This window comes from Aquimarina sp. RZ0 (genome assembly GCF_008370685.1).
Classification (GTDB): domain Bacteria; phylum Bacteroidota; class Bacteroidia; order Flavobacteriales; family Flavobacteriaceae; genus Aquimarina.
In genome coordinates this window covers 1-57,671 of the sequence record NZ_VTZU01000043.1, presented here as the reverse complement: position 1 = coordinate 57,671, position 57,671 = coordinate 1, and the positions used below count along the sequence as shown (strand labels likewise).

48 protein-coding genes and 1 tRNA gene are annotated in these 57,671 nt (G+C 32.1%); 21 read left to right on the top strand and 28 right to left on the bottom strand.

Annotation, left to right across the window (positions count from 1 at the left end; genetic code table 11):
- Nucleotides 1-162 precede the first annotated feature (162 nt).
- Together F0000_RS16850 and F0000_RS16845 are read right to left on the bottom strand one after the other, a co-directional pair.
- Nucleotides 163-618, bottom strand: coding sequence for a hypothetical protein (locus tag F0000_RS16850; protein ID WP_255452779.1), 456 nt, complete (start codon nt 616-618; stop codon nt 163-165).
- A 66-nt stretch (nt 619-684) separates the two neighbouring features.
- Nucleotides 685-1,446 carry an MBL fold metallo-hydrolase gene (locus F0000_RS16845; RefSeq protein ID WP_149625902.1) on the bottom strand — a complete coding sequence of 254 codons (762 nt, stop codon included), beginning with the start codon at nt 1,444-1,446 and terminating at the stop codon, nt 685-687.
- A gap of 170 nt (nt 1,447-1,616) precedes the next feature.
- On the opposite strand from F0000_RS16845, the gene F0000_RS16840 reads away from it, so the two are divergent.
- On the top strand, nt 1,617-3,062 hold the full coding sequence (locus F0000_RS16840) for a TonB-dependent receptor (protein ID WP_149625898.1): 1,446 nt from the start codon (nt 1,617-1,619) through the stop codon (nt 3,060-3,062).
- Nucleotides 3,063-3,137: 75 nt separating this feature from the next.
- On the opposite strand, the gene bcp is transcribed toward F0000_RS16840, so the two are convergent.
- Nucleotides 3,138-3,587 carry a thioredoxin-dependent thiol peroxidase gene (bcp, locus tag F0000_RS16835; RefSeq protein ID WP_149625897.1) on the bottom strand — a complete coding sequence of 150 codons (450 nt, stop codon included), beginning with the start codon at nt 3,585-3,587 and terminating at the stop codon, nt 3,138-3,140.
- Nucleotides 3,588-3,754: 167 nt separating this feature from the next.
- Between bcp and nth the strand changes: the two genes are divergently transcribed.
- Nucleotides 3,755-4,405 (top strand): endonuclease III, encoded by a 651-nt coding sequence (nth, locus tag F0000_RS16830; protein WP_149625896.1) that lies wholly within the window; start codon nt 3,755-3,757, stop codon nt 4,403-4,405.
- Between the two features lie 263 nt (nt 4,406-4,668).
- On the opposite strand, the gene F0000_RS16825 is transcribed toward nth, so the two are convergent.
- Nucleotides 4,669-5,253 (bottom strand): RNA polymerase sigma factor, encoded by a 585-nt coding sequence (locus tag F0000_RS16825; RefSeq protein WP_149625895.1) that lies wholly within the window; start codon nt 5,251-5,253, stop codon nt 4,669-4,671.
- A gap of 226 nt (nt 5,254-5,479) precedes the next feature.
- Here F0000_RS16825 and uvrA point away from each other — a divergent pair, with 226 nt between their 5' ends.
- From uvrA to F0000_RS16810, 3 genes are all read left to right on the top strand, one after another.
- Entirely contained in the window at nt 5,480-8,263 is a 2,784-nt protein-coding gene (gene uvrA / locus F0000_RS16820) for an excinuclease ABC subunit UvrA (protein WP_149625894.1), read from the top strand.
- 197 nt (nt 8,264-8,460) lie between these two features.
- The gene (locus F0000_RS16815) at nt 8,461-9,108 is read left to right on the top strand and encodes a peroxiredoxin-like family protein (protein WP_149625893.1); all 648 of its coding nucleotides are present in this window, start codon (nt 8,461-8,463) and stop codon (nt 9,106-9,108) included.
- Nucleotides 9,109-9,409: 301 nt separating this feature from the next.
- Complete coding sequence (locus F0000_RS16810) at nt 9,410-10,507, top strand: amidohydrolase family protein (RefSeq protein WP_149625892.1); 1,098 nt, start codon at nt 9,410-9,412, stop codon at nt 10,505-10,507.
- Between the two features lie 532 nt (nt 10,508-11,039).
- Here the strand turns inward: F0000_RS16810 and argH are convergent.
- From argH to F0000_RS16750, 12 genes are all read right to left on the bottom strand, one after another.
- Nucleotides 11,040-12,317, bottom strand: a complete 1,278-nt coding sequence (gene argH, locus F0000_RS16805) for an argininosuccinate lyase (protein WP_149625891.1) — start codon at nt 12,315-12,317, stop codon at nt 11,040-11,042.
- 73 nt (nt 12,318-12,390) lie between these two features.
- Nucleotides 12,391-13,455 carry a M20 family metallo-hydrolase gene (locus tag F0000_RS16800; protein ID WP_188112158.1) on the bottom strand — a complete coding sequence of 355 codons (1,065 nt, stop codon included), beginning with the start codon at nt 13,453-13,455 and terminating at the stop codon, nt 12,391-12,393.
- Nucleotides 13,456-13,457: 2 nt separating this feature from the next.
- Nucleotides 13,458-14,240: an acetylglutamate kinase gene (argB, locus tag F0000_RS16795; protein WP_149625889.1), complete on the bottom strand. Its 783-nt coding sequence runs from the start codon at nt 14,238-14,240 to the stop codon at nt 13,458-13,460.
- Nucleotides 14,241-14,293: 53 nt separating this feature from the next.
- On the bottom strand, nt 14,294-15,238 hold the full coding sequence (locus F0000_RS16790) for an N-acetylornithine carbamoyltransferase (RefSeq protein ID WP_149625888.1): 945 nt from the start codon (nt 15,236-15,238) through the stop codon (nt 14,294-14,296).
- A 116-nt stretch (nt 15,239-15,354) separates the two neighbouring features.
- Nucleotides 15,355-16,149: a glutamate 5-kinase gene (gene proB, locus F0000_RS16785; RefSeq protein ID WP_149625887.1), complete on the bottom strand. Its 795-nt coding sequence runs from the start codon at nt 16,147-16,149 to the stop codon at nt 15,355-15,357.
- Entirely contained in the window at nt 16,133-17,323 is a 1,191-nt protein-coding gene (locus F0000_RS16780) for a glutamate-5-semialdehyde dehydrogenase (protein WP_149625886.1), read from the bottom strand. Before F0000_RS16780 ends, proB begins: the two co-directional genes overlap by 17 nt.
- Before the next feature lie 3 nt (nt 17,324-17,326).
- A complete protein-coding gene (locus F0000_RS16775; protein WP_149625885.1) occupies nt 17,327-18,466 on the bottom strand; it encodes an aspartate aminotransferase family protein in 1,140 nt (379 codons plus the stop codon).
- 97 nt (nt 18,467-18,563) lie between these two features.
- Complete coding sequence (proC, locus tag F0000_RS16770) at nt 18,564-19,358, bottom strand: pyrroline-5-carboxylate reductase (protein ID WP_149625884.1); 795 nt, start codon at nt 19,356-19,358, stop codon at nt 18,564-18,566.
- 92 nt (nt 19,359-19,450) lie between these two features.
- Nucleotides 19,451-20,428: an N-acetyl-gamma-glutamyl-phosphate reductase gene (gene argC, locus F0000_RS16765; RefSeq protein ID WP_149625883.1), complete on the bottom strand. Its 978-nt coding sequence runs from the start codon at nt 20,426-20,428 to the stop codon at nt 19,451-19,453.
- The gene (locus F0000_RS16760) at nt 20,425-21,615 is read right to left on the bottom strand and encodes an argininosuccinate synthase (RefSeq protein ID WP_149625882.1); all 1,191 of its coding nucleotides are present in this window, start codon (nt 21,613-21,615) and stop codon (nt 20,425-20,427) included. Before F0000_RS16760 ends, argC begins: the two co-directional genes overlap by 4 nt.
- Complete coding sequence (locus F0000_RS16755) at nt 21,603-22,244, bottom strand: GNAT family N-acetyltransferase (RefSeq protein WP_149625881.1); 642 nt, start codon at nt 22,242-22,244, stop codon at nt 21,603-21,605. The genes F0000_RS16760 and F0000_RS16755 overlap by 13 nt, the downstream gene beginning before the upstream one ends.
- A 612-nt stretch (nt 22,245-22,856) precedes the next feature.
- Nucleotides 22,857-23,411: an outer membrane beta-barrel protein gene (locus F0000_RS16750; RefSeq protein WP_149625880.1), complete on the bottom strand. Its 555-nt coding sequence runs from the start codon at nt 23,409-23,411 to the stop codon at nt 22,857-22,859.
- Nucleotides 23,412-24,007: 596 nt separating this feature from the next.
- On the opposite strand from F0000_RS16750, the gene F0000_RS16745 reads away from it, so the two are divergent.
- From F0000_RS16745 to F0000_RS16735, 3 genes are all read left to right on the top strand, one after another.
- Nucleotides 24,008-24,733 (top strand): metallophosphoesterase, encoded by a 726-nt coding sequence (locus tag F0000_RS16745; protein WP_149625879.1) that lies wholly within the window; start codon nt 24,008-24,010, stop codon nt 24,731-24,733.
- Nucleotides 24,734-25,089: 356 nt separating this feature from the next.
- Complete coding sequence (locus F0000_RS16740; protein WP_149625878.1) at nt 25,090-25,617, top strand: hypothetical protein; 528 nt, start codon at nt 25,090-25,092, stop codon at nt 25,615-25,617.
- Nucleotides 25,618-27,060, top strand: coding sequence for a DASS family sodium-coupled anion symporter (locus tag F0000_RS16735; RefSeq protein WP_149625877.1), 1,443 nt, complete (start codon nt 25,618-25,620; stop codon nt 27,058-27,060).
- A 1,563-nt stretch (nt 27,061-28,623) separates the two neighbouring features.
- Here F0000_RS16735 and F0000_RS16730 read toward each other — a convergent pair.
- Nucleotides 28,624-29,253 (bottom strand): hypothetical protein, encoded by a 630-nt coding sequence (locus F0000_RS16730; RefSeq protein WP_149625876.1) that lies wholly within the window; start codon nt 29,251-29,253, stop codon nt 28,624-28,626.
- A gap of 1,054 nt (nt 29,254-30,307) precedes the next feature.
- On the opposite strand from F0000_RS16730, the gene F0000_RS16725 reads away from it, so the two are divergent.
- The 7 genes from F0000_RS16725 to F0000_RS16700 all read left to right on the top strand — a co-directional run bounded on the left by F0000_RS16725 (nt 30,308) and on the right by F0000_RS16700 (nt 37,455).
- A complete protein-coding gene (locus F0000_RS16725) occupies nt 30,308-31,234 on the top strand; it encodes a PD40 domain-containing protein (protein ID WP_149625875.1) in 927 nt (308 codons plus the stop codon).
- Nucleotides 31,235-31,411: 177 nt separating this feature from the next.
- Nucleotides 31,412-31,828 (top strand): hypothetical protein, encoded by a 417-nt coding sequence (locus F0000_RS16720; RefSeq protein WP_149625874.1) that lies wholly within the window; start codon nt 31,412-31,414, stop codon nt 31,826-31,828.
- A 436-nt stretch (nt 31,829-32,264) separates the two neighbouring features.
- Complete coding sequence (locus F0000_RS16715; RefSeq protein WP_255452778.1) at nt 32,265-33,860, top strand: TonB-dependent receptor; 1,596 nt, start codon at nt 32,265-32,267, stop codon at nt 33,858-33,860.
- A complete protein-coding gene (locus F0000_RS28320; RefSeq protein ID WP_255452777.1) occupies nt 33,835-34,596 on the top strand; it encodes a TonB-dependent receptor in 762 nt (253 codons plus the stop codon). The genes F0000_RS16715 and F0000_RS28320 overlap by 26 nt, the downstream gene beginning before the upstream one ends.
- Nucleotides 34,597-34,661: 65 nt before the next feature.
- Nucleotides 34,662-35,918, top strand: a complete 1,257-nt coding sequence (locus F0000_RS16710) for a PepSY domain-containing protein (RefSeq protein ID WP_149625873.1) — start codon at nt 34,662-34,664, stop codon at nt 35,916-35,918.
- Between the two features lie 226 nt (nt 35,919-36,144).
- Nucleotides 36,145-36,567: a hypothetical protein gene (locus F0000_RS16705; protein ID WP_149625872.1), complete on the top strand. Its 423-nt coding sequence runs from the start codon at nt 36,145-36,147 to the stop codon at nt 36,565-36,567.
- A gap of 66 nt (nt 36,568-36,633) precedes the next feature.
- The gene (locus F0000_RS16700) at nt 36,634-37,455 is read left to right on the top strand and encodes an OmpA family protein (protein ID WP_149625871.1); all 822 of its coding nucleotides are present in this window, start codon (nt 36,634-36,636) and stop codon (nt 37,453-37,455) included.
- 413 nt (nt 37,456-37,868) lie between these two features.
- Here F0000_RS16700 and F0000_RS16695 read toward each other — a convergent pair whose 3' ends face one another.
- Nucleotides 37,869-38,693 carry an AraC family transcriptional regulator gene (locus F0000_RS16695; RefSeq protein WP_255452776.1) on the bottom strand — a complete coding sequence of 275 codons (825 nt, stop codon included), beginning with the start codon at nt 38,691-38,693 and terminating at the stop codon, nt 37,869-37,871.
- Between the two features lie 146 nt (nt 38,694-38,839).
- Here F0000_RS16695 and F0000_RS16690 point away from each other — a divergent pair, with 146 nt between their 5' ends.
- Nucleotides 38,840-39,196: a hypothetical protein gene (locus F0000_RS16690; protein ID WP_149625869.1), complete on the top strand. Its 357-nt coding sequence runs from the start codon at nt 38,840-38,842 to the stop codon at nt 39,194-39,196.
- 291 nt (nt 39,197-39,487) lie between these two features.
- Here F0000_RS16690 and F0000_RS16685 read toward each other — a convergent pair whose 3' ends face one another.
- Complete coding sequence (locus F0000_RS16685; RefSeq protein WP_149625868.1) at nt 39,488-40,363, bottom strand: AraC family transcriptional regulator; 876 nt, start codon at nt 40,361-40,363, stop codon at nt 39,488-39,490.
- A 381-nt stretch (nt 40,364-40,744) separates the two neighbouring features.
- Here F0000_RS16685 and F0000_RS16680 point away from each other — a divergent pair, with 381 nt between their 5' ends.
- Nucleotides 40,745-41,113, top strand: coding sequence for a DUF983 domain-containing protein (locus tag F0000_RS16680; protein ID WP_149625867.1), 369 nt, complete (start codon nt 40,745-40,747; stop codon nt 41,111-41,113).
- A 252-nt stretch (nt 41,114-41,365) separates the two neighbouring features.
- Here F0000_RS16680 and F0000_RS16675 read toward each other — a convergent pair.
- Nucleotides 41,366-41,440, bottom strand: a tRNA-Pro gene (locus F0000_RS16675).
- A gap of 810 nt (nt 41,441-42,250) precedes the next feature.
- On the opposite strand from F0000_RS16675, the gene F0000_RS16670 reads away from it, so the two are divergent.
- The 3 genes from F0000_RS16670 to F0000_RS16660 all read left to right on the top strand — a co-directional run bounded on the left by F0000_RS16670 (nt 42,251) and on the right by F0000_RS16660 (nt 46,367).
- The gene (locus F0000_RS16670; RefSeq protein ID WP_149625866.1) at nt 42,251-43,102 is read left to right on the top strand and encodes an AraC family transcriptional regulator; all 852 of its coding nucleotides are present in this window, start codon (nt 42,251-42,253) and stop codon (nt 43,100-43,102) included.
- A gap of 68 nt (nt 43,103-43,170) precedes the next feature.
- Nucleotides 43,171-44,340: an SRPBCC family protein gene (locus F0000_RS16665; RefSeq protein WP_188112156.1), complete on the top strand. Its 1,170-nt coding sequence runs from the start codon at nt 43,171-43,173 to the stop codon at nt 44,338-44,340.
- Nucleotides 44,341-44,630: 290 nt separating this feature from the next.
- A complete protein-coding gene (locus F0000_RS16660; protein ID WP_188112155.1) occupies nt 44,631-46,367 on the top strand; it encodes a T9SS type A sorting domain-containing protein in 1,737 nt (578 codons plus the stop codon).
- A 521-nt stretch (nt 46,368-46,888) separates the two neighbouring features.
- Here the strand turns inward: F0000_RS16660 and F0000_RS16655 are convergent.
- The 5 genes from F0000_RS16655 to F0000_RS16635 all read right to left on the bottom strand — a co-directional run bounded on the left by F0000_RS16655 (nt 46,889) and on the right by F0000_RS16635 (nt 52,379).
- A complete protein-coding gene (locus F0000_RS16655) occupies nt 46,889-47,926 on the bottom strand; it encodes a cytochrome d ubiquinol oxidase subunit II (protein ID WP_149625863.1) in 1,038 nt (345 codons plus the stop codon).
- Between the two features lie 10 nt (nt 47,927-47,936).
- Complete coding sequence (locus F0000_RS16650) at nt 47,937-49,235, bottom strand: cytochrome ubiquinol oxidase subunit I (protein ID WP_149625862.1); 1,299 nt, start codon at nt 49,233-49,235, stop codon at nt 47,937-47,939.
- 1,017 nt (nt 49,236-50,252) lie between these two features.
- Complete coding sequence (locus F0000_RS16645; RefSeq protein ID WP_149625861.1) at nt 50,253-50,711, bottom strand: isoprenylcysteine carboxylmethyltransferase family protein; 459 nt, start codon at nt 50,709-50,711, stop codon at nt 50,253-50,255.
- Between the two features lie 62 nt (nt 50,712-50,773).
- A complete protein-coding gene (locus F0000_RS16640) occupies nt 50,774-51,430 on the bottom strand; it encodes an MBL fold metallo-hydrolase (protein WP_149625860.1) in 657 nt (218 codons plus the stop codon).
- Nucleotides 51,431-51,647: 217 nt separating this feature from the next.
- On the bottom strand, nt 51,648-52,379 hold the full coding sequence (locus F0000_RS16635) for a 4'-phosphopantetheinyl transferase superfamily protein (protein WP_149625859.1): 732 nt from the start codon (nt 52,377-52,379) through the stop codon (nt 51,648-51,650).
- Between the two features lie 607 nt (nt 52,380-52,986).
- Between F0000_RS16635 and F0000_RS16630 the strand changes: the two genes are divergently transcribed.
- Nucleotides 52,987-54,582, top strand: coding sequence for a tetratricopeptide repeat protein (locus tag F0000_RS16630; RefSeq protein WP_188112154.1), 1,596 nt, complete (start codon nt 52,987-52,989; stop codon nt 54,580-54,582).
- A gap of 76 nt (nt 54,583-54,658) precedes the next feature.
- Here the strand turns inward: F0000_RS16630 and F0000_RS16625 are convergent, their stop codons facing one another.
- From F0000_RS16625 to F0000_RS16615, 3 genes are all read right to left on the bottom strand, one after another.
- Nucleotides 54,659-55,996 (bottom strand): aspartate kinase, encoded by a 1,338-nt coding sequence (locus F0000_RS16625; protein WP_149625857.1) that lies wholly within the window; start codon nt 55,994-55,996, stop codon nt 54,659-54,661.
- Nucleotides 55,997-56,755 carry a thioesterase II family protein gene (locus F0000_RS16620; RefSeq protein WP_149625856.1) on the bottom strand — a complete coding sequence of 253 codons (759 nt, stop codon included), beginning with the start codon at nt 56,753-56,755 and terminating at the stop codon, nt 55,997-55,999.
- A 139-nt stretch (nt 56,756-56,894) separates the two neighbouring features.
- A complete protein-coding gene (locus F0000_RS16615) occupies nt 56,895-57,551 on the bottom strand; it encodes a hypothetical protein (RefSeq protein ID WP_255452780.1) in 657 nt (218 codons plus the stop codon).
- Between the last annotated feature and the right edge of the window lie 120 nt (nt 57,552-57,671).

The following is a 57,671-nucleotide window of genomic DNA, read 5'->3' as shown; positions in this document are numbered from 1 at the left end:
TTTAGTCGGTAATTTCATTTGAGAAATGGTCTACAATCATAATTAACCAGCTTATTTTTTTATACCACAACAAAAAAGACCTGTCTATACCATAGACAGGTCTTTTTAAATCAAACTAAATATTCGATTTTTTTACGTGTCGATACTGTGTCCTTTTACATTCTAATTTTTAGGATACAAAAATGATTTTTCAACTTCAAAATCGACAATTCCATCTTTTCTCAAATCATAAACAATAAATAATTGCCCCCAGTAGACCCCATCTGTAAAATCGGCGATAATCCATTTATGATTGAGCAGGTGAACTTTATTAATTGCCATTTTACCTTCCATACCAACAAAAGGAACAATCGGATTATCAACACCAGCCTTATTCTGACTTATGATTTGATCACTTATTGTCAGACTTAACTTTTTTGCATCATATCCTTGTTCTTCAAAATAATTGATTGCTTCTTCATCAGTTTCCATGGAAAAATAGGTCATATCCAAAATTTTATCTATCAACGAATCCTTTTGATTATCTCTGGAAATAATTACTTTTTCTTTTTCTTCTATTTTTGCCATTAGATTCTCAATTTTACCATCATAAGACTCTTTGGCCTTTTTAGCATTCATAAATTGAAATAATATAAATAGTAATGAAAAAATAAATAAGTATAAAAAAATCCTGCTTTTCATAAATTAGATTATAATTTTTAGATTATCGTAAGCTATAAATACATTTTTGGGTAATTGTTGCTGAACTTCTTCATGAAACCCCAACATATGACTTATATGAGTAAGATAAGCTCTCTCCGGTTGTATTTTGACAATAAATTGTAATGCTTCTTCTAAATTAAAATGTGAATGATGTGGTTCTATTCTTAACGCATTAATTACAAGAACCTTAACGCCTTTTAATTTTTCTATTTCTTCATCCTCTATAGTTTTTACATCTGTTAAATATGCAAAATTTTTAAATCTAAAACCAAACACTTGCAGACGATTGTGCATTGTATCTATAGGAATCACATCCAGACTGCCTAGTGTAAATGGTTGGTTAGTCAGTTCATTTTCGATAACACTAGGCGCACCTGGATATTTATTTTCAGACGAAAAAATATAATTAAATCTGTTTCTTAAAACGTTTAGCACTCTCTTATGCGCATACACAGGAATATCGCCTTGTCTAAAAAAGAATGGACGAATGTCATCCATTCCCATCGTATGATCTGCATGCTCATGAGTAAAAATAATACCATCGATTTTTCTTACATTATTGTTGAGCATTTGTTGCCTGAAATCAGGGCCACAATCTATTACATATGTATAATCATCCCAAGATATCAAAACAGAAACTCGTAATCGTTTATCTCTAGGATCCTTACTAAGGCATACAGGGTGATCACTCCCTATAATCGGAATTCCCTGCGATGTCCCAGTACCTAAAAATATAACCTCCATACGATATTGAATGACAGCAAATGTAATTATAATTTTTTTGCTCAAAAAGTAATTCATTCTCTACACGCTTATTTATATAAAATATAAAATATAAAAATTTGCAGTGCGTTCTATTAATTATAGTCAATCTATTAGTAACTTTACATTAAACAAAAAAAGCCCATTTCACTATGCCTATTACTATTATGGGAGACAAAGAATTCGAATCAGTCCCCTCACTTAAAAGTAAAGCTTTACGTATTAATTTAAACGCTAATATCTACGGAACTTTTGCAGAAATCGGTGCCGGTCAGGAAACGGCTCGCAATTTTTTTAGAGCTGGAGGTGCTTCTGGTACTATAGCAAAAGCAATGAGTGCCTATGATAAGGATTTTAGTGATGCTATTTATGGAATAGAGGATGATAAACGCTATGTAACCGAAGCACGTTTAAAAAAAATGCTACAGCACGAAAGTGGTTTAATTGAAAAACGGATTAAAAGAGAAAAACATCCAAATAAATTATTTTTTAGTTATGCTAATACAGTAGCAACAATTGATTTTGCGAAAAAATACAAAGGACATGGTTGGGTAGGCATTCGATATCAGACAAAGCCTGATGAAGATTATAACGAAATAATATTACACATTCGTTTTCATGAAAACGATGCCAAGCTACAGCAAATGACACTTGGAGTATTGGGAGTAAATCTTATCTATGGTGCATATTATAAATATGATAATCCAAAAAAATTGTTACGCTATTTATATGACCATCTGGACAAGGATCAAATAGAAATTGATACGATCAACTTTTCGGGTCCCAGATATAAAAAAGTAGATAATAGATTGATGAGTTTGCAACTAGTCAAGAATGGAATGACAGAAGCTGTTATGTTTGGTCCCGATGGAAACAATATTTTACCTGGTGCCATATTATACAAAAAGAACATTCTGGCAATGAGAGGAAGCTTTAGACCAGTAACTAAAGTAAATATGGATATCTACAAAAAGTCTCTTAACATGTTTCTCAATGAGAACAAAGTAAATAAGGATAAGACAGTTGAAATTTTTGAGATTACACTATCAAATCTAAGAGCAGAAGGAGAGATTGATGAAGAAGATTTTATGGCAAGAGCAAGATTATTATGTTCCCTGGGGCAAACAGTTATGATTTCTAATTTTCAGGAATATTATAAAGTGGTAGAATACTTTTCTAATTATACTAAAGAACGTATGGCATTAGCCATGGGGGTTAATAATATGATTGATATCTTTGATGAGAAATATTACCGCCAACTCAGTGGTGGTATTCTTGAAGCTTTTGGAAAACTTTTCTTTAAGGATTTAAAAGTATATTTATACCCATTAAAAGATCAAGAAACAGGAATATTGACTACTAGCGAAACACTCAAAGTACATCCTAGAATGAAAGAATTATATAAATTCTTCAAACATAATGGTAAACTACAGGATATCACGGATTATGATGATACTATTATGAATATTTTTTCTAGGGAAGTCTTACAAAAGATACAAAATGGAATTCCAGGTTGGGAAGATCAGTTACCAGAGCTTATTCCTGAAATGATCAAAGAGAATAACTTGTTTGGTTATAGAGAAACTGAAACAGCCTAAAAGCATAATACGTCATTGTATTATATAGCAAAAGGATTTCTACAAATATTCATAAAAATCCTTTTGCTTTTTTATTTATAATATTTGAGCAGCATGATCTTTTGTCTTCACTTTGGTAATTACATCAGATAAAACTCCATTTTCATCAATTACAAAAGTAGTACGATGGATTCCATCATATTCTTTACCCATAAATTTCTTAGGTCCCCAAACACCAAATGCTTCAATTACATTTTTATCTTCATCCGCTAATAAAGGGTACGGTAATTCAAACTTATTTTTAAAGTTTTGTTGTCGTTTAGCACTATCGGCGCTTACACCTAGAATTTCATATCCCTGAGACAGAAATGTCTGATAATTATCTTTTAGATTGCACGCTTCTGCAGTACATCCAGGTGTACTAGCTTTGGGATAGAAAAAAACAACTAGTTTTTTCCCTTTATAATCAGACAGTGTAATTGTATTTCCATCCTGATCTAATGCTGAAAATTGAGGAGCCTTATCTCCTGCTTTTAATGTAGTCATTTGCAAATGATTTTATGTGAACTAAAAAATTACCGTTTGTTTAATATTTTTTCATAAAATTAAAACAAAAAATAATTATAACACTTCGTTTTATCAAAAATTTAGCCCTTGAAATTCTATTTGCCCCCTTCAAATATTTCATACTTTAGCATAAAATTTATAATACAATGACCAAACAGGAAAAGGTAGATTTTACAATTAAAACACTTAAGGAATTATATCCTAGAATTCCTATACCACTAGACCATAAAGATCCATACACTTTATTAATTGCAGTATTAATGAGTGCTCAAAGCACAGATGTTAGGGTCAATAAGATTACTCCGCTCTTGTTCAAACGAGCAGATAATCCATATGCCATGGTAACATTATCTGTAGAAGAAATCAGAGATATTATCAGGCCTGTAGGACTAAGTCCTATGAAAGCCAAAGGAATTCATGGGCTTTCTCAGATATTAATAGACAAACATAATGGGGAGGTTCCACAAAGTTTTGAGGACCTAGAAGCACTACCTGCTGTAGGTCATAAAACAGCTAGCGTAGTTATGTCTCAGGCTTTTGGTGTTTCTGCTTTTCCTGTAGATACTCATATTCATCGCTTATTATATCGATGGGGATTTAGTAATGGAAAAAATGTAACACAAACAGAAAAAGATGCCAAACGATTATTTCCTAAGGAAATCTGGAATGATCTACATCTACAAATTATTTGGTATGGTCGAGAATATTCGCCTGCAAGAGGATGGAATCTTGAGAAGGATATTATAACAAAGACTATAGGAAGAAAAACGGTAATTAACGAATACCTAAAAAAATAAGAGACCTATTTTTGGTAGGTCTCTTATAAAAAGTTTAGTTTTAATTTAGAAGCGCTTCAAACTTCATATTTTTGTAATCTATAACACTTAAAGCTTTTGAATAATTCAACAGTAAATCTACTGTTATTCTCTTTGGTACTAACTGCTGTTCTTCTTTGTGAGAAGATGACGTAAAGTAAAATTTTGCCATATTACTAATCTTAAAATAAGGGTTATTTATAATAAATAACGAGGCAAACAATACTTTATTGTATAAATAATTGTTAATTTGTCAAAACGATGTTATTTTTTTCAATAACCTTTCTTAGATTGATCAAGGCATATCTCATTCTTCCAAGCGCAGTATTAATACTTACTCCCGTTTTATCAGAAATTTCTTTAAAACTCATATCTCTGTACATGCGCATAACCAGTACTTCTTTTTGATCTTCTGGTAACTCCTGAATCAGGTTACGCAAATCTTCCTCTACCTGATCTTTAATGATTCTCTTTTCTGCATTAAGATCTCCATCACTGATAATCGAAAAAATACTAAATTCTCCATTATCTTCGAATTTTGGCATACGATTTCCTTTTCTGAAATGATCAATGACCAAATTGTGCGCAATGCGCATTACCCACGGTAGAAATTTTCCTTCTTCGTTATATTTTCCTAGTTTTAGCGTTCGAATTACTTTTATAAAAGTATCCTGAAAAATGTCTTCTGACACATCGCGATCAAAAACTTTGGAATAAATAAAACTGTAAATACGTTGTTTGTGACGCTCAATTAAAGTAGATAAGGCACTTTCGTCCCCTTTAATGTAACTGTTTACCAATACAGCGTCTGATAGAGTGTAATCTTTCATACTATTACTTAATTTTAGTACCAACAAGCTTGGGGCTCGGGCTATGTTAAACTTAAAAGTAGAAGTATTACAATAGGCAATTCAGTTTTAGTTAAGTTAAATTTGAGACCGCTAATATAATAACAATACTTGAGAAAAAAACATTTTTTGTTAATTTTTTTAACTCAACTTTCAATCTCAATCAATCATAATACCCTTATATTTGTGCTCTTACCGCATATTTACTATGATTCGAGATATTACTACACTAGATCCTAAACACAATATATTAATCAAAGGAGCTAAGCTTCATAATCTCAAAAACCTGGACGCAGTTATCCCTCGTAACAAGCTGGTTGTTATTACTGGATTATCTGGTTCTGGCAAATCTAGCCTTGCTTTTGACACACTGTATGCAGAGGGTCAGCGAAGGTATGTAGAAAGTTTATCCTCGTATGCAAGGCAGTTTTTGGGAAGACTCAACAAACCAAAAGTTGACTATATAAAAGGAATTGCCCCTGCTATAGCGATTGAGCAGAAAGTAAACTCTACCAATCCAAGATCTACCGTTGGGACAACCACAGAAATTTATGATTATTTAAAATTATTGTACGCAAGAATCGGAAAAACGTACTCCCCTATTTCTGGAAATCAGGTGAAGAAAGATACTGTTACTGATGTTATTCAATATGTAAAATCATTTGAGGATGGAGAAAAACTTTTACTCCTGGCTCCTATTCATGTAGAAAACGGCAGAACAACAGAAGAGAAATTAAAGGTACTACAGCAACAAGGATATGCTCGTGTAAAAATAAATGATACTATTAGTAGAATTGAAGAAGCAAATATTACAAAAAAGGATATCGTTTTTCTGGTTATCGACCGTATTATAAAAAGAGAGGAAGAAGATTTTTATAACCGCCTGGCAGATGCTGTAAGCTCTGCGTTTTTTGAAGGAAAAGGAAGTTGTTTTGTAGAAGTCCTAAGAGATCATAAGCTACGCCAGTTTAGCAATAAGTTTGAGCTTGATGGCATGTCCTTTCTGGAACCTAATGCACATCTTTTTAGTTTTAATAATCCCTACGGAGCATGCCCAGAGTGCGAAGGTTATGGTGATGTCATTGGTATTGACGAGGACTTAGTTGTCCCCAACACCTCTTTGAGTGTATTTGAAGGAGCTATTTTTCCCTGGAAAGGAGATACAATGGGGTGGTATAAAGACCAGTTGGTAAATACTGCCTATAAGTTTGATTTCCCTATACACAAACCTTATTTTGAATTATCAAAAGAACAAAAAGAACTGATCTGGAAAGGAAATGAACATTTTGAAGGTATTGACAACTTTTTTATTGAATTAGAATCTAAGGCTTATAAAATACAAAATAGAGTGATGCTTTCTCGGTATCGAGGAAAAACAAAATGTGCTACATGCAAAGGAAAACGCCTGCGACCAGAAACTAACTATGTCAAAATTGGAGATGCAACGCTTACAGATCTTGTTGAAAAACCACTAAATGAACTTTCGGTTTTCTTTAAAAACCTTGAACTCAACAAATATGATGCTCAAATCGGGAAACGCCTACTAAAAGAAATTACCAGTCGATTAGAATTCTTAGACAATGTAGGATTACAATACCTTACACTAAACAGAAAATCAAACACACTATCGGGAGGAGAATCTCAGCGTATCAATTTAGCTACATCTTTAGGCAGTAGTTTAGTAGGATCTATGTACATACTTGATGAGCCAAGTATCGGTTTACACCCAAAGGATACAGAAAAACTTATCAAAGTGCTGCAATCGCTTCGTGATCTTGGCAACACTGTAATTGTAGTCGAACATGATGAAGATATCATGAGAGCTGCAGATGAAATTATTGATATTGGACCAGAAGCAGGAACCTATGGTGGTCATGTTGTGGCAACAGGAAATTTTGATGAAATTCTTACATCAGATTCTCTTACCGCAAAATACTTACACGGAGAAATGAAAATCGAAGTTCCTGAAACCAGACAGACTTCTAAATATTATCTTGAAATACTTGGTGCAAGAGAAAACAATCTGAAAAATATAGATGTAAAAATTCCGTTAGGCATTTTTACCGCAATCACAGGAGTTTCTGGTAGCGGAAAAAGTACATTGGTCAAAAAAATTGTATATCCTGCGATATTAAAACAATTAGGAGGTTATGGAGAAAAAGCAGGACAGTTTACAGAACTCAAAGGAAATTATAGTAATATCAAACATGTAGAGTTTGTAGACCAAAACCCTATAGGTCGTTCCTCAAGATCTAATCCTGTAACCTATATCAAGGCATATGATGATATTCGCAGTCTGTTTGCCAGTCAGAAACTATCTAAAATAAGAAACTATCAGTCTAAGCATTTTTCTTTTAATGTGGATGGTGGTAGATGTGAGACATGCAAGGGTGAAGGAGAAGTTACTATCGAAATGCAATTTATGGCAGATGTTCATCTGGAATGTGAAACCTGTAATGGAAAACGTTTTAAGAAAGATGTATTAGAGGTTACTTTCGAGAACAAAAATATTGATGATATCCTCACCATGACCATAGATACTGCTATTGACTTTTTTACAGATCACAAGCAGACCAAGATTATAAAAAAGATTAAACCTCTACAAGATGTTGGATTAGGATACGTGCAATTAGGACAAAGTTCTTCTACATTATCTGGTGGAGAAGCGCAACGTATAAAACTTGCGTCATTTTTGGTAAAAGGAAATACCAAAGACAAAGCACTCTTTATTTTTGATGAACCTACAACAGGATTGCATTTCCATGACATACAAAAACTGCTAAAATCCTTTAATGAACTTATTGATAAAGGGCATTCAATTCTGGTGATTGAACATAATCTGGATCTGATAAAATGTGCTGATTATGTAATAGATTTAGGTCTTAAAGGTGGAATACAAGGAGGAAATATCATCGCTCAGGGAACTCCAGAAGAGATCTGTAAGGTAAAAAAATCCTATACCGGGCAGTACTTAAAAGAGAAGCTATTATAATTATTCCAAAATACACTACTATTTCTGTTTTACAAGTCCCTTAAATAAAAAAAGTAAACTACCTTGTGGCAAGCCGAGGCATTGATTGAAAAAACATTTTGATTTCGAGGCAAGCTTCAGAGCATTTAAATCTCGATTATCGAGTAAATCTGAAAAGGTAATTTCACAAATCAGAAATGGTATAAAACTTATATATAATGACACTTACAGAACAATTAGAAAGCAGAGCAGCGCAATCAGCAGAAAAATATTCTGATGATATTCATACGGTAATGAATCAAGGAATACAAACATTAAAGGAAACAAAACTAGTATCAAAAGCGCTAAAAACAGGAGACAAAATTCCTGAAATCATCTTGCCTAATGCCATTGGCAAAAATATTTCGGTTCAAGATTTGTTAGTTAAGAATATAGTAATTCTTTCTTTTTACAGAGGTGGGTGGTGCCCTTATTGTAATCTAGAATTAAAAGCTTTACAGGATTCGTTATCAGAGTTTGAAAAACTCGGTGCTATATTAGTAGCAATCAGTCCGGAAACGCCAGATAATTCTCTTTCTACAACAGAAGAAAATAATTTAAGTTTTGAAGTTCTTTCTGATAAAGATAATAAGATCGCCAAAGAATTCAATCTTGCATTTTCTTTATCAGATGATTTAGTCGAAGTGTATGAAGGTTTTGGCATTGATTTAGTTAAAAGTAATGGTACTCCAAAACATCAATTACCCATCTCTGCAACATACATCATTGATCAAAACGGAATGATAATCTATGACTTTATTAAAGAAGATTATAAAAAAAGAGCCGATCCAAAAGAAATAATAAACACCTTAAAAACAAATAATTAGAACCCATTGTGCATTTAGGCATTTTTGGGATAAGATTCTTTAGATAAACTATTACTTGATTACTTATAAGAAATCTTGTCATCGCATATTGTGACGAGATTTCTTTTTTTAACTAAAAATGTTAAGCTTTCTTCCAGTGGTAATGATTATCATATATTTATAATATTAATCCCATTTAAAAAATACTCAAATAAAAAAGCAACTATTTTTTGTTTTGAAGTAGATAAACGAAATGGAGTAAATTTGAATGGGTAACTTTAAATCAGAAATGGTACAATAGTCAAATCCTAATCCTTTTTTCATGAAATCCTGTACATTTTTATTACGTCTATTGTTTATAACAATCAGCACTCAATCTATTGCACAAAAAATGGAATTTGAAGACTACGATCCGCCTTCTACTCTTGTTGTTCACGAAACGGCGATTAAAAGTGCCAAATTCCCTTTTATAGATGTACATAATCACCAGTTCAGTATGCCCAGTCAGGATCTAAGCAAATTAGTTTCAGAAATGGATAAATTAAACATGGGAGTTATGGTAAACTTATCTGGTCGTGGTAGAGGATCTGACGAGCATCTAAAAGGAGCTATTGAAAATGTAAAAACCAATTATTCCAATCGATTTATCGTATTTACGAATATCGATCTTAACGGAATTGATAATCCCGGTTGGACTGCAAAAACAGTGGCTCAAGTGGAAAAAGATGTAAAACTAGGAGCCAACGGACTTAAAATATATAAAAGTCAAGGGATGGATAATAAAGATAGTAAAGGTAATCGTATCAAAATTAATGACCCTCGCATCGATCCTGTTTGGGAAAAATGTGGTGAATTGGGTATTCCTGTTTTAATTCATGCTGCCGATCCAAAACCCTTCTGGGATGCTCACGATCATAAGAATGAACGCTGGTTGGAATTAAAATTACGTTCCAGGCGAAAAAGAGATGCTACCGTAACAGGGGCGTGGGAAACCATCATACAAGAGCAACATACAATCTTCAAACGACATAAAAACACTAAATTTATTAATGCCCATCTCGGATGGTACGGTAATAATCTTGCAAAATTAGGGCAGTTACTAGACGAAATACCTAATATGTATACCGAAATTGGAGCCGTAATCGCAGAATTAGGACGGCAACCTCGCAACGCAAAAGCTTTTCTTACTAAATATCAGGATCGGGTAATGTTTGGTAAAGATTCCTGGAATCCTGAAGAATACTACACGTATTTCAGAGTATTAGAAACCAATGATGAATATTTTCCTTATTATAAAAGATATCACGCTTTCTGGAAAATGTATGGTTTAGATCTTGATGATGACGTTTTAAGGAAATTATATTATAAAAATGCCTTAAAAGTAATCCCTAATATTGATCTCAGTTTATTTCCACAATAAACTTGAAATTAAACAAGAGGACATGTTCTTCCGGCAAATTCAAATCATTACTCAATTCTCAAATGAAATTACCTACTACAATCATTTCTTTTTGTTTCTCATCTGAATTAGAAAATAATTTGATTCAGTTTACAGTGATTTCATCTAAGAATAGGTATTATACGATTTATAACTAAAAATTTCGCATATTCATCGTTTCTTTTTCCTTTCTACTTCGTTTAAAAAATAAACCGTAGCTATAGCTATGCTTGATTTTTTTGCCTTGCATAAAGAAAAAATAATTCAATGAATTTATACGAATTTTTTAATCACAAATCGTATTACCGATAAAACAGGAAACTTAATACTAAAAAAACAACCCCCAATGGTTAACTACTCCTTTGGGGGTCTAGGCTGAAGCTAAAAATTAAACTAACTCAACTTACACTCAATTAAACATGCTTCAGCTTTTCTTCCATATGTTTATAAATGCTACTTGTACAGCGCTTACAAGTTTATACTTACACAAAGATGTAAATAATTAACACTTTTACTAAATAAAACTTAATTTTTCTTTAATTTTATTCAAATATAAGTTATTAATACTACCTATATGGCTATGTTTTGTATTCTTTTCTGGTTTATAGGTTCCTTTTTCGATATCAAGTCCAATTTTTACATATGCATCTCTAAATGACATTCCTTGCATTACCAATTCATTTAAGGTATCTACACTAAAGAGGTAATCATACTTATCATCTTCGAGGATTGTAGTATTTACGGTTACACTTTTTAATGCATAAATTGCCATTTCCAAAGATGCCTTAAGATCCTGGATTGCTGGTACAATACCTTCTTTTAATAATTGTAAATCTCTATGATATCCACTTGGTAAATTATTAGTCAGTAAACTCAATTCATATGGCAATGCTTGTATTTTATTACATTTACCTCTAATCAGTTCAAAGACATCAGGGTTCTTCTTATGGGGCATAATGCTGGATCCTGTAGTCAGCTCTGAGGGAATACTCATAAAATTAAAATTCTGACTCATATACAGACAGACATCCATAGCAAGTTTGGAGAGCGTTCCTGCCACACTGCTCATAGCAAAAGCGGTTGATTTTTCTGATTTACCCCTACTCATCTGAGCCGCGACTACATTATATTTCAAGGTTTCAAAACCTAGCTCTTTTGTGGTAAACTCTCTATCAATAGGAAAGGAACTACCGTATCCAGCTGCACTTCCTAATGGGTTTTGATCTACTACCTTTAAAGCAGCATTTACAAAATATAAATCATCAACAAAACTCTCTGCATAGGCAGAAAACCATAAGCCAAATGACGATGGCATAGCAATCTGCAAATGTGTATATCCCGGCAGTAAAACATCTTTATGCTCTGCTGCACTGGATATCAGGTTTTCTGATAACTCCTTAACCTGAGATTTGATCAGTAATAATTCATCTTTTAGATACAAGTGCATTGCCACCAATACCTGATCATTTCTGGATCTTGCTGTATGAATACGTTTACCGGCATCTCCTATCTTTTTTGTTAATTCAAATTCTATTTTAGAATGTACATCTTCAAACTGATCTTCAATTATAAAAGTTCCATCCTCAACTTGTTGTGATAGCACCTCTAATTCTTTTTCAATTGCCGTAATATCATCATCAGAAAGCAATTTGATCTTATGTAGCATTTTGGCATGTGCCAATGTCGCTTTTATATCATACCTGGCTATTACCAAATCCAATTGCCTGTCATTACCTACGGTAAACATATCAATCTTTTGATCTGTTGGTAATCCTTTGTCCCAAAGTTTCATATTTATATTTATTATCTTTTTTAGCGTAGTAAAAAGATAGTATAAATCTTTTTTACCACTCTCCTTATTCGATTTAAACGATTCCTTCTAAAATTTTTATATACAAATCCACTCCTTCTCTGATCTCATCCACATAGATAAATTCATTTGCAGAATGAGATCTGGTAGAATCTCCCGGACCTAGTTTTAATGATGGACAACTTAAAACAGATTGATCTGATAAGGTAGGAGAGCCATAAGTCGTTCTTCCTAAACCAACCCCCGATAGTACTATTGGATGATCTTTTGGTATTGATGAAGATCCCAGATGTAACGATCTTGGTTGTACCTCAACATTCTCTGGCATTGCTTTTTTTACAATTTCTAAAATCTCCTCATTTTTATACCTGTCATTCACTCTAATATCTACAACAATATCGCAATGAGATGGCACTACATTATGTTGATTTCCGGCACTAATCTGAGTAACCGTCATCTTTACTTTACCCAGAGTTTCTGAACTCTTCTCTAACGCATACTCTTTAAACCACTTAATAACCTCTAGCGCGTTATAAATAGAATTGTCTGTATTAGGATGTGCCGCATGGCTTGCAGTTCCTTTTATCGAGACATCCAACACTAACAACCCTTTTTCTGCGATTGCCAACTGCATTAAGGTAGGCTCTCCTACGATCGCAAATTCTACATTTTTTAGGTATTTCAGTATACTTTTTAATCCTAAAGGCCCACTATTTTCTTCTTCTGCTGTAGCGGCTATAACAAAATTATAGTTCAGATCTTTTCTTTCATAAAAATAGGTAAACGTAGCTATTAATGATACTAAGCAACCTCCTGCATCATTACTTCCCAGACCAAACAATTTACCATCTTCTACGAATGCGTTAAATGGATCATTAGTATAATTCCCATTAGGTTTTACGGTATCGTGATGAGAATTTAATAAAATCGTGGGTTTATCTTTATCAAAATACTTGTTATATGCCCAGATATTATGATGTTCTCTTTCAAAAGGTATTGCTCTTTGTATGAACCAATTCTCAATCCATTGCGCAGTTCCTTCTTCTTCTGATGAAAAAGATTGGGTTTCTATCAATTTGTGTAAAAGCTCAATCGCTTGATCTGTCAGTTTTTCTATCATATTTATAGACTTAGAGTCGTATGCTTGGTTGTAGTATCTTTTATAAATTCGGCATTGGCAATATGTACTTTGCTTACATTTTTTTGTAAAGCGTCAAAACAGTTCTGAATTTTGGGTAGCATACCATCTGCAATAATTCCTGCATCTATTAATGCTGAATATTTTTCTAAATTGATATGTTCGATTACAGAGTTTTTATCTTCAATATTTTCTAGCACTCCTTTTAGCTCAAAACAATAGAAAAGAGAAACATCATATAATTCCCCCATAGCCGATGCTACTTCTGAAGCTATTGTATCAGCATTTGTATTAAAAAGCTGACCCTGCTGATCATGAGTTACAGCACAAAAAACAGGAGTTATACCTAGCTCGAGAAACCCTTTAATAGTTCTATTATTTACTTTTGTAACATCGCCTACATATCCGTAGTCTACAAACTGAACTGGTCTTTTATCTGCTGTAATCACATTAGCATCTGCTCCGGTTAACCCTAAAGCATTGCAATGATATTTTTGCAGCCCCGAAACTATCGTTTTATTCAACAATCCGGCATAGGTCATCACAACAATATCCAGGTTCTCTGTAGAAGTAATTCTTCTCCCGTCAATCATCTCAGTTTTTACTCCTAATCTAGAGGCTAGCTTCGTAGCAGATTTTCCTCCTCCATGAATTAGAATCTTTGGGTTTTCAACCTTTGAGAAATCTTCTAAAAAAGAACGTAACGCCTCTTCATTTTCAATGATATTGCCACCGATCTTTGCTACTAACAGTTTTTGTTTCTTCATTTTCAATTATTATCGTATCTAGTCATCATTACAGAATAGAGGGTCTAATTAATTTATATATTCTCTAATATCTTTTTTAACACTAGTTGTACTGCATAGGTCCTATTATTTGCTTGTTTGATTACAATAGAGTTTTTACTATCAATAACAGCATCATCGACCACTACATTTCTTCTTACTGGTAAACAATGCATAAATTTTGCATTATTGGTCAATTGCATTTTTTGTGCTGTTATTCTCCAGCTATTGTCCTCTAATATCTTGCCATAATCATTATATGAGCTCCAATTCTTTACATATACAAAGTCTGCATCCTTATATGCATTTTCTTGGTTGTAATCAATGGGCACCTTTTTGGTAATCTGACTGGCTAACTCAAACCCCATTGGATGGGTAATTACAAAATCTGCATCCATGCATTGCATCATCTCTACAAAAGAATTAGCAACTGCCTGTGGTAAGGCTTTAGGATGCGGTGCCCATGATAATACAACCTTTGGCTTATCAATTATTTTATGTTCTGTTATTGTGATAGCATCTGTTAATGCTTGTAGCGGATGTCCAGTAGCACTTTCCATATTAATTACAGGAATTGTGGCATACTGTATAAAATTCTTTAATACGTTCTCATTATAATCATCTTCCCTATTTTCTAATTTTGCAAAAGCTCTTATCGCCAATACATCACAATATTGGGAAACTACCTGTGCTGCTTCTTTTACGTGTTCAGAAGTACCCTGATCCATTATAGTACCATCACCATACTCCAGAGACCATCCTTCTCCCGTAAAATTCATAACAATAACATTCATTCCCAAATTTAAAGCTGCTTTTTGTGTACTCAAACGCGTACGTAAACTGGGATTGAAAAATAATAATCCTAAGGTCTTATCTGTTCCTAATGTCTTATTTGACAAAGGGTTCTTCTTCATCTCAATTGCCTCATTCACCCAATTACCGAGGGAGTCAATATCATTTATAGAAAAATAGTTATTCATATATATCCTTTTATGAGTAAAGAAGACAGCGTAAAGACTTATTCAAGCCTGCTTAAAAGCATATTATTATCCTCTTGAATGCGGCTATATTCTCTCAACTTTGTGGTTCTTTATTATTATATTTTTTCTTTTTCACTTTCAGGTTTAACACTGGTAAAGGGAACTTTTTTATGCATCGCATTGATTATAAAATTATCTCCTAATCCATTTACAATCCAGGTTTTTATACCAGAATCCTGTGCTATTTTTGCTGCCTGTACTTTAGATTTCATTCCTCCTGTCCCATGTGTTGAAATCTCTGCAACAATCTCTTTCTCTAATGAATTAATATCCGCTACTTCAGTGATTGTTTGATATGTTTTATTTTCTACAGACTCCTTTGTGCATATACCATTGGTATTTGTTGCTATTACTAATATATCTGCTTTTAACAAAGATGCTGTTAATGCTGCTAACTTATCATTATCTCCAAACTGAATTTCATCAGTTGCCACAGTATCATTTTCATTAATAATAGGTATATAATTATTCGCGATCAGTACATTAATCGTATTCACTATATTTTTTTTGGATTGCTCTCTTTCAAAATCTGAATAAGAAAGTAGGCATTGAGATGTTAATAACCCCAGGTCTCGATAACTTTCCTGAAAAATTCTCATTAAATGTGGCTGTCCTATTGCCGCCAGTGCCTGTTTTACATTGATCGGTATTCCATTACTCTCTAAATTTACAAATTGCTTGGCTACAGCAATCGCTCCAGAACTCACAATGACAAATTCATAGTCATCTTGTAGTGCTACTATTTGACTACCAATATCTTCTATCTTACCTCTGGAAATATGATCTGTTCCTTTGGTCAGTACATTAGATCCTACTTTGAGTACAATTCTCTTCTTATCTGATCTGCCCATTCCCATGTATATACCATTTATTTGTCACCAAATGTTGTAATCCAATAGGACCTCTCTGATGTAATTTATCTGTACTAATTGCTAGCTCTCCTCCTAATCCCAGTTGAAAACCATCTGTAAATCGTGTAGAAGCATTATGATATACTGCTGCACAATCTACTTCTGCCATAAACGTATCTGCAGCTTCCTGGTTTTTTGTAATGATCACTGCAGAATGTCCTCCACTATACGTATTTATCTTCGAAATTGCTTCTGGTGTGTTTTCTGTTTCTCCTAATACGATTTTGTAATCCAAAAATTCTTCCTGCCATATATCCTCATCTGGTATTGGTTTTACATCATTAAATTTTGAAACATGCTTATCTCCCAATATTTCTACATTATGATTTGTAAGATTTGTAATCAGCTCTTGTACAAAATCTTTTTTGTTAGGAAGGTTCGTATCTATTAATACTTTATCTACAGCATTACAGGCCGAAATTTTATTTGTTTTCCCATTAATTATATTTTCTAACGCCAACGCTTTATCTGCTTCATTATGGACATACACAAAGTTGTTTCCTCTACCGCTTACTATTACCGGGCACGTAGCATGTTCTTTTACAAATGCTATCAATCTTTCTCCTCCTCTAGGAACTATCAAGTCTACTTTTTGCGTTGGTTTTTCCAAAAATGCCTGAGTTTCATTTCTATTATAATTTAGATACTCCACCCAATCTGCAGGAATATCATAATCTGATAATGCCTGATGCCAAAGTTTTACGATTTCGAGATTAGAATTCAAAGATTCTTTTCCTCCTTTTAATAAAATTTTGTTTCCGGATTTGAATGCAATCCCTGCTGCTTCAATAGTTACATCAGGTCTGGATTCATAAATAATCAATACCGTACCAAAAGATGCTGTTTTATTATATACCTGCATCCCATTATCATGTGTAAACCGAAACCGCTCTACTCCTATTGGATCTTCCTGGCTTGCCAATTGCCGAAGTGCCGCTATCATTCCATCTATTTTACTTTGATCTACTTTTAAGCGATCTCTCATAGCAAGATCCTCTCCAGCATAGGCCTCCATATCTTTTATATTTTCCTTTATAATAGTTTCTCTATATTGATCCACCAATATTGCCATTTTTTGCAATACAGAATTTCTTTGAGATATATTTAGACTCATATCTTATGCTTTTTCTGCTATTAACACATGTTGTAATGCTTTTATAAACTGATCTATTTCTGATTTCCCAACAGTTAAAGGAGGAAGTATTCTCAATAATTTTTTATTCATTGCTCCTCCGGTAAAAATATGTTCGTCATAGATTAACTTTTTACGAAGGTCACTTACTTCAAAATCAAATTCTAATCCTAACATTAGGCCTCTTCCTTTTATCTTTTGCACTCCAGGTAGATTATTCACTTGAGACAAGAAATATTCTCCCGTCATTCTAGCATTGTCAATTAAGTTTTCTGTTTCAATTACTTCTAAAACAGCCATCGCAGCTACACACGCCAGATGGTTCCCTCCAAAAGTAGTACCCAGCATACCATAGGTAGGTTTTATATGAGGAACAATCATAATTCCTCCTATTGGAAAACCATTCCCCATCCCTTTGGCAATCGAAATTATATCTGGTGTAATACTGTGATATTGATGTGCAAAAAACTGACCACTTCTACCGTATCCTGCTTGTACTTCATCCAGGATTAATACGACATTATTTTCTTTACATAATTTTTCTAATCCCTGAAAAAACGCTGTCGTTCCTTCATCCAATCCACCTACTCCCTGAATTGGTTCAATAATTACAGCACATACGTCACCTTTTTCTAACTCTGTTTTGGCTAATTCTAATTCATTTAGTGGTAAAAAAGTGACGTCTTGCTGTTTATTTAGTGGTGCATTAATTTTAGTATTATCTGTTGCAGCTACCGCTGCAGAGGTTCTTCCATGAAAACCGTTATAAAAGGCTACTACTCTGGATTTACCTGTATAAAAAGATGCTAATTTCAGTGCATTTTCATTGGCTTCTGCTCCAGAATTACATAAAAATAACTGGTATTGATCATATCCAGACAATTTTCCTAGTTTCTCTGCTAATTCTGATTGTAGACTATTTTGAACAGCATTAGAATAGAAACCAATCTTTTCTACCTGCTCTTTTATTCTTTTTACATAATGCGGATGCGAGTGACCAATGGATATTACCGCATGTCCTCCGTACAAATCCAGATATTCTGTCCCGTTCTTATCTACGACAGTACTATCATAAGCCGTTACTGGTTCGATCTCATACAATGGATATACATCAAATAGTTTCATTTTTTTTAAGTATTAAGTATTTAGTTTAGAATAACAAGGATGACCTCTATAAAACATTTACTGTCTAATCTTATTCCTTATTTCTCTGTACTAATTACTATTTTATCGTATTTATTTTTTCATAAGAAGCCATCACTCCCTTTATCACAGACGAGCTCAGCCCTTGATGTTCCATTTCATTTAAGCCTTCTATTGTACATCCCTGAGGTGTCGTTACTTTATCTATTTCGCGCTCAGGATGTGTTCCATTCTCTGCTACAAGCGTTGCCGCTCCGATAGCTGTTTGTACGGCTATTATCTGAGCTTCGTGCGGATGGAATCCCATCTGGATACCTCCCTGAATCATTGCTCTCAAAAACCGCAAAAAGAATGCTATACCGCTTGCTCCCAAAACTGTAGCTGCCTGCATTAATCGTTCTTCAATCACCAGCGTTTCTCCAATAGTTTTAAACATTTTTTCTACTATTGACAACTCTTCTTTTACATCCTCATTCGCTGCAATACAGGTCATCGATAATTTCTTTGCTGCCCCTGTATTAGGCATCACCCGTACAACCTTATTATTAGGTAATACTTCATTTATTTCTACAATAGACGTTCCTGTAACTGTAGAAATCAATATTTGATCGCTGGTCAAGATATCTTTTATTTCTTGTAGAACAGCATCTAATTGTCTGGGTTGCACACAAAGAATAATCCATTTTACATCTTTTATGGATGTCGGTATATCCTGCGAAGTAGCTACTCCTAATTTTTCTTCAACTTGCTGTAAATTATATTTCGATTTGTCTATAACGGTAATATGCTGCGCTTCGAACAGCTCGCTATTGGCTAATCCTGATATAATGGATTTGCCTAAATTACCGCCTCCTATGATTGATATCTTATTCATGTATTATCTTTTTTATTGAAACCTTAGCCTACTATATTTTCGTTTTCATTTTTCACCTTCTCCGCGTTTCAGTAAACTAGAGCATCTTATTATTAAAATGCACTTGCTTTTAATTCTAAGCCAGCTCTTTCTTCGAATCCAAACATCAGGTTCATATTATGAATCGCCTGTCCAGAGGCTCCTTTTATTAAATTATCAATGACTGACGTAATCAATAGCATTCCATCTTTTTTACGAATATGCAGGATACATTTATTAGTATTAACTACCTGTTTTAGATGGATTTCTTCGTCAGATACAACAGTAAACTGAGCATCCTTATAGTAGGATGCATATAAATCTTTTGCTTCTGATTCTGTCCCTTGATATTTTGTATACATCGTAGCATAAATCCCTTTACTAAAATTCCCTCTGTTCGGAATAAAGAATACAGGAGCTTCAAAACTATTTTGTAATTGTTGTATGCTTTGATTGATTTCTCCCAAATGCTGATGTGTAAATACCTTATAACTAGAGAAATTATTATCTCTCCAGCTAAAATGGGTAGTTCCTCCAGGCATAACTCCTGCCCCAGTGCTTCCCGTGGTAGCATTAACATGCACTGTATCGGTTAATTTGGCAGCGGCAGCCAAAGGCAATAAACCTAATTGAATTGCTGTGGCAAAACACCCTGGATTTGCAATATTCTGTGCCGATTGGATTTTATTTTTTTGTAATTCTGGTAATCCATATATAAAATCTCTATCCAGAAATTTTTTATCATCTTCTAATCTAAAATCATTTCCCAAATCAATCACTTTTGTAGCACTAGAAAATGTATTGTTTTCTAAAAATGTTCTTGATCTTCCGTGACCAAGACATAAGAAAACGACATCTACATCAGGATTGATCGTATCTGTAAATGCAAGATCAATGTCTCCTATGAGATCTGTATGTTGCTTACTAATAGACACGCCTGCATTTGTAGTACTATACACAAAATCCAACGTTACTTCTGGATGATGTACCAATAGTCGTAGCAGTTCTCCTGCTGTATATCCTGATCCCCCAACAATCCCTACACTAATCATAATTCAGTTGGATTTACGTTGTGATATATTTTATTAGCATTGCCATAAATTTTTATAAAACCTTTTGCATCATCTGATGTCCAGGAGTTATTCATCTCACCATATTGACCGAAATCAGATTTCATCATATCAAATGCTGATTCGATTCCTTCTAAGGTAAAATGATATGGTTTCAGCCTTACTCTCACGTCACCAGTAACTGATTTCTGAGAATCATCCAGGAATACTTCTATATTACGCATCACAGGATCTAAGTAATTGCCTTCGTGTAATAACATCCCGTACCAATTCGCCAATTGTTCTTTCCAATATTGTTGCCACTTGGTCAATACATGTTTTTCCAGCAAGTGATGGGCTTTAATAATAACTAGTGGCGCAGCAGCCTCAAAGCCTACTCTTCCTTTAATACCTATAATTGTATCTCCTACGTGAATATCTCTTCCTATAGCAAAAGCGCTTGCTAATTTTTCTAGTTTTTGAATAGTATTGACAGGTGTATCTTTTACTCCATCTAACCCTCTTAATTCTCCTTTTTCAAAATGTAACGTTATTGTTTCTTCTTTTTCTTTTTCGAGCTGGCTTGGATATGCATTATCGGGTAAAGCACTATGTGATGTCAAGGTCTCTTTTCCACCTACACTAGTACCCCAAACCCCTTTATTTATAGAATATTGAGCTTTCTCCCAGCTATAATGCACTCCATGTTTTTCTAGAAACTCGACCTCTTCCTGCCGAGATAGTTTTAAATCTCTGATAGGCGTAATAATTTCAATTTCGGGTGCTAACGTTTGAAAAATAACATCAAATCTAATTTGGTCATTTCCCGCTCCTGTGCTCCCATGCGCAATATATTTTGCACCTACGCTTTTAGCATAATTGATCACTTCAATCGCCTGAAAAATTCTTTCTGCACTAACAGAAAGCGGATACGTATTATTTTTGAGGACATTTCCAAAAATCAAGTATTTAACTGCTTTTTGGTAAAACTCATCTAGAATTGTTTTATTAACATGAGAGGTGCTTCCCAGCTCATAGGCTCTCTTTTCAGTTTGTTTTAGTTCTTCGTCAGAAAATCCACCTGTATTTACTAATATCGTATGTACCTCCAGATTCTTTTCATGAATTAGATATTTTACACAATACGAAGTATCTAGACCTCCACTATATGCTACTACTACTTTTTCCATAACAACAATTGTTTATTGCTAGCAAGCATTGTCTGCTTGATATTTTTTAATCTTTTTAATATTTTTTTATCAAACCACTTTTCCTTTTTTGGGGTCTGTTTTATTGGATCGTATAACATTCCTGTGCATAAGCACATTTTATGATCTTTGGCAGTAAGAATTTCATAATTAGTACAAGTTTTACAGCCATTCCAAAACTTAGGGTCATCTGTCAGTTCAGAAAATGTAACTGGCTTATATCCCAAATCAGAATTTATTTTCATGACTGCCAGTCCTGTTGTTATTCCAAAAACTTTTGACGAAGGATATTTTTCTAACGAATAGTTAAACGTAAATTCCTTTATTTTTTTAGCCAATCCCTGATTTCTATAATTAGGATGAACAATAAGTCCAGAATGTGCCACGTATTTTTCGTGTCCCCAGACTTCGATATAACAAAATCCGGCAAAATCACCATTACACAAGGCTATAATTGCATTTCCATTCTCCATCTTTGCTTGTATATAATCTGGAGTACGTTTAGCAATACCTGTTCCTCTAACTTTTGCAGAATCCGATATCACATCACATATTTCCTGAGCATACCGAAAATGATCCTGAGTCGCTTTAATAATTTTTATCTGTTTCATCTGTTCATTTATATCTCCTTTTTCACAAGGTCAGATGTAATTCAGTTTTAAATTTCTTTTTGATTCTCCTATCTAATTAATTAATTAGAAATAACTCATTTTAAAATTGAATTATTAATATCAAAAAGTTTTAATTGTTATCTATTTTATTGATTTCATTCCAGGTAAGGTGTTTTTGTAAAGTGATATACGCTTTTTTATCAAACAATATTTTTGTTTATAAAAAATTTACACTATCAATACTATATGGAATATTTCACTAGGGGAAGTAGGGCGCACCTACTTCATAAAAATTTTAAACCCCCAAGGGGCGACGAAAACGGCGTACAGGTATATGTATCATACCTATTATATGCATTAATTGAATTTTACTTTCTGTAGATGTAATTTTTAACGTTTTCATAATAGTAACTCTAAATCGTCGGCCTTAGCCCCTTTCGTTAACTAGTCGGTAAAATTAAACAAAAAATGATACAAAAGGTATTTCTGTATCGTTTTATTTTAATTTTTATTATTATCTCAAAAAAAAGTCATATAAATAATGAATGTGACATTTTTAGACACAAAAAAAGCGATCATAAGACCGCTTTTAATCAAATATAACTAAAACAATTACTTTCCTCCGAAAGTAAACAATAAACCAACATTAGCAGTAATGTTACCTACAGATGCTTCTCCACTTTTACCGCCACTCAAATAAGCGACATTAAAGTTAAGCACCTTATATTTAAATCCTATTGCCGGACGAAAGGAAAAATTAGATGAACTTTCTCCGGTAGAAACTGTTTGTCCATCTCCTTCGATATCAATAGATCCTATACTTGTAATCCCTATCCCTAAACTTCCGTAAGGTCTAAAACCGTCTTCCTTAAAAAAATAACGACCATTAAGCATAAAACTACCAAGCGTTACGTTCCCAAAAGAAGCTACAGTATCTCCCTGTATATCAGCTCCTATCAAAAAATCACCCTGATAGTATAAAGAAACATCGATATTATCTGTAATACCATACCCCAATTCTGCATGACCTGCAATACCACCATCAGTAAAATCTGCAATATCTCCTAAAGGAGCCGCGTAGCCTAATCCAAATCCAAATTTGACCTGTGCATTCATTGCGGTTACTCCTAAAACTGCGATTGTAGTAAAAAGTAAAAGTTTTTTCATAATTAAATTACCTATTTTATCGTTTAAGTGATCAAATATATAGATAAAATACACATATTAACTTTTTTTAACATTTTAAAAATTGCTACATAAAACATAAAACACTGTAAAAAAGAGCTTTACAAAAAATAGTTAAAGAAAGATCTTACACCTATTGTAAGAAAAAACTTATTTCCTACTGCCGTATTCTTCTCAAGAGTGCTATTTAAATTCTTTGTTATACTCAAAAAATACGTCAAATAAAAGTTAACCAATTCTTGATCACTTTACCAATTACCAAAATTCATAACAATATCATTTCCCGATTAAAACTCACCATTCAAGTTTGCTTTTTATATTTTACTATTTTTAAAGCAGTATTATATTACTTATTCCTTGAATCGATAGTTAGTAGTGAAATTGAAAATTATTCAGAAATTGCACTCCCTTTTGGTGAATATCAACAGAAAGGTGCATTAGAATACTAAGAAAGCGTTTTAAAAATTTTTCGGAATCTGGAGTAGAAATATACGTTAATCAACAGAAGGCAGATTCTAAAAATTGTTGCTACTGCCTTTTTTCAAAGAAAATGAAATACTATACCATATCTCTTTTCTATGAATAAAAAAATTGCATATGTAACCGATATTCATCTAGACGAACCGTTTACAATTGATCAAAAGGTTGATGCTCGTAAAAACTGGAACATAATTCTGGATGATATCTCCTCAAGAGGTATTGATGAAATTATATTGGGAGGAGATATTGGTGAAAAAACAGCAAACAAATGGTTTTTTGAATCTCTACAGAATTATACTATTGCTATTACCTTAGGAAATCACGATGATTACAATGAAGTTATAAAATATTACAATGATGGAGTGGTTAGAGAACGGGGAGCATTATATTATAGTAAAGAATTAAGTTATTATAAGCTTCTGTTTCTGGATTCGAGTTCTGACTCCATAGATCAAGAACAGTTTGACTGGTTTACAAAAGAACTAACAACCTCAAAAAAAATCGTACTCTTCATACATCATCCAATTTTAGCTGTTGATGCAGAAATTGATAAGCACTATGCCTTAAAAGGAAGGGATCTTATAAAAAATAAATTAGTAAGTTTTGATAATGATGTTACAATTTTTTGCGGTCATTATCATTTTGAAGACAAAAGAAATATTAGCAATATTTGTCAATACATTACGCCTGCCAGTTCCTATCAAGTGGTCAAAACACCAAATCTTATAAGTATAACTAACAAAACATTTGGATATAGAATTATTGAACTTACAAAAAAGAAAGTTCACACAAATCTGGTACGATTTAACCTCAATAATGGATAATACTATGAACTCATATTGACTTTTTCTATTTCTGATTTAAAATTATTTTCTAAAATCTGCTCTTTTATTTGAGTCATGCTAATAAGAACTTACTGAACTCATCTTGAATAGTGGTTTTCAACCGAAAAGTTTGGCTTTTATATTATAATGAAGTTGTTTTTTTTCAACACAGCCATAGCTACGGTTAAAAAATCAACAAAATTAGCACGCAACATGTGAATTTTATAGGTCAAATCAGTACTCAAGATGAGTTCACTGTAATATAAATCTTGTTGTATAATGTAGTGCCTAATTAATTTAAATAAAATTTTATGATGAACATTAATGTTATTATTTTAGATCAAAAATAATAAATAATGATATTAGGAATAGGTTCCAGAATAAAACATCCTACTCATGGCTTAGGTGTTATTACCAATGTTACATCAAGAATGTATTGGGTTACCTTTATAGAAAACGGATTAGAAACTATTGATGTCCAGGAAGATTTTGAGGTAATTGAAGGCGTCGAAGATGAAGTTGATACAGTAAGCTTTTTTGAAGTAGAAAAGACTTTTAGAGATCTTTTAAAAAAATATAGCGACATCTCAGAAATAATTCCTATTGCAGATAAGTGGAAAGGTGGCAATCTTATTATGACACCGGGGGATTCTAATCTGGCGTCCAAAGAAATACCTATCGACACCTTTTTTCATAAAATAGTAATGGTTAGGGATAGAATTAGGGTAATGGAACAAAAGATTAATAGCTCCTCTCATCTAGATGATCAGGAAAAAATCGATTTACAACAATATATAACCCGAATTTATGGTAGTTTAACTACTTTTAATGTTCTTTTTAAAAATAAATCACAACAATTTACAGGTAGCAGCAGTAAAAAATAAATGACAACCTATCCATTGATTAAGAAAATAGGACTCCTCGCAGGCCCCATATTATTTCTGGGATTGATCAATCTACCTTTTATATTAGTTTCTGGAATTGCTGACAAGGTAATTTCTGTTGCAGTATGGATGATCGTTTGGTGGATTACTGAAGCTGTTTCTATATCTGTTACTGCTTTGATTCCGCTGATTTTATTTCCGATGCTAGGTGTTTTGGACTTAAAAACAGTTACTCAAAGTTATGGAAGCCCCATTGTTTTTCTGTTTTTTGGCGGGTTTGTTATGGCATTAGCCTTAGAAAAGGTGAATCTGCATAAAAGAATAGCATTGTCTATCATTAGAATTACCGGCACAAGTCCTGATCGAGTAATTCTTGGGTTTATGATTGCTACAGCATTTATGAGTATGTGGATTAGTAATACAGCCTGTACAGTAGTAATGTTACCGATTGCATTGTCTGTAATTGATTTATTGGTTGATGCTAAAAATGGATTTACTAAAAATGATCGCAATTTTGCACTTAGTATTATGTTAGGTATTGCTTTTTCTGCTAATGTAGGTGGTGTTGCTACCATCATTGGTACTCCTCCAAACTCTGTACTCGTTGGTTTTTTAGAAAATGAGTATCAAATAGAAATATCATTTCTTAATTGGATGCTATTAGCTTTTCCTTTTTCTATATTGATGATTGCTGTTATCTATTTTGTGATTGTAAAATGGATTTACCCTAATCATATCAGGAATTTTACAGCTTCCAAAGATGTCATACATGACGAATTAAAAAAACTCGGAAAAATCTCTGCTATAGAGAGAAGGGTTTTGATTATTTTTTCTCTTGTGATTTTTATGTGGATTTCCAGAACCACTATTAATGGTTTTTTTCCTGATTTAAAACTTTCGGACACCGGTATCAGTATGTTAGGAGCATTTGCTTTGTTTGTCATTCCTTTTAGGTTATCTAAAGGAGAGTTTCCTTTGCTATGGAAAGATACGCAAAAACTACCTTGGGGAATACTCATTCTTTTTGGTGGAGGATTAGCATTGGCAAGTGGCTTATCTCATGCTGGTTTAATTGAATTGGTCGCTAATACTATTGCAGCAAATCAAGGATTAAGCATTACCATAGTAACATTATTACTCATCATTTTTATGTTATTCATGACCGAGCTTATGAGCAATGTGGCATTAGTAGCAATTTTTGTCCCTGTAGTAGCAGGGATTGCTATAGGATTGGATATACCAATTTTACATATGTTAATACCCGTTACTATGGCGGCTAGTTGTGCTTTTATGCTACCTATGGCAACGCCTCCTAATGCAATCGTATTTGCCAGTGGATATGTAAAAGTATCAGAGATGGTAAAAGTAGGGGTAATTCTTAATATTATTTCAGTTATTTTACTAGTACTCTTGTTTAAGTTTTATGTGTCATTATTGTTTTGAAAATTTCGAATATAATAAGAACACCATTTGCGATTGCTGTTGTGCTGCTTCTAAACTAAAAATTACTTATTTAAACTTTTTTTTCTTTATTTCGAGATAAAAAGAAGCTGTATCCTTGAGTTACACCTTATTATATCACTTTTTGATTTGAGTATTTTTTAAATCAGAAATAGTGTTGACTATCCGTAATATTTTCTTTTTAGTGGCAAATGCAGTTTTGTTTTCTTTTTTTTAAGCGAGAATAATGCTGTACAGGTGTTGACTAGATTTTGTGCATAAACGAAAACCACAAAACACAGGATGCAAAAAGTATTTTTGGTATCAATAAAAATTGTAATAAGTCTACGAGTGAGGATTTTTACATACAGATAAAATTAGCCATCCCCCGAAAATTTAACAATAAAGTTCGCCATCCCCTGATTTCACTAATGTTTTAAAGTCTGGAAAACCTTTTCAGGTTTGTAAAAAGAAAACAACTACTAAAGCTCTTGTAATCATTGTAATAAACCCCATCCTTCTCTTTAAAATTGATGGTTTTGAAAAAAAATGGGGATGATCAATAGGGTAAAAGTGTTTTTAGCTGTTTATTATATATAGTGTACTAATATTTTAACCCTTAAAATCAATTTAACAATAAGAATGAAGTTTTACTCTCTTTTCAGATTTTTTTAAAACCTTAGCTTTTTTTGTATCGAACTTATTCAACCTTACTGCTTGATGTTTGAACCACAAATTATACAAATACTAAATAATCTTAAAACCTTTTTAAAAATTAATGACCAGTTGGTTAGATTTATAAAAAAGTAATCCTTTAATAAACACTAACTTTTTTGGGTATGACAATTTTTCCCCTATTATCATATTTCTTTTGATTTATTTAATCTTCTGCTACTGAATCAAAAAAAAATAGGTTGTCATACCCTACTTTTGTATAGGAAAAACACTTCAATTGATCAAAAAATAACTCTTCCCGCCAGAATCAAAAAAATTTAAATCACTTCAATACATTAATCATTACAGACGTTTACCGTACTAAAAGTGAGTCAATCACAACATGGGGTTTCTTCTTTTTACAAACACATGGCTTTTATCATATGCGCTGTAAATGAGGAGTTTTACTTAGAACTCATCTTAACTTTTTTAGTTTGGCAGAAAAATTAAGATTTTTTTTTAGATAAAGGATTCTTTGGGCTTCATAGCCAGATATGGAATATCTAATTGAAGGAAATTTCAAATACAGATTAATAAAAACTACTAGTCCTATAAAAGAAGTGATTCCATAGAACAATACCACCCTATCTTTAAAAACGACGGTTTTTAAAGATAAGGTGGTATTCTCATTCTTTGGCATATTTTTAACCCAGATTATATAACAAACCTATTATAACTTGTGAAACCATTTCAAATCCAGAGATCTGCTACATTTTCAAATTTAATCAGTGAGCGCTGCTAAAACCTGTAAAATGTCTGTATTTATTACTGAGGTTCATCCTTCGTAATGAAATTTTTATGCGCATGATCTGGGTTAAATTAAATATAATATGATGAAGTATGCCTAAATATTCATAGATTAAACTCTAATATTTGATCTAAAAATAAAGCACCTCCTGAACCACCTCCATTGGTTGGTCCACTCTGAGATATTTTAGACCTCAATGTTAAAAGGAATTCTCCTGTAAAACTTTGAATTTCCTGACCAGTAACTGCAGTCCCATTAGCTGCTTTCAATCTAAAAGTTATTATACTGTCTCCGTTAGCTAACACTTCAACTGTTCTATCGATAAGTAATTTAATCGAAGTAGACACCACTGATCCATTAAAAATAAATCTGCTTATTAAAGAAACACCATTTATTTCAAGTTCTGTTGAAATAGAACTAGGGTTACTAAAGCCAAAAGACACATTAAACGTTGATGCAATTGAAGAAGGAACAAATGCTTTTAACAAAATTTCATCATTCTCAACTACTGATGTGAATGTAATTTCATCATTGATAGCTGTAGGAACAAAGAATGAAGCAGGTTCATCAACTTCGAAATTAGAAGGACTTATCTGAACAGTTTCTGTTTCATTTAACTTTTCAAAATCTCTAAAATTTTCAACACTGCTTTCTGATGTTGTTATATCTTCTTTTTCACAAGAAGTTGTAATAATTGCTAATGCTAAGCATAAATAAAACGGATAAAATCTCATTTTTTTTATCATGGTAATAATATTTAGGTTAATAATTAGGGCAAAAGTAAACAGCAATAATTCTTTAAAATGTTAGATATCTAACGTTTTTTTAAACAAAAATTCCCCTCTAAAACTAACCATTTATAATGTCATATTCCACACATAATTGTAGTTATCTATCTATCAATATCTTAATTTCAGGAGTTACAAAACAGCAATCATTAGGCTACTGTTTTAACGCAACATTTTTAAAAAAATAATTAAAACTAATCAGTCTACTCTTTTTCATAAAAAAACAAAGACTTTTTTAAAAAGTTGTTAGCCATTAGTATTACAAAATGCCAATTTTGGTTACAAATTTTTAACACAAACTCGATCTAACTGATTTCTAGTTATTTTACATACAAAAAAATCTGATCTGAGAGTTTTCATCAAATTAAACACAATTTCAAAAACACAAAAAAACTTATTATCAATATCTTAAATTAACTAATTAGTTACTGTAATCGATATTGTTGCTTTATCGTCTGGAGTATACTTTTTGAACATTAATGATCAAGTGATTACATTTATGAAAAAGCAATCTTTTTTCTAAATACTAACTTTTTTGAGTATAATAATTTTTCCCCAATGATCATGTTTCTTTTGATCCATTTAATCTGCTGTTACTGAATCAAAAAAAATAGGTTATCATACCCTCAAAGTTTTATACCGAATAAAAGAACATATTTTTAGTGACTAATTTTATATGATAGAAATGCAGATAGTAGTGATTCTGACTTTAAAAAAAAGAAAAATCTTAAAATAATAAAGTTTAGAATCGTGTAGTCAGTTTAGCATTCTTTTTTAAGTTTTACCTTGTCATACCAGTTCTTAAATGAAATCACCTGATAACATCATTTTTTTTAATTCAGACAAGAAAGAAAAGAAATTGATTCAGTTTGCGATGATTTCATTTGAGGATGGTATTAAATCGAACATAGTATAAAACTCTATTTTAAGGAATATTTAACACTATAGTAAGCTTATAATTTTTAATTTTTAAGAATTTCAATCAAAATCTACCCCCAGTATGTATAAAATTGCAGCATTATTATCCTTCCTTGTTATACAATTTTCTAACAGTCAGGAATTAAAAATACAACCTGTACTTCCCGAAATCATCTCACAATTTCCTAATGTAAGAGATTTTACGATCTCTCCTACCCAAGATGAAGTTTATTTTACCGCACAGGGATATTTGGGAGAATTATCGACTATTATTAAGGTGGTCAAAAAAGAAAAGCAATGGTCTTCACCACAAGTTGCACCATTCTCAGGTCAATACCGCGATCTCGAAGCCATGTTTTCTCCCGATGGATTAAAATTATTTTTTGTTTCTAACAGACCTAAATCCCCAACTACACAAGAGCCTAAAGATCACGATATTTGGTATATTGAGAGAACTAATATTTCTTCAGATTGGTCAGCACCTATGAACATAGGAACTCCAATTAATACTGATGGGGACGAATTCTACCCTTCTATCGCTAAAAATGGCAATATATACTATACCAGTACTGCCTCTATATCTAAAGGAAAAGATGATATCCTGGTAAGCATCCGGAAAAATGAAACATACAACGAACCAATATCACTGCAAGAAACAATTAATACAGAAGGTTATGAATACAATTCATATATAGCTCCTGATGAATCTTTTCTGATTTTTGGAGGTTATAAAAGAAAAGATGGTCTGGGTAGTGGTGATCTATACATTTCCAGAAAGAGTACAAACGGAAACTGGTCTGACGCAGAGAACTTAACCAATCTAAACTCAGATAAAATGGATTATTGTCCATATTATGATGTTAACACAAATACGCTGTATTTTACTAGTAAAAGAAGTGATATTAAAGATACCTATACACACAATAGAAACCTGGAAGAACTCCTGAAAATTATGAACTCTCATAAAAATGGTCTTAGTCGCATTTATAGTTGTGTCATAAAACTGTAATGTACTCGATAATAGAAATATAAAAGTTCAGAAGCTTGCCTCAAAATCAAAATATTTTTTAATAATTGCCTCAGCCTGCACCAAGGTAGTATACTCTCTTAGTTTTTTTACGTAAACTTATGTTAGGTGTATATAATTCATAAATAGTATCTTTGCGCAAATGTAAATCCCGATCGATTGAGAATTTTTTTTTCTATACTTCTATTTGCTTCATTTGCTATTAGACCTGTTATGGAAATTAGTTCTGTTATGTACTACCAATTAAATATTACCACTATTATAGAAAAATACTGTGTGAATAAAGAAAGACCGCAGCTGCACTGTAATGGAAAATGTTATTTAATGAGTCAAATGAAAGCAACGACTTCTACATCTTCTGATGACGCTAAATCAGGAGCTATTACAGAAGCTTTTATCCCATTGTTTTTTCAAGATAGTACTATACAGTTAGCATACAATACATCTTACTTTATTGATTGTAAGCAACATTGGCGTTTAAAACAGACATCCACAGAAGATATTCCAAAAAATATTGATCACCCTCCTCAAAATAATTTCTTCTCGCAGATTAGATTCAGTAGTATAAATACGTGATTAGGGTTCAAAAATGATTGTAGACATCGACGTATAACGGATATGATGTCAACAATAGATTCGCTATAAAACCCTAAAATCTGCTAAGTATTTCAGATTAAGAATAATTAAGTACTACAGAGAAAATAAAAGGGGTAAATTATGCGTTGAATCTCATTAGAGTTATCACTGCTGATGCTACAAGTTTGGCAATACCTTACCTCAATCAATGAAACCATTGAATGTAGTTTGTATGTCTTTTAAAGAGAGTTAAAAAAAACCAAAGACCAGAGATTGAAACCATATTCCCTTTATCCCAAAACAAGAACGGTGTTCTGCCAAGAAACAATAACAACAGGAGTGGAACATACACTGTAAACCAATATTTATATTAAAACCAAGATACATCAATTCGTATCATTGTTATAACGAATGATGATTATACCCGCCACACACAATGAAAAAAACAATAACTTTTGCTATTCTATTCATCTTAGGAATAAATAGCTATGCACAATCATTTAACGGAAAAATAGTAGATAACTCAAACAATCCATTACCCGGAGCGACCATTGTAGCATCAGACAACCCCAATAATGGTGTAATGAGTGATGCTGAAGGTTTTTTTACCATAACACTACAGGACTCCAATGTAGTTACCGTAAGTTTTTTGGGATATACTACTAAAAAAGTAATACTTATCAGTTCGACAAATGTGATCAGGCTTACAGAAGATAATGTAGCATTGGACGAAGTACTCGTTACTTCTGCCAGTCGAGAAATACAAAAACGTTCTGAAGTACCAGGATCAATTTCAACAATTTCTACCAAAACTATTGAAGAAACCAAAGCTTTTGGTATCGATCAATTAGTAAATCAAGTTCCTGGAGTTTTTATGTCCACATCAAGAGCTGCCAGCAATGAACAACATTTTATGGCAGTACGATCTCCTATTTCTACAAAAGCGCTCTTTTTATACCTGGAAGATGGATTGCAGATACGACCGACATCCGTGTTTAATCATAATGCCTTGTTAGAAATGAATGATATATCGTATGGTCGCGTAGAAGTATTAAAAGGCCCTGCTTCTAGTATCTATGGTAGTGAATCTATCGGAGGTAGTTTTAATTTTATCACAAAACAACCTACAGAAAAACTTACTGGGAGTATTGGATTTCAAACCAACGATATAGGATTATCTCGCTATGAATTAGAAATTTCTGACACGACCAGTGATGCCCTAGGGTTCTATATAGGAAGTCATTATGTACATCGAGAAAATGGACCAATAGAACATAGTAATTATGAAAAACTAGCCTTTACATTTAAGACGGTATATGATTTTTCTGCCACAGCAAAATGGACAACCGTTCTTGATATTACGGATTACAGATCAGATATGTCAGGTTCTCTTAGTGAATCAGATTATTTTGGGGGTAATTTTGAAAGTGATCAAACATTTACAGAAAGAGATGCATTAGCATTTAGGCTTAGATCTACTTTGGATAAATTCTGGAATGATAAAAATAAAACATCCTTTAATTTTGTTTTCAGGGATAATAAAATGGATCAGAATCCCTCATACAGGATTCGTCAATTCAGAAATATTGGACAATTAACCGGATTTGGTTCTGGAGAAGTAAATTCTAATCAATTTAGAAGTTTTGTAGGGCTTATTCAGCACAAGCTAGATTTTAATTTTGCCAATTCTTCTTTCATTGTAGGGGCAACCAGCGATTTCTCGCCGCAAAAATACGTTGCAGAATCTACCAACGTCATTGTCAATCCAGAAACAGGAAGAAATATTGATTTTAGTATCAATTCCGGAGATTATATATTAAACTATGAAGCAGATATTTTTAATTATGCAGGTTTCTTACAATATGAAATATCTCCATTAGAACTGCTAAAAATAACAGCAGCTTTACGTTATGATGGTTTTGAATATGATTATGATAACCAGGCAGAAGGCATTGCCGGTGTAGAGGATGCTGTAGATACTTTTAATAATCTTACTCCCAAAATTGGTGTTAATTTACAATTTTTCTGGTAGTAAAGGTATTTATGCAAATTATTCTCAGGGATTTACCCCTCCTCAGGTTTCTACCTTGTATCGCAATCGAAATGAAGTAATAGGAATAAAACCCAGCAGGTATGACAATTATGAAATTGGAGGCTATTTTTCAATTCCATCAAGCCTTACTTTTGATGCTGCTTTATATGTACTAGAAGGAAAAAACACCTTGATCACCCTAAGGGATGAAGATGATATTTTTTTTAACACCAATGCTGGTAAAACAAGATCTTATGGTGTTGAATATGGCATTACCTGGCGCCCAGTTAAAGAAATATCTGTTACCCATAATGGTAGTTATGCAAAACATAGATATATAGACTTTTTTGATAGTGGGATAGACTATTCTGACACAGAAAGAGAAACTGCCCCTAATCTGCTAGGTACTTCTTTGATTACATATCGAAAAGATTTTAGGATTATAGATTTCAACATTACTGCAGAACACGAACTCATTGGAGCATATAATACCAGTTTCGAAAATCAGATAGAAAATGAAGATGGAACTTTTAGCACAGCTACTTATGATGGTCACAGTGTTTTTAATCTTAGAGCCGCTATCAACCACAAAGGATTTGAGATATGGGCTCATGCCTTAAATGTTTTTGATGAATTATATGCTGCAAGAGCCTCATATAACAGATTCAGAAATGAAAATAGTTTCACCATCGGAAATCCAAGAGCTTTTCACCTCGGAGTGAGATGTAGTTTTTAATATAATGACCTATATATACTGACTTTCAGGATTTATACAATCTTGAAAATCTAAAACCTAACATTATGAAAAAAAAATCAATATTAAATACCTGGTTATGGAAATGGCATTTTATAGCTGGATTAATTTCGCTTCCTTTTGTACTAATACTCTCTATAACTGGAGCCATATATTTGTTTAAATCTGATTATGAGACCCCACGACAAAAACATATAAAAGAAGTAATTGTACAGGAGACATCCTTATCTTTCCAGGAACAATGGGGAATAGCAAATAAGAATGCTATAAAAAAACCCAATACTATAATCATCCCTACCGCTCCTAATCAGGCTACAGAATTTGTCTCGGGTAGATTTGGAGGAAAAAGCAGTTTATACATAAATCCATATACCGGGAACGTTTCTGGTGAAATTATTGGTAAAAAAACAGACATGTATCTGGTGAGAAAACTGCACGGAGAATTGTTAATGGGTGCATTCGGAACTAAAATCATAGAACTTATAGCGAGTTGGATGGTCGTATTAATCCTAACAGGGTTATATGTCTGGTGGCCGCAAAATAAGTGGGCAATAAAAGGATATTTCATTCCTCGAACGAATATAGATAGAAGAACTTTTTATCGAGATATACATGCGATTTCAGGATTTTGGATATCTGTATTATTATTAATGATTCTAGCAGGAGGTTTTCCCTGGACCGATGTTTTTGGAAACAATTTTAAACAAGTACAAAAAATAACAAATACTGGTTATCCTGCTTCCTGGCAAGGAAAACAATTATTATCAAATCCATTAGAAAATGCTTTGACACTTGATCAAATGGTCGCAAAGGCCAAAGAGTTACAACTTCCCGGTCAGGTAAGTCTTAGTTTTCCAAGAGGCCCAAAAGGAGTATTTAGTGTATCTAATTTTAATCCATCTAATTTATCATCCCAACAAAAAATTCATTTTGATCAATATTCTGGAGCTCAAATAGCACATCTCACCTGGAAAGATGTGGGCGTTCTGATGAGAGGAAGAATGTGGTTTATGGCATTTCATCAGGGTGAATTTGGGAATTGGAACTGGTGGTTAATGTTCTTTACCGCAGTCATTCTGGCTATAATGAGCCTATCAGCCATTGCATCTTATATCCTTAGAAAAAGAAAGAAAAGTTGGGGAGTTCCTAAAGTTCCGGCTTCTTTTAAGTTGGGCTATGGTATTATACTCGTATTATTGATTTTATCTATAATTTTCCCTCTTTTTGGAGTAAGCCTTCTTCTGATCATCCTGGTTGAATATCTAAAACGTACATCTCAAAAAATAAAAACGCTTAACACTTAATGTATACTAATTATGTACTGGTCAGAACAAGCATACTCTTTGCATGCAGGATATTTTATTAGGCAACCAGGTACTTCTAAATGGAAAACTACATGGAACCAGAAAATATACTCAAAAAAGTCTGTTACTTTAGTACCACCATTGAAGGAATTTAAAACTATAGAAACAATATTGTTTTTTTGGAAACCCGAAAAGCTTTATTTTTACCAAATTTCAAAAAAAATATATGAAACAATGTATTATTTCGCTCATTTTACTGATAGTTTCTTGTAATCAGTTAAGTAAGGAAGAACAAGAATTTGATGATTTAATGCAAAAAGTTATCGATGTGCATGATGAGGTAATGCCAAAAATGGGAGAAATGAGTTCCCTTATTAAGAATTTAGAAGCTAAAATAGATACTACCAGTACCGGGCAAACATATGCCAATGCACAAAAAAAATTAAAAGACTCCTATGATTTTATGATGAATTGGATGAGTGATTTTAGCAATAAGTTCCCTCACAATGAAAATGTAACACCAGAGGATGAAGAAGAATTTAATCTCAAGTTAGAAATACTAAGAGAAGAAAAAATAGAAGTCAACAAATTGAGAGATCAAATCAATGCCAGTATTGACAATGCCAAAAAGCTTTTAGAGAAATCATAGCGCTTGGTTTTTCTATTAATTATAAAAAAGTTTTACATTAGCAATTGCAACAAATCACATATACTTATGAGAAACATTATTTTATTTGCAGCTGTACTCTTATTAACCAATTCTGTAGTACACGCACAAAAGAAAAAAGATTTATTAGAAGAGATTGATAAGCTTAGACTGGAATTAAAAACTACAAAAGGAGAACTCACTGATGCTCGCAAAAGAGAAAAAGTAAGTGAGTCAAAAGCCAAATCAATGGAAATACAGGTAAAAGATCTAAAAGAAACGAATGCCTCTCTATTAACAAATATGAGTAGTTTTACGGAACTGTCTAATAAAAAGGCGTCTAATCTTCAGACTTCTCAGGAGATTATCAAAGAAAAAGATAAGCAATTAAATGCGATCAATGATGCCATTACTTCGAATGATTCTATTAATCTTGCAGTATTTAGTATGTTTAAAAATGCTATTGGCGGTGATAATATAAAAATTAGCAATGGTACTATTTTTATTGTTGTTCCTAATACTACTCTTTTTGGAGAAAATGATAAAAACTATATAGTTGATAGTAAAGCTAAACCTATGCTGGCAAAGATTGCCACTACTCTTAATGCCAACCCTACTCTCAAGATCACTGTAGAAGGTAATAGCAATGCGCTAAAATTAGATGGTAAAAAGCTTCTGGACAACTGGGATCTTAGCGCCAGACAAGCTGCATCTGTAATTAGAGTATTACAAAATGAGTATGAAGTAGATCCTAAAAAAATGGAAGCTTTAGGAAAAAGTGAATATGCAACAGAAGGAATTGAAACTGTAACCAGAATTATTATTGATCCCAGATTTGATGAATTTTATGGATTAGTCAAAAATAACATGAAAAATGGTGCATCAAAATAGCCATCGAAACTAAAAAAAGAGGCTGTTCAAAAACAGCCTCTTTTACAAATGTGTTGGTTAAGTTTGTTCAAATAAGACTATAAACTTTGGGGAAGTTCACAACCCTTAAAATTTGAAGTTGCAAAAAAATCAATAATAAGGGGAAATACCCCCTTTTTTAACAACCTTTAACTTCAATTTTTTAGCTTGCTTTTTATAATTATCTGTATTTTCTTACAGGCACAAAAGCTTTTAACAAAATTATCAAAATGCTTATCCTTATTATATTGAATACATCAATATTAACACCTGATAATACGCTATTTTTTCTTTCTACAAAAAGAAAAAAAAGAATATTTTATTACAGAAGGGATAAAATATTTACCTTATAAAATAACCAGAAAACAATTATTTTTTTGACGTTCGTGAATGGGTTAAGAGTTTAGAAGTTTTTTACTTTTAAACTCAGAAGGGCTATAACTTACATGTTTCTTAAAAAACTTAGAAAAATGTCCCGCCTCTTTATACCCTAGTTCATACGCTATCTCTTCTGAAGTCTTGTCCGAATATAACAATAACCGTTTAGCTTCAAGAACAATACGTTCATTTATCATGGCTAGAGGTGATTTATCGCTATATTTACGAAACAAATTAGATAAAGTTTTAGGGGATCTAAACAGTAATTCAGCATAATCAGAAACCTGATGTTTTTCTCTAAAATGCTGCTCTATCAAAATGTTAAATCGCCTGATGATATCTAATTGATTATTTGGCAATTCGGGTTCTGATATATCTTTCTTTATAAGTCTTCTGGACTTAATGAGAAACCTTTTTAGCAAGGTTCTCAGCATTTCTCCCTGTATATGATCTTTATTTTCAAATTCTTCCTTAAAAAAGTAAAAGAGCATAGAGAAACTTTCCTTTTCTTTTTCATTAAGTGATAATACTTGTGGAACAGAAGAACCAAAAAAAAGAAAACCATTACACGAAACTTCCTGGTCGTGATCTCTGATACAATAGAACTCTCTATTAAATACTAATGAAAGCATACCTTCCGTACTTTTTTCTATTTCTAATATATTAAGTGGTGTACAAAAGATAATCTGATCTTTTTTTAGCGTTATCAGAGATCCATCAACACGTATATTGACAGAATAATCTTTACTCCATATAATTTTATAAAGCCCGGTATCACGTAACAGGTTTAATGAAGAAGAACAATTAAAATCAGTAAAAATAAACAAACTCTCATCTTTCAAACTTGTATAATTCAGTCGCATCCTCAAATAAACAAATAAATTTTGTGAAAAAAAGAAAAATCTACAATGTATAAGGAATAATCTTCATTTTTAAGCCTTCCTTCAACTCTTAAATTTGCCTATATAAATCATTAAGAAAAATAATTATGGAAACTATAATCGAAAAAAACCTTAAACATGTTCATCAATTACTATCCAAAGGAGCATTTATTGAAGCAATGGAAACCTACTTACACGATGATGTTGAGCTTAGAGAAAGTAATAATTCTCCAAAGAAAGGGAAAGAGTTCAACCTAAAATTTGAACAAGATTTTATAACCAATCAGCTTTCAGAATTTGTGAGATATGAGGTAAACAATTTTGCTGTTAATGGCAATCACTCTTTCTATGATGCTGTGATGGAGCTAAAACTTAAAGATGGCAGTACTATGCTTTCTGAACAAACTGTTGTTACAGAATGGAAAGATGGAAAAATCTATAGAGAACGTTATTACCACGCGTAATTGTTTTCTAGTAGCTTTTTTTGAATTTACAAAAGCGCTTATGTGATCTTCTTATACCTGTTCTTAGATGAAATCACCGTAAACTGAATCAAATTACTTTCTAATTCAGACGAAAAAGAAAATCCATAGATAGCAACGCTATCAGTGCTTTTTATTTTGAGGTATGAAACAAAAAGAAATGATTATAATCGGTAATTTCATTTGAGAACTGGTATCCATATAATCGCTTTGTAAAATTATGTAACTATCATTCTATATGAAATATTAATTACTCCTTGCTCAATTAATACACTAACGATATTCTTGTCTAAATTCTAATGGTGTTTTATTGGTTTTTAATTTAAACACTCTGGAGAAGTAAGCATAATCTTCATATCCCAAATTTTCTCCAATCCTGGACAAAGGGTTTTCAGAATGTACTATAAGGCGTTTTGCTTCTAGCAAAATACGTTCTGTAATCAGATCTGTAGTCGTCTTATTCAACGTTGTTTTGGTAATTCTATTCAGGTGTTTGGGAGTAATATTTAGTTTTTCTGCATAAAATTTTGCCGATTTTTCTAATTTATAAAACTGTTCAATTGTATTTTCTAATGCTGCTAACGTTCTTAAATATGTTGGAGAAGAATTTTTATACGAAGTTTCTACACGTACATACAAACGAGATAAATCAATATAAATAAGATCGATTAAACTGGCTATTTTCTGTTTATTATAGATTAATTTTTGGTGGAACTCTACATTTATTTCTTTAAAATATAATTCTAGCGATACAATCTGATGTGATGTTAGGATTAAATATGGTGGGTTGTTGTAAGAATAATAAAAAGGAAACTGCTGAAGCTTTTTATTTGAAAAATAAAACTCATAAAAATTTTGAGAATGAAAAAATATATATCCTTCTGGCTCATCATCAAATTTCCAATAATGTGTCTGACCAGGCATTAAAAAAAATATACTTCCTGTAGTTACATCATATGTATTAAAATCTACTTCATGTATTCCAGAGCCTTTGGCAAATAGAACACACAGAAAAAAATCATGTTTATGAGCTTTATGAAAAATATTCTTGTTTTTTTCCAGATGTGTTTTTAAATCATTACTATAAAAATCTTCTAATGATTCTTGGCGTTCAAACTGAGTTATATTAAGTATTGGTATTGCCTTCAAAATAATTAAAATATGTCTTAAATGTACAAAAAAAGGCGTTAAACATCTGAACGTTTCGAACTTTAATCTACTTAATTTTGTAACTCATATTATATTAATAAACAATATGTTGAATAACAGTAATTCTGAATCAAAAAATATAAATCATATTTTGTTATGATAAAACATTCCATATACATGGACTTTATAGTAAACTACCTCGAGGCATTTATTGAAAAAAACATTTCGATTTCGAGGCAATTCGCAGAGCATTTACATCTCGATGATCGAGTAAAAACAGTGAAATACTCTATAATTAGCAAATACTCCAAAAAACTAAGCTTGGTTTTAATACCTCAATACTTGTTATATATCGTATCTAATTTGTAATTATAAAACGTCATGAATTTTTTAAAAGGCACAAAAATCAATAGCATTCTAAGAGGTAGTTGTCCCGTTTGTCAGAATGAAAGTATGTACTCAGAAAAAAATCCATACCGACTAAAAGAAACCTTAAAAATGAACGAGCGTTGTAGCGTTTGTAAAACAAAATATAAAATCGAACCTTCCTTTTTTTATGGTGCAATGTATGTAAGCTACCCCGTAGGTATTATGTTTGCCGGTGCCACATTTATTTTATCCTACTTTTTGTTTGATTTCGGTCTTATAACCACTTATTGTCTGATTGTCCTTGTATTGTTTTTTTCTTTACCCATCATATTAAGAGTCTCTCGTAATATCTGGATTAACTTTTTTATGAGTTATAAATAGCTCTTCCTCTATTAATGTGTTAGAAAATTCTATAGAGCTAAAAATTGTAATAATACAATTTCTAATTTTAAAATTATCGCGTAAAATTTGCTCTTTTTCGTTGATGTTTCAAAATATAATGAAGCCGTGGCTATAGATTTTAATTCTCTTTTTTGACTAAAACAAAAAATAGCTTCTTTTTATTTTGAATATTTTAAAACCAGAAAAGGTATAATAAATAAAACCTCCTTGAATAAAGGAGGTTTAGGAGTGTCGGGTAGAGAGGATTCGAACCTCCGATCTCTGGTCCCCCAGACCAGCACTTTAACCGGACTAAGCTACTACCCGATATACTTTAACATTTCTAAAAATCAGATTTTCATCAAAAAACTAACGTCAAAAGCTTCTGTTTTTTGCTTAAATAATTCAATCTTATTAGAGTTGTTTACAAATAAAATTTTTTTCAAAATGATCAAAACTGAACTTAATGTTGATACTCATAGATCAACAAACAAGGCTATCAATCAAAATTAGGATTTCTTATAATCGCAAATATAAATATATCAGTTTAAATAAATATCAAAAATCTAAAACTTTAAAAGTAACTCTAGAAACTGCAAAAAAAATTCTCAACTATCAGAAGAAGTACAATACTGTAATACAAATAGTTTAAGTCTAGCTGACTCTATTAAAATTCTTAAAAATGGAGTTATACGATTTATAACTAAAAATTTCGCATATTCATCGTTTCTTTTTCCTTTCTACTTCGTTTAAAAAATAAACCGTAGCTATAGCTATGCTTGATTTTTTTGCCTTGCATAAAGAAAAAATAATTCAATGAATTTATACGAATTTTTTAATCACAAATCGTATTAAAGACAAAAATTTAGAAATTTTCTTGTCAAAGAAAAAAATTAGTAGAATTACAAAAAACATCTAGTACTTGGTATGAGGTTACCATAATTCTTTGATATACCTATTCGTTTGTCTTCAAAATATTAAATCAAATTATAAACGTTGGCTAAATATTAGCTCGAACATCTGTGATTTTCTACTTTCGTACTACACAGAACCAAACATTGTATTTCACTTTAATAAAACGATAAAAAACTTCTCAGACAAATCTTTTCTTAGTTTTTGGGTTAGTTTTGGACTATTATGGAAATAAAAACAATAGCGTTATTCGGAAAACCATTGTTCAATTTGGTGACAATGACACAACCTATTAAAATGGCAACAGCCATGCCCGAAGACGAAGCAGGGTTTGTATATATATTGCAAGGTCGATGTACTAATTATTCTGAAACTGAGGAACTTCGATTAAAAGCGAACCAGGCTGTTCTTGCAAAATGTGGCAACAGCACGTTTAGTACCTTAACAATCAATGGTAAAACAGAATACAAAGCCATCGCAATTAAGTTTCATAAAGACGTACTAGAAAAACTTTATCATAATGTTACTTCTCCTTTCTCAACCCGTACCTGGCATAAGCTAAGTGTAAATTCTACGCTAGTTGAAACAAATGAGTTGTTGAGAAATTACATTATTGGATTAATATCTTATTTTGAACATCCAGAATTGGTGTCTGAAGACTTACTGAAACTTAAACTTAATGAACTTATACTTCTCCTGATTCATACAGCCAATGCCCCTGAGGTAATAGGTATAATGACTAATCTCTATGAGAAAAAAACATTCGAATTCAAAGAGATCATAGATGCACATATCTATTCGTCCCTTGGAATTGAGGAATTGGCTCAATTAAATAATCAGAGTCTTTCTACCTTTAAAAAAACGTTTAAGAGGATTTATAATGATACTCCAAACAATTACTTGATCAGAAAACGCATTGAAAAGGTTGCTGAATTGCTTCCTGTTTCCAATGAATCAATCACTAATATAGCTTACCAGTGTGAATTTAAAACACTGGCACATATGTCAAGGGTTTTTAAGGCCCAATATGGAATTTCTCCATCTGAATACAGATTAAACTTCTCAGACAAAGGATAAAACTTCTTAGTCAAACTTCTACTTTTTGTGGTCTTTACTTTTGCCGTAGCATGAGTAAATCAAAAAGAATGAAAAGAAAGATTTTAATGCTATCGGCATTATTAATGGCAACATCTAATTCAGAAGTTATGGCACAACAAGAAAAAAAGTACACCGAATTAAAAACAATTACCACGAGTGAATTTATAAACGTTTCAGCTGATACCCTCTGGAGAATAATCAGCGACCCAAATATCTCTCGCTGGAGCACTTTAATTGATAGTACAGAGTATTTTGGAGAAGAAATATTCAAAGGTGTGCCTTGGAGCAAAAGAACCAGTATGGTAAATTCAAAAGGACATCATGAATCCCATGAAGACCTAATTTTTCATGATGACTCCCGTAGAGAAATCAAATTTGCATCAACTAAATTCCCAGGCTTTATTATTGCCAACGAAACGCACTGGAAGGTAATTGATAATGGACCAAAACAATCTTTATTGAGAACAACGACCATCATGAAGATGAAAAAACTTCATGCTTTCTTTCTCAAAAAAACTATGTTGAAGGCAATTAACAGGAATGGTAACGGCATATATTACGACATTAAGCACTATGCCGAGAATGGAAAAGTTTCTCTCTCAAAAGCAAATAGAATAAAGGAACTTCAAAAAAAACAACTGGACAAACGAACAAAGAACAGAATTATAAAAAAGACATTAAGGAGTGATATTATAAATGTATCTGAAGACTCCTTATGGAAAATTTGTAGAGAATTTGATAAAACAGCTGTATGGACCTCTACCTTGCATCACTCATACGGAATAGGGAAACCAGAACACGAAGGGACAACCTGTTCCTCCAGGGTTTGCGAAACAAATATTGGAAAAGGGAATGAGCTCGTGGAAAAACTCGTTATGTTCAGTGATAAAAATAAAGAGTTGTCCTATGATCTTATTGAAGGGGCACCAGGATTTATAATACTTGCAAATAACCATTGGAAAGTAATTAAAGTAGCCCCCAATCAATCCAAAATTGAAATGAATGTAACTTTGCATATGAAAAGATTTACAGGCTTCTTTTTACACGAATTGATCACTAGTCAAATGAAAAAAGAAGTTAACATAGTATTAAGCGAATTGAAGATATATTCTGAGACTGGTAAAGTTCCGGAAGCTAAGAGAAAACAAATTGAGAAACAGAAAAAAAAGGAAAAACGAAAACAGAGCCGTGTAGAAAAAGAGGAATTATATCCGTAAATTTCTCACTACACGTAAACCTCTCGATTCATGCGCCTCTTAATTATATAGCCTCTGGTCGGAAATATAGCAAAATAAAATTTGGATACTTTATAATAATACTCTTAATAATTTATAAGAAAAACCTAGTATAATACTAGCCAAAAAATGAGTTGACTGCAAACCAACTATTTATGTACTTTTGCATATTACGATAATAGTAATTTTCTTTACCATTAATATTAATTTTATAAATGATGCATAAAAACTGTTTTTCAACTGTTTTATATACCTTAAATCTGCTTTTTTCAGTGATTGGTTATTCCGTTTTTGGACAGACAAAGTTAAATAATCAGCTTACGGGAGATAACGAGGTTCTTACTTTTAGGATTAATAATGATGGATCAAAAGTAGTATACTCAATTAGTGATAAATTGACTCGTAGCTTTGAATTATATAGTGTTCCTGTAGAAGGAGGTATCTCTACTAGTTTGGCTCCGATCCAAAATAATTTTGGTATTAAAACTATTAAATTATCTCCGACTGGCGCGCAAGTCTTATACACCGCCGATCATGCAAGTATTGGTAAATCCGAATTATATGTCAACAGCATTGATGGAGGAAATTTAATAAAGCTAAATAATGATAGTTTTAGTAGTATTGAGGATGATTTTGAAGTAAGCTCGGATAATAAATATGTAGTCTACCGGGCTGAACAAGATTTTAAATTTATTACCGAATTGTATCTTGTCTCGATTGATGGAGGTGCGGTAACAAAGTTGAACGGCGTAATTACCTCTGGCGGAGATGTAATTAATTTTCAGATCAATTTTGATAGTACTTATGCCGTATATTTAGCTGATCAAAATGCCAATGACACGTTCGAGTTGTATAGTACCAATATTGAGACAGGTGAAAATAGTACATTAAGTGTACCTATTGTAAATGATACTGACGAAGTTTTGGATTATGCTATTAGCCCTGGCAATGATCAGGTTATTTATAGAATGAGAAGTAATGGTATTGTTCAGTTATACAGCGTTCCGATTCAGGGAGGAATGTCGACCAGGTTAAACGGAGATTTGGTTGCAGGTGGGAATGTTTTGGAGTTTCTAATCACTCCAAACGGATCAAAAGTCATTTATAAAGCTGATGAGGATAGAAATACAGTATTTGAGCTATATAGTGTGGATGTTTCGGGTGAAAACCGAATAAAACTAAACTCTTTTTTTGCAAGTGACAGAGATATAGATTCCTTTAAAATAAATCCAAATGGTTTGAATGTAGTATATAAATCTGATCAAAATAGAAACTCCGTTAGAGAAATCTTTGTGGTTTCCGTAAATGGAGGAACCCCCATAAAACTTAATGCAGATTTCCCTTTTGGTTCTGGGTTCGTAAACAGCTATGAGTTTAGTCCAGATGGGAATAAGGTAGTGTATCACGGTATCAATCAAGAAACATTGAATGCACGAGAATTATATAGTGTCTCAATAAATGGAGAAAATTTGCAAAAATTAAATCCAACTGTTCCAGAAGGTCACGAGGGTATAGGAGTATCTAATGATTTTGAAATAAGTGATGATAGCACTAAGGTTATCTATTGTTCGGATATAGAAGGTGTACGAAGAGAACTTTATGTAGTAGATATTGAAGGAGGTAGTTCGCTAAAACTCAATGGAGATTTGGTTGTAGGCGGATTTGTATTAGATAAAAAAATGAGCGCGGATAATATTAATGTTATTTATAGTGCTGAACAAGATACAGATAATGTATCTGAATTATATAGTACGGCGTTAACCGTTTTAAGTGTAGACGAGGTTGATAGTAAGAAAATGGCGATATCTCCTAACCCAACCTCTGATATTGCAAAAGTTTTTGGGATACAAGAAATTGATAAAATAACTGTTTATGATATATACGGCAATAAAGTATTAGATACGTATAATGAAAATATTGATCTTACAAAGGTATCAACAGGTCTCTATATGGTAACAATACTGAATAAAAACGGTAATTTTTTCTCTGAAAAAATACTAAAAAAGTAAAAACCCCTCGGAACAAACCCAGAAAGTATTTATTGAAAAATAAGCATTTCGAGGCAAGCCTCTTTTTAGATTTAAATCTCGATAATCGGGTAAAGAGCTTGTATTGAACTGTTACCAGAATACTTTTGGGTTCTTTCGATTTCACCTTATAGCGTGCGTCATACTATTGACACCTTCCATTTTATTAATCAATTTTAAACTAGAATCAGATCCTAATAATGGATACAGTATCACTCTCAAAAGATTGTCCTGAAATTTATGAAATTCTTAAAATAATGGATGCACTGGTATAAAAACTATCTACACCACTGAGCGATCAGAATTGAGCGAGTTCCAGGAACCTTGCTGATTTTATTGCTTAGTTGCACATAGAAAACCAGGCTATAAGCTTGCAAATTGTTTTCAAACATCAGGAAAGAAACTAACACAGTGATTATCAAATAAAAAAAAACAATCCTCAGAACCGGCACCATAACTAAACTACTTCCAGAATTTGGATACAAAATAAAAAAAGTCTTTTATTAAGCCGAAGGATTGTCTTTTCTATCCAAAATCTTTATCATTTTAAATGATTTTAACAAATGAAATAAACCTGGAAGAATTACAGAACCACCAATAATAAGTGAAATCCCTAAAACTTTAATAACAGACTCGGGCGCTATATTTTCTAATAGACTTATGTTCTCTGATTTGGTGATGATAATTCCAGGGAAATGTGCTACTATAGCTGCTAATAATATCAAAAAGACCTGTAATCCTGCAAAAAATCTGCTTAAGACCCTTCTCCCCTTTTTAATCGCAATCCAAAGCGGGATCAATAATAATCCAGAAAACAACATGGAGATAAGCGAATATGGGTTTTTTATAAAATCTTTTACAAAAACATGCGCAGCACCATACCCATATATAAACGTTATTAATCCAACAATAAAAACAACTATGGTGGCAATGGCTGCTTTTCTTATATAGATATTTTCGTGTACACTCTCTGATTCTCCTATAAGCAATACAGATGATAAAAAAGCACATAGTGATGCAAAAAACAAACCGACCAAAATACTAAAAATATTAAACCAGGGATTTATAAAAACCTCATAAAATGTTAAGGTTTCTATATCTTCTACCATAACTATTTCTCCGCTAATCAATCCGCCAAATACCATGCCTAAAAATATTGGGGTAATTAAACTTGATATTTTAAACAAAGTATCATATAACCGTTGAGAATTATCAATGATTGCATCATAATGCCTAAATACAAAAGCAACTCCTCTCAATGTGACCCCAAGCAGAACAATGGTAAGAGGGATATGCAGATATACAACAAGAATGTTATAATACGATGGAAAAGCAATCCATAGAATTACAATCAGGATGATAATCCAAATATGATTCGCTTCCCATACAGGTCCCATAACTCTATAAATTGTCTTTTTAGTGATTTTTTGATTTTCTTCAGAAGAAAATAGCTCTACAATTCCGGCTCCATAATCAGCACCGCCCAAAACAACATATAAATACAATGAAAATATTAGAAAAAACAGAACAACATATAACATATACTACAGACTATTTTGAAGAATTAAGAACTTTTATCTGACGGGTCATTAGCCACGTTACAGCAACCGATAATGTAAAATACACAACAATATAGATATAGAAACTAACAATAATGCCGGGCATAGGGGTGACTGCATCTTTTGTACGCATAATTTTATGAATAATCCACGGTTGTCTGCCTACTTCTGTGACAATCCACCCTGCCTCTAAAGCTATGAATCCTAATGGAGCCAAAAACACAAAAAGAAGCCAATACACGTTCATATGCAACCATTTTTTCTTTTTAATCGAAATAAAATACAAAATACCAGCTAATAATAATAAACCTCCGATCCCAACCATGACCTGAAAAGCATAATGAACCATTGGTACATTAGGACGTTCATCTTCAGGAAAGTCATTCAATCCTTTTACTTCTGCATCAAAATCCCCAAAGGCGAGAAAAGATAATGCCTTTGGGATTGCCACTTTATATTTTACCTCTTGTGTTTCTGCATTGACAATACCTCCAATATATAATGGAGCGCCTTTTTCTGTATTATAATGAGCTTCCATTGCTGCTAATTTTACAGGCTGACGTTTGGCTATATCTTTTGCCGAAAGATCTCCACTGATTGGTTGTAATATTGCAGCAATAGCTCCAAAGGTAATAGCAATCTTAAATGCTTTGGTATGCAATGCTACCTTTCTACCTTTATATACCTGATACGCATGGATTCCTGCTACAGCAAAACCGGTCGCTGTAAATGCTGCTAATGTCATATGAAGTGCTTGAGTAGCCCAGGCAGCATTGAGCATCGCTTGTACAGGATCTATATTTAGAAATTGTCCATCTATATAATCAAACCCACTTGGAGCATTCATCCATCCATTCGCAGCAACTACCAAAACCCCGGAGGCAACTCCAGATATCCCTATAATAACTCCTGTAAACCAATGAAATTTTTCTGGTAGCTTATCCCACCCGTACAAATAAAATCCTAAGGCAATTGCTTCTACAAAAAATGCCGCTCCTTCTAATGAAAAAGGCATGCCGATAATAGGACCGGCGTGTTTCATAAATTCTGGCCACAGCAAGCCAAGTTCAAAAGACAATGCTGTTCCAGAAACGGCTCCGGTAACAAAGAAAATCGCCACTCCTTTCTGCCACGACTTTGTTAATGTTAAATAAAGTTGATCTTTCGTTTTTAGCCATTTATAATGAGAAACTACCATAAAAAATGGCATAACCATTCCAATACAAGCAAAAACTATATGAAATATAAGTGTAAATGCCATTTGGAGTCTTGCTGCATCAAGGTTTTCCATAAAATCAACTATTAGATTGTATTCCTTATACCAATATCTCCTAGCTTGTTATACAATCATGTATTATAGGCACAATAACCAATAACAGGCATACTATTTAAGGAATTTATTTGAGCTGTAAAGATACTGCACTGTAATGATTTTATGAAGTAAAACGGAAGATCGTTTGTCAAATTTTTGAAGAAATACCAGCACTAATTAACAAGTGTATATTAGATACTTGTATCTGTGTAAATATTCTTTGAGAATAAAGATTTTGATTAATCAAATCTGTTGAATCTTTTTTAAAAAAATTTGGTCATTTATGAATAAAAAGTCATAAAAAACAAAACCGGATATCAACTAATAAAGATATCCGGTTATACAAAGTTTTTTTCTAGCATTATTCGCATTTTTAGATTATTAAAAATTAAAAAGCAATCTGCTACCTATGAATGGCATGACTGCAAGCTGCAGGTAGCTCTTTTAAAAACTTTTTAACTGTACTCCAATCAATCCCAAGCGACTTGTAAATTAAATCTATCATAACTTCCCTATTTTTAAATTAATACTTATTTAATAACTGATTTTATTAATTGCCCAATCAGTTATTATTAATAAAACAAAAGGTATGCCAAGTTTTTGATCAAATGATAAATAATACGATTTACGAATAAAAATTTCGCATCTAATGACATTCTTTTTCTACTATATTTTCTTCATAAAATGAAACAATAGCTATAGCTATTCTTTAATTTGATTCATCAATCTAGCGAAAAATCCTTGCCATTATTTTTACGAAATTCTCACCCGTAAATCGTATAATTCTTAAGGTTAACATTAAAAAACACCCATAAACTCATACAACATGGGGTTTCTTGCTAAAAAACAACAACCTGTAAAAAAGATTTACTTTAAAGACTAAATGTTCTTGAGCGGATAGGTTTAGAGTAAGACGTTTTTAGGTGTTTTATCCCATTTATCTCTTGAATTTACTGAAATATCAAGCTAAAAAAAATTATAAACTACGATGAATATTTATCGTATTATTCTTGGAAAAAAACGACCTACTTGTTTTTTATATTCCTGATACGCTACAAATCGTTTTGAAAGTAGTTTTTCTTCATAGGCACTTTTGAAATAAAACAAAACCAAAAGGCAGATAGAAATTAAAATTTTAACTATAGAGCAAGAATATAATGCATAAGAGAAGGCACTTAATAAGATTCCTGAATATATAGGATGTCTCGATAGTTTATAAAAACCTCTTGTGATTAAAACCCCTCTATCCAAGGGATTAGGAAATGGAGATAATTGATATCGTAATTGTAAAATGGAACCAAATAGTATGATTAATCCAACTACCGCTGGTACTAAAAACAATAAACTAAATGATGAGGAACAAGAAAAATTCAGAGTGCGTATGGGTACTGTATACACTACAAACAACATCACTTGCACCAATACAAAGATGCCCCCTTTCTTATCAATATTCATTTCTTTAAAAATACTAAATTATGAGATAACTACTCTTTACCATACAGTACTCTAGTTTTTCTTTACTTAAACATAAAAGGGTTTGGTCTATTTTTACGAGTCCTAAAATCAACGAAATGTTCAGCGTTCTCAAGTTGAAAATAAATATTATTTTTCAGAAGATATTGTAAATCTTTCCCTGGCGAGTCTCCAAATGAATGCCCTGGCCAAATCAACGTATCCTGAGATACATTTGATTTTAAAAATTGTACTGATTCATATAATTTATATGCATCATCACGATTACAAATTCCTACTCCCTCAATAAAAACCGTATCACCGGTAAACAAATTATTATCTACTAAATAGCAGGTACTGCCCAAAGTATGTCCAGGTGTGAGTATCGGCAGAATAGTAAAGTATTCTATCGTTTCGATAGTTCCCAGATGTGAAACGCTATTCAGATTTTGTGCCCTAAAACCTGAATCCTCGATCTCTTTTTCAGACATGAAGACTGGAATATCGTAAACTTCTGAGAATTTCTGAGCTAAATTCACATGGTCCAAATGGCTATGAGTCAGTAAAACAGCTTTTAGATTAATACCATTTGAAATTATATAATCATTTATCAAACTATAATCCCATGCCGGGTCAATAAGAACCCCTATACCATCATTATGAATAAGGTAGCATTGATTTTTGATATATAAATTTTCAACTTTAAATACTTTGACGTTCATGTTTAATGTATTCCGTAAGGGGTTTCTAATACGCTAGAAAATAACTACCGATTGTTATTATTTCTAAATTTATATGGATTATGCTATATCATTTCGCATAAAAAAAGTGTTTCTGAATTATTTTAAAATGATACGGGTTCATTTATTCAGTACATCTATTACTTATAACGTGATCTTGGTATGTTGTATTTTCTAACTATTTAGTTATGGCTTTTTTTTACAAAGTTCTTAAAATATTATGAAACTGAACTAAATCACAAGAAGTGTTTTTTGGTAAGACCAAAGAGTATATATAATCGCCTACATGATATGAGACAGCCTTATATTGCGAGAAATGTTTAAATGTGCTTGTATAACTTTCTTCTTCTTTTTTTAATTCGCCTATTTCTAATATTTTAAAATCAATCATTAATCCTGTCCTGAGCACCTTGGATAGTGCTTCTTTAATTGTCCAGATGAGTGTACTTCCTATTAATATTGATACCGGCAGTGTATTAATTTTATCAAACTCTTCAGCACAAATCATACTTTTCATGGCTTCAATCTTATCTGCATCAATTTTTTCTATATCGATTCCCATTGGGTGTTCCTCAGGAAATCCAACAGCAAAACCAATTTGATCACAATGACTTATACTTACCTGAATATTATTGCTTGGAAGATGTTTTACAACAGGAAACTGAAAAACTCCATACGTTACTGAAAAAGAATTTGGAGCTACTTCCTGGTTTATTTGTTGTAATACTGCATTTTTTGCTGCAATCCTACCCAACAAATAACTGGTTTTTCTTCTATCATATTTCAGTGTATTAAAATACATAGATTCACTTGGATGTAACATATTAGATCTCTCTAATAAACCAGGTAATGTTGCTTTAATCAAACAAAAACCTGCCCGAAAAAGCTCGTTTTCTCTTCCTAATAAAATTTGACCACTATACATGTTCATATAGTATTTCTATCATAGTCTCCATAATTATATCTGATTTTCTTAACTCTCATATTTCTAATCGATTTTTTATACCGGCACAATACCATTTACAATGTAAAAGCACGTATTCAAAGTTATTCTTTAATTAAACATTTTTAAAACATGAATAATGTAAATTTCCTACTTTATTTAATAGCACTCATATTGTAAACGTCGAAAATATATAATACATTAGATTTTTTTCAAGTATGTTTTAATATTTTTTTAGTATTGGTGGTAAACTTCTCTCTAATATTCATCTATTTTAATAAAACAGGCAAGAGTATTTTTGTAATTGATAAGGAAAAAACACTTAGAATCACATCAAAGAAGTATACGTATTGATTTAACACATTTTATAAAATCAATATTAAAATGATATCTAATTTATACTCTTTTTTTTGGTCATAATTAATCGTATTCAAAATGGCTCACTATTAATTATAAAGCTGTCTTGGGAAAATTAAAAATCTTTAGAATGAGACCTGTCAGGTTCAATAAAAATATTTTTACTTCTATTATTTATTTATCAGTCTTACTATTTGTTAATCTTTCATTTATCTCAATTGATAAAGAAATAGATAGCTTGAAAAAAAAATTGAGTCTTCATCATAAGGACGATCGTTTAAAAGTGGACGTACTTAATGAAATTGGATATGAATATTGGATCATTAATCCTGATCAATCCATATCATATGGAAAAAAGGCACTTGTTTTATCAAAAAAGCTTAGGTATCAAAAAGGAATTGCTTTTGCAAATAGAGTAATTGGCGTTGCTTTTTGGGCACAAGGGTATCAAAATGAGGCATTGCAGTATTTAATAAAGTCTCAAAACGCCTATGAAAAGATTGAAGATACAGAAGGTATTGCTAATACTAATCTTAATATTGGTATGGTATATGCTGATCTAGAACAATATGAAAAATCCCTGAATTATTACAACATGGCTATTCATAAATTTACGTCGCTAGATCTTACGGATAGAGTAGCTACTACTTTTACTAAGATGGGTAGTATTTTTATCATTCAGAATAGATTGGAAGAAGCAAAAAAATATCTAAATAATGCCTTGGATATTCATACCCAAAATAATTTTACTTATGGAATTGCAGAAGCCCATAACCGCCTTGGGTTATTCTATATTAAAGAAAATAAAAAAACACAGGCATATTATCATATCAACACTTCTATGTTGTTAGGACAAAAAATACTAGACATTGATGGATTAACGAGTAACTATATTTTATTAGGAAAAATACATCGACTCGACAACGATTTAGAGTTGGCAGAAAAGAACCTGAGAAAAGGATTGGAAAAGGCCGAAGAAAATAATTTAAAGAAACAAGAATTAGCTGCATATGAAGAATTAAAAGAACTAAAAAAACAACAAAACAATCCTGCAGCGGCACTACTATTCTCTGATCGGTATATTAAATTAAAAGATTCCATATTTAACATAGAAAAGGCTAAACAGATTGCATATCTCGAATTTGAAAACCAACTTCAAAAAAAGGAAAAAGAAGTACAACTGCTCAGAACAAAAGAAAAAATTGATAAACTCATTAATTATGCGCTTCTCACAGGCATATTTATTATTTTTTTAATTATTTATTTCGTTTTTAAATCTTTTAAAAAAAACAAAGAATTATTACAAAAAGATCAAGAATTATTAATTACAAATAATGCACTGGCACAACAAGCATTGGAAAACTCAAAATTAAAGCAGAAACAGCTAAAACAACAATTAAATTCTAAGAATAAAGAACTTACTTCGTACGCCCTTAATTTTGTGAAGAAAAATGAAATCTCCCAACAACTATTAGACAAATTAATCAGCATGAAGGCCATTCCTGTAGAGAAAAGAGACCTTGTTATCAATGAAACCATAGAGATTATTAAAAGAAACCTATCTACAGACAAAGATTGGGAAGATTTTAAAATGGTATTCGAAAAGGTTCATACCGATTTCTATTCAAAACTTATCGCAAGACATCCTAATCTAAAAAATAACGATCTAAAAATCTGTTCCTTAACCAGATTAAATTTAAACATCAAAGAAACTGCTAGTATTTTAGGAATCTCACCAGAGAGTGTAAAAACGGCACGATACCGTCTTCGTAAGAAGCTCGGATTACAACCAAAGCAAGAAATTGTCACCTATTTAATTGATATTGAAAATTAGCCTTTTGGATACATTTCTCCTCAACATTCTGTAGGTTATTTTTTGAATTAAACCAACAACTATATACAACCCAAATTTATAACACAACCATTTCTGATTGTTCTAAAAAAAGTTTTTTGTGTAATAATCTCAACGTATCAATCTTATCACGAGAATCGACCAATATTGAAATATTATTAGTACTACTACCATAGGAAATCATCTTTACTGAAATATGATTTAAAATTTCAAAAATCCTATGTGAATTTTTATCCTGAATAATCGATTCTCCAACAATACAGATGATACTCTGATGAGGCATTAACGTTACTTCTCCCAATCTATTAATATCATTTACTATATCGATTAATTTATTAGGGTTATCAATGGTTAGAAATATCGATTTTTCTGTAGTAGTAACCATATCAATCGTAGTTTGGTACTTATTAAATATCTCAAATATGCTGGTCAGGAAATCATATCCTTTTAAAATCTTTTTTGATTTTATGGAAATTCCAGTTATATCATCTTTTGCAGAAACTCCTTTTACTCCTTGTCTATATGTTTTATTTGAAATGATTGTACCGGCAGCATCAGGATTCGTTGTATCTTTTAATACAACCGGAATATCTATATCAATTACAGGTACTATCGTTTGAGGGTGTAACACTTTAGCTCCAAAATATGCTAATTTTGAAGCCTCACTATATGATAAATAGGGAATAGAATATGTCGCATCCACATATCTTGGGTCATTATTATGTACACCATCTATATCTGTCCATATCTCTATTTCTCTAGCCGCTAACGCTGCTCCTATAATTGTTGCTGAATAGTCACTCCCTCCCCTTCTAAGGTTATCAATATCACCATTAGCATTCTTACAGATAAATCCTTGTGTTATATACAATTGTGATTTTGGTATACTTGCTAAAATAGATTCTAATCGCTTAGATATCTTTTTTATATTAGGGTTTTCGATAGTATCTACCCACATAAACTCTTCAGCTATTAATAATACATTTGATATTCCAATATGGTCTAAGAAGCTAGAAAACATCTGAGTTAATAATGTTTCGCCATAGGTTATTATTCTAGAGTGTAAATCTTCTGTATACTCCAGATATGATAGTTCCAAAATTTTATTTGATACCTCGTCCACAAAGTTTTCAACTTTATTTCTTACGGTATGATCATCTATTAATCCACGTATAATATCAATATGTTTATTCCTCAGTTCTCCTAGTTTTAATTCAATATCTTCTTTATTTTTAAGTCTGACACTTTCTGAAATAGAAATTAACTGATTCGTTACTCCAGACATAGCTGAACATACAACAATCTTTTGATCAGTATCATTGTCTAGAATGTTTTTTACTTTATATAAATTTTCGATCGTTCCAAGAGAAGTTCCTCCAAACTTTAAAATTTTCATTCATTTTTTTTTTAAAACTATACTATTTGAATGTATTCGAAATATATTACTGAGTTTGTCTACTATTTTTTTCTGATTTCTGAATATAAAAAAATGATCCCCTTCCATTAATTCTGGAGTACAAGGGAATATTGTTTCGTCACCCCAGACTTTTATATCCGTAATCTTTGTTTTTCCCTTTTCTTCTCCTATTTCATCTTTTCCCAGACAGACATATATTGGTATAGAAAATGGTTTCTCCATTGGGGTGTATATATAATCTTCTATTGCTTTGAAATCTGATACTAGAATTGGATAATATAATTCCAATAACTCTTCGCATTTCAAAATCTCTTTGGGTAAACCTCCCATTTCTTGTACTTTTTCCCAAAATATAATCTTTGGTAAAACCGATTTTTTTTCTTTTAGAAGAATACTTGGTGCTGCTCGCCCTGTAAAAAACAGGCAATGCGGTAATTTCAACTTACGCTGGATGATTTGCTTAGTAAGTTCATATCCTAACAGAGTTCCCATACTATGACCATATAATATATAATCTCCTGTTTTGATATGAGGTATTAATTGAGCTATAAGGTCTTCAACCATTTCGGGAATCGTAAATAATGATTCTTCATTAAATCTGGCACCTCTGCCAGGAAGTTCTAATGTTCTCCAATCCAAATGATCAGGAACTTGATCTTCTAATGTTTTAAAACTATACTTGTTACCTCCTGCAAAGGGAATTGCAATTATCTTATTTTTTGAAAAATCTGTATTCATTGAATTGATTAAATTTTACCTAGCATACCAAATCGATTATAAAATGCGATATAACTAATTTGGTAATTGTCTTTATTAGTTAAATCTGGTTTATCTATTTTTTTTACTTAACACCCTGAATTACATATAATAAAACACATTAAGCCATATCATTTTCAATGAGTTCAGAGGCTAATTTATTATATAAAATTTCTTTTTCTCCAAATAATCTTTCGGATATAATCCCATTAGTTTTACAATACTCAATTAGTTTATCTGACTGTACAATTGGGTTAGATTCATCTGTGTATTTTATACTGCTAATAAATTCTAGCCAAGGTTCCTGTCCCATAGCATATACATATACTTCTTTTGCATGGAATGCATCTACAAGACCTTTACCTCTTTGAAAATTAGAGCCAGCCAATCTTCGTGAAGAATATTTCTCTCGTGTTAAAGGTTCTGTCATCAATGGTCCATAAAGCCATGATAGCGGGGCGTCATCACATTCCATTCCTAAAAACAGGACATCAACATACCCTTTTAACTGTTCCGGAACCTCATTATATAGAGGATCTAATGAATACCCCTTTGCCTTGCTTTTTAGTAATTCATCAAGTTCTTTTACTGCATTATTAAAAGCTATTAAGTCCTTTTGTTTTTCTAGAGTTTCATCTTTTAGCATGGTAATTTCATCAACTCTTTTTCCATCATAATCAATAAATGGACCTCCTAACATTTTTGGATTCTTAACTGCTGCTGCATGAGCTGTTGGAGCTTGTATGTATGACCTCATAATCTTTAGATGCCTATTAATACGATTTATAACTAAAAATTTCGCATATTCATCGTTTCTTTTTCCTTTCTACTTCGTTTAAAAAATAAACCGTAGCTATAGCTATGCTTGATTTTTTTGCCTTGCATAAAGAAAAAATAA

Coding starts and splice junctions, on each gene's coding strand:
- F0000_RS16850 (WP_255452779.1), bottom strand. CDS start 618: ATGAATGCTAAAAAGGCCAAAGAGTCTTATGATGGTAAAATTGAGAAT.
- F0000_RS16845 (WP_149625902.1), bottom strand. CDS start 1,446: ATGGAGGTTATATTTTTAGGTACTGGGACATCGCAGGGAATTCCGATT.
- F0000_RS16840 (WP_149625898.1), top strand. CDS start 1,617: ATGCCTATTACTATTATGGGAGACAAAGAATTCGAATCAGTCCCCTCA.
- bcp (WP_149625897.1), bottom strand. CDS start 3,587: ATGACTACATTAAAAGCAGGAGATAAGGCTCCTCAATTTTCAGCATTA.
- nth (WP_149625896.1), top strand. CDS start 3,755: ATGACCAAACAGGAAAAGGTAGATTTTACAATTAAAACACTTAAGGAA.
- F0000_RS16825 (WP_149625895.1), bottom strand. CDS start 5,253: ATGAAAGATTACACTCTATCAGACGCTGTATTGGTAAACAGTTACATT.
- uvrA (WP_149625894.1), top strand. CDS start 5,480: ATGATTCGAGATATTACTACACTAGATCCTAAACACAATATATTAATC.
- F0000_RS16815 (WP_149625893.1), top strand. CDS start 8,461: ATGACACTTACAGAACAATTAGAAAGCAGAGCAGCGCAATCAGCAGAA.
- F0000_RS16810 (WP_149625892.1), top strand. CDS start 9,410: ATGAAATCCTGTACATTTTTATTACGTCTATTGTTTATAACAATCAGC.
- argH (WP_149625891.1), bottom strand. CDS start 12,317: ATGAAACTTTGGGACAAAGGATTACCAACAGATCAAAAGATTGATATG.
- F0000_RS16800 (WP_188112158.1), bottom strand. CDS start 13,455: ATGATAGAAAAACTGACAGATCAAGCGATTGAGCTTTTACACAAATTG.
- argB (WP_149625889.1), bottom strand. CDS start 14,240: ATGAAGAAACAAAAACTGTTAGTAGCAAAGATCGGTGGCAATATCATT.
- F0000_RS16790 (WP_149625888.1), bottom strand. CDS start 15,238: ATGAATAACTATTTTTCTATAAATGATATTGACTCCCTCGGTAATTGG.
- proB (WP_149625887.1), bottom strand. CDS start 16,149: ATGGGCAGATCAGATAAGAAGAGAATTGTACTCAAAGTAGGATCTAAT.
- F0000_RS16780 (WP_149625886.1), bottom strand. CDS start 17,323: ATGAGTCTAAATATATCTCAAAGAAATTCTGTATTGCAAAAAATGGCA.
- F0000_RS16775 (WP_149625885.1), bottom strand. CDS start 18,466: ATGAAACTATTTGATGTATATCCATTGTATGAGATCGAACCAGTAACG.
- proC (WP_149625884.1), bottom strand. CDS start 19,358: ATGAATAAGATATCAATCATAGGAGGCGGTAATTTAGGCAAATCCATT.
- argC (WP_149625883.1), bottom strand. CDS start 20,428: ATGATTAGTGTAGGGATTGTTGGGGGATCAGGATATACAGCAGGAGAA.
- F0000_RS16760 (WP_149625882.1), bottom strand. CDS start 21,615: ATGGAAAAAGTAGTAGTAGCATATAGTGGAGGTCTAGATACTTCGTAT.
- F0000_RS16755 (WP_149625881.1), bottom strand. CDS start 22,244: ATGAAACAGATAAAAATTATTAAAGCGACTCAGGATCATTTTCGGTAT.
- F0000_RS16750 (WP_149625880.1), bottom strand. CDS start 23,411: ATGAAAAAACTTTTACTTTTTACTACAATCGCAGTTTTAGGAGTAACC.
- F0000_RS16745 (WP_149625879.1), top strand. CDS start 24,008: ATGAATAAAAAAATTGCATATGTAACCGATATTCATCTAGACGAACCG.
- F0000_RS16740 (WP_149625878.1), top strand. CDS start 25,090: ATGATATTAGGAATAGGTTCCAGAATAAAACATCCTACTCATGGCTTA.
- F0000_RS16735 (WP_149625877.1), top strand. CDS start 25,618: ATGACAACCTATCCATTGATTAAGAAAATAGGACTCCTCGCAGGCCCC.
- F0000_RS16730 (WP_149625876.1), bottom strand. CDS start 29,253: ATGAGATTTTATCCGTTTTATTTATGCTTAGCATTAGCAATTATTACA.
- F0000_RS16725 (WP_149625875.1), top strand. CDS start 30,308: ATGTATAAAATTGCAGCATTATTATCCTTCCTTGTTATACAATTTTCT.
- F0000_RS16715 (WP_255452778.1), top strand. CDS start 32,265: ATGAAAAAAACAATAACTTTTGCTATTCTATTCATCTTAGGAATAAAT.
- F0000_RS16710 (WP_149625873.1), top strand. CDS start 34,662: ATGAAAAAAAAATCAATATTAAATACCTGGTTATGGAAATGGCATTTT.
- F0000_RS16705 (WP_149625872.1), top strand. CDS start 36,145: ATGAAACAATGTATTATTTCGCTCATTTTACTGATAGTTTCTTGTAAT.
- F0000_RS16700 (WP_149625871.1), top strand. CDS start 36,634: ATGAGAAACATTATTTTATTTGCAGCTGTACTCTTATTAACCAATTCT.
- F0000_RS16690 (WP_149625869.1), top strand. CDS start 38,840: ATGGAAACTATAATCGAAAAAAACCTTAAACATGTTCATCAATTACTA.
- F0000_RS16680 (WP_149625867.1), top strand. CDS start 40,745: ATGAATTTTTTAAAAGGCACAAAAATCAATAGCATTCTAAGAGGTAGT.
- F0000_RS16670 (WP_149625866.1), top strand. CDS start 42,251: ATGGAAATAAAAACAATAGCGTTATTCGGAAAACCATTGTTCAATTTG.
- F0000_RS16665 (WP_188112156.1), top strand. CDS start 43,171: ATGAAAAGAAAGATTTTAATGCTATCGGCATTATTAATGGCAACATCT.
- F0000_RS16655 (WP_149625863.1), bottom strand. CDS start 47,926: ATGTTATATGTTGTTCTGTTTTTTCTAATATTTTCATTGTATTTATAT.
- F0000_RS16650 (WP_149625862.1), bottom strand. CDS start 49,235: ATGGAAAACCTTGATGCAGCAAGACTCCAAATGGCATTTACACTTATA.
- F0000_RS16645 (WP_149625861.1), bottom strand. CDS start 50,711: ATGAATATTGATAAGAAAGGGGGCATCTTTGTATTGGTGCAAGTGATG.
- F0000_RS16640 (WP_149625860.1), bottom strand. CDS start 51,430: ATGAACGTCAAAGTATTTAAAGTTGAAAATTTATATATCAAAAATCAA.
- F0000_RS16635 (WP_149625859.1), bottom strand. CDS start 52,379: ATGAACATGTATAGTGGTCAAATTTTATTAGGAAGAGAAAACGAGCTT.
- F0000_RS16625 (WP_149625857.1), bottom strand. CDS start 55,996: ATGAAAATTTTAAAGTTTGGAGGAACTTCTCTTGGAACGATCGAAAAT.
- F0000_RS16620 (WP_149625856.1), bottom strand. CDS start 56,755: ATGAATACAGATTTTTCAAAAAATAAGATAATTGCAATTCCCTTTGCA.